Source organism: Bacteroides cellulolyticus (assembly GCF_025567135.1).
In the GTDB taxonomy this organism is placed as follows: domain Bacteria; phylum Bacteroidota; class Bacteroidia; order Bacteroidales; family Bacteroidaceae; genus Phocaeicola; species Phocaeicola cellulolyticus.
In genome coordinates this window covers 115,343-173,013 of sequence record NZ_JAOQJJ010000002.1, presented here as the reverse complement: position 1 = coordinate 173,013, position 57,671 = coordinate 115,343, and the positions used below count along the sequence as shown (strand labels likewise).

Annotated in this window: 55 protein-coding genes and 3 tRNA genes (2 of these 58 running past the window's edge); 41 read left to right on the top strand and 17 right to left on the bottom strand. The window is 41.4% G+C overall.

Annotated features, from left to right (window positions below; all coding sequences use genetic code 11):
• The 10 genes from OCV82_RS03870 to cmk all read right to left on the bottom strand — a co-directional run.
• Positions 1-2,065 carry the 5' portion of a DNA gyrase/topoisomerase IV subunit A gene (locus tag OCV82_RS03870; RefSeq protein ID WP_154043213.1) on the bottom strand. 569 nt of this gene lie to the left of the window's left edge, so only the first 2,065 of its 2,634 coding nucleotides appear in the window; its start codon is at positions 2,063-2,065; its stop codon lies off the left edge, out of view.
• A gap of 109 nt (positions 2,066-2,174) precedes the next feature.
• Positions 2,175-3,728, bottom strand: coding sequence for a peptide MFS transporter (locus OCV82_RS03865; RefSeq protein ID WP_154043212.1), 1,554 nt, complete (start codon positions 3,726-3,728; stop codon positions 2,175-2,177).
• 175 nt (positions 3,729-3,903) lie between these two features.
• Positions 3,904-3,976 (bottom strand) — tRNA-Met (locus tag OCV82_RS03860).
• A 20-nt stretch (positions 3,977-3,996) separates the two neighbouring features.
• Positions 3,997-4,069: transfer RNA gene (locus tag OCV82_RS03855), tRNA-Met, on the bottom strand.
• A gap of 205 nt (positions 4,070-4,274) precedes the next feature.
• Positions 4,275-4,526: a DUF4834 family protein gene (locus OCV82_RS03850; protein ID WP_154043211.1), complete on the bottom strand. Its 252-nt coding sequence runs from the start codon at positions 4,524-4,526 to the stop codon at positions 4,275-4,277.
• 53 nt (positions 4,527-4,579) lie between these two features.
• Positions 4,580-5,290 (bottom strand): CDP-diacylglycerol--serine O-phosphatidyltransferase, encoded by a 711-nt coding sequence (gene pssA, locus OCV82_RS03845; RefSeq protein WP_154043210.1) that lies wholly within the window; start codon positions 5,288-5,290, stop codon positions 4,580-4,582.
• An 11-nt stretch (positions 5,291-5,301) separates the two neighbouring features.
• Entirely contained in the window at positions 5,302-5,988 is a 687-nt protein-coding gene (locus tag OCV82_RS03840; protein ID WP_154043209.1) for a phosphatidylserine decarboxylase family protein, read from the bottom strand.
• A 224-nt stretch (positions 5,989-6,212) separates the two neighbouring features.
• Positions 6,213-7,193 (bottom strand): 6-phosphofructokinase, encoded by a 981-nt coding sequence (gene pfkA, locus OCV82_RS03835; RefSeq protein WP_154043208.1) that lies wholly within the window; start codon positions 7,191-7,193, stop codon positions 6,213-6,215.
• A 106-nt stretch (positions 7,194-7,299) separates the two neighbouring features.
• Entirely contained in the window at positions 7,300-8,166 is an 867-nt protein-coding gene (locus OCV82_RS03830) for a 4-hydroxy-3-methylbut-2-enyl diphosphate reductase (protein WP_154043207.1), read from the bottom strand.
• Positions 8,159-8,851 (bottom strand): (d)CMP kinase, encoded by a 693-nt coding sequence (cmk, locus tag OCV82_RS03825; RefSeq protein WP_154043357.1) that lies wholly within the window; start codon positions 8,849-8,851, stop codon positions 8,159-8,161. Before cmk ends, OCV82_RS03830 begins: the two co-directional genes overlap by 8 nt.
• A 195-nt stretch (positions 8,852-9,046) precedes the next feature.
• Here cmk and OCV82_RS03820 point away from each other — a divergent pair, with 195 nt between their 5' ends.
• From OCV82_RS03820 to OCV82_RS03785, 8 genes are all read left to right on the top strand, one after another.
• Positions 9,047-9,733 carry an energy transducer TonB gene (locus OCV82_RS03820; protein ID WP_154043206.1) on the top strand — a complete coding sequence of 229 codons (687 nt, stop codon included), beginning with the start codon at positions 9,047-9,049 and terminating at the stop codon, positions 9,731-9,733.
• Between the two features lie 74 nt (positions 9,734-9,807).
• Positions 9,808-10,791, top strand: a complete 984-nt coding sequence (locus OCV82_RS03815; RefSeq protein WP_154043205.1) for a polyprenyl synthetase family protein — start codon at positions 9,808-9,810, stop codon at positions 10,789-10,791.
• Entirely contained in the window at positions 10,788-11,567 is a 780-nt protein-coding gene (locus OCV82_RS03810) for a TatD family hydrolase (RefSeq protein ID WP_154043204.1), read from the top strand. Before OCV82_RS03815 ends, OCV82_RS03810 begins: the two co-directional genes overlap by 4 nt.
• A gap of 159 nt (positions 11,568-11,726) precedes the next feature.
• Positions 11,727-11,814: transfer RNA gene (locus OCV82_RS03805), tRNA-Ser, on the top strand.
• An 80-nt stretch (positions 11,815-11,894) separates the two neighbouring features.
• Positions 11,895-12,650, top strand: coding sequence for a MotA/TolQ/ExbB proton channel family protein (locus OCV82_RS03800; RefSeq protein ID WP_154043203.1), 756 nt, complete (start codon positions 11,895-11,897; stop codon positions 12,648-12,650).
• Between the two features lie 8 nt (positions 12,651-12,658).
• The gene (locus tag OCV82_RS03795) at positions 12,659-13,126 is read left to right on the top strand and encodes a hypothetical protein (protein ID WP_154043202.1); all 468 of its coding nucleotides are present in this window, start codon (positions 12,659-12,661) and stop codon (positions 13,124-13,126) included.
• A gap of 30 nt (positions 13,127-13,156) precedes the next feature.
• Positions 13,157-13,747 (top strand): ExbD/TolR family protein, encoded by a 591-nt coding sequence (locus OCV82_RS03790; RefSeq protein ID WP_154043201.1) that lies wholly within the window; start codon positions 13,157-13,159, stop codon positions 13,745-13,747.
• A gap of 2 nt (positions 13,748-13,749) precedes the next feature.
• Positions 13,750-14,214 carry an ExbD/TolR family protein gene (locus OCV82_RS03785; RefSeq protein WP_154043200.1) on the top strand — a complete coding sequence of 155 codons (465 nt, stop codon included), beginning with the start codon at positions 13,750-13,752 and terminating at the stop codon, positions 14,212-14,214.
• A gap of 62 nt (positions 14,215-14,276) precedes the next feature.
• On the opposite strand, the gene OCV82_RS03780 is transcribed toward OCV82_RS03785, so the two are convergent.
• Both OCV82_RS03780 and OCV82_RS03775 read right to left on the bottom strand, forming a co-directional pair.
• On the bottom strand, positions 14,277-14,807 hold the full coding sequence (locus OCV82_RS03780) for a GNAT family N-acetyltransferase (protein ID WP_154043199.1): 531 nt from the start codon (positions 14,805-14,807) through the stop codon (positions 14,277-14,279).
• 19 nt (positions 14,808-14,826) lie between these two features.
• Positions 14,827-16,113, bottom strand: a complete 1,287-nt coding sequence (locus OCV82_RS03775) for a M64 family metallopeptidase (RefSeq protein WP_154043198.1) — start codon at positions 16,111-16,113, stop codon at positions 14,827-14,829.
• 146 nt (positions 16,114-16,259) lie between these two features.
• Here OCV82_RS03775 and OCV82_RS03770 point away from each other — a divergent pair, with 146 nt between their 5' ends.
• Entirely contained in the window at positions 16,260-16,742 is a 483-nt protein-coding gene (locus OCV82_RS03770; RefSeq protein ID WP_154043197.1) for an Lrp/AsnC family transcriptional regulator, read from the top strand.
• A 2-nt stretch (positions 16,743-16,744) separates the two neighbouring features.
• Here the strand turns inward: OCV82_RS03770 and OCV82_RS03765 are convergent, their stop codons facing one another.
• Positions 16,745-17,233 (bottom strand): dihydrofolate reductase, encoded by a 489-nt coding sequence (locus OCV82_RS03765; protein WP_154043196.1) that lies wholly within the window; start codon positions 17,231-17,233, stop codon positions 16,745-16,747.
• A 23-nt stretch (positions 17,234-17,256) separates the two neighbouring features.
• Positions 17,257-18,051, bottom strand: a complete 795-nt coding sequence (locus OCV82_RS03760; protein WP_154043195.1) for a thymidylate synthase — start codon at positions 18,049-18,051, stop codon at positions 17,257-17,259.
• Between the two features lie 101 nt (positions 18,052-18,152).
• Here OCV82_RS03760 and OCV82_RS03755 point away from each other — a divergent pair, with 101 nt between their 5' ends.
• Positions 18,153-19,586: a methyltransferase RsmF C-terminal domain-like protein gene (locus OCV82_RS03755; protein WP_154043194.1), complete on the top strand. Its 1,434-nt coding sequence runs from the start codon at positions 18,153-18,155 to the stop codon at positions 19,584-19,586.
• On the opposite strand, the gene OCV82_RS03750 is transcribed toward OCV82_RS03755, so the two are convergent.
• Positions 19,570-21,717 (bottom strand): DNA topoisomerase 3, encoded by a 2,148-nt coding sequence (locus OCV82_RS03750; RefSeq protein ID WP_154043193.1) that lies wholly within the window; start codon positions 21,715-21,717, stop codon positions 19,570-19,572. The genes OCV82_RS03755 and OCV82_RS03750 overlap by 17 nt on opposite strands.
• A gap of 507 nt (positions 21,718-22,224) precedes the next feature.
• Here OCV82_RS03750 and OCV82_RS03745 point away from each other — a divergent pair.
• The 20 genes from OCV82_RS03745 (at position 22,225) to OCV82_RS03650 (ending at position 42,005) form a co-directional block, all read left to right on the top strand.
• Positions 22,225-22,737 (top strand): NAD(P)H-dependent oxidoreductase, encoded by a 513-nt coding sequence (locus OCV82_RS03745; protein ID WP_154043192.1) that lies wholly within the window; start codon positions 22,225-22,227, stop codon positions 22,735-22,737.
• Positions 22,725-23,333 (top strand): hypothetical protein, encoded by a 609-nt coding sequence (locus OCV82_RS03740; RefSeq protein ID WP_154043191.1) that lies wholly within the window; start codon positions 22,725-22,727, stop codon positions 23,331-23,333. The genes OCV82_RS03745 and OCV82_RS03740 overlap by 13 nt, the downstream gene beginning before the upstream one ends.
• Before the next feature lie 146 nt (positions 23,334-23,479).
• Positions 23,480-24,163: a zinc metallopeptidase gene (locus OCV82_RS03735; RefSeq protein WP_154043190.1), complete on the top strand. Its 684-nt coding sequence runs from the start codon at positions 23,480-23,482 to the stop codon at positions 24,161-24,163.
• Between the two features lie 72 nt (positions 24,164-24,235).
• Positions 24,236-25,597 (top strand): histidine--tRNA ligase, encoded by a 1,362-nt coding sequence (hisS, locus tag OCV82_RS03730; protein ID WP_154043189.1) that lies wholly within the window; start codon positions 24,236-24,238, stop codon positions 25,595-25,597.
• Positions 25,598-25,735: 138 nt separating this feature from the next.
• Positions 25,736-27,028, top strand: a complete 1,293-nt coding sequence (locus OCV82_RS03725; RefSeq protein ID WP_262542896.1) for a PepSY-like domain-containing protein — start codon at positions 25,736-25,738, stop codon at positions 27,026-27,028.
• A 179-nt stretch (positions 27,029-27,207) separates the two neighbouring features.
• Positions 27,208-27,768, top strand: coding sequence for a ribosome recycling factor (frr, locus tag OCV82_RS03720; RefSeq protein WP_154043187.1), 561 nt, complete (start codon positions 27,208-27,210; stop codon positions 27,766-27,768).
• 154 nt (positions 27,769-27,922) lie between these two features.
• Complete coding sequence (rsgA, locus tag OCV82_RS03715; RefSeq protein WP_154043186.1) at positions 27,923-28,858, top strand: ribosome small subunit-dependent GTPase A; 936 nt, start codon at positions 27,923-27,925, stop codon at positions 28,856-28,858.
• A 31-nt stretch (positions 28,859-28,889) separates the two neighbouring features.
• Entirely contained in the window at positions 28,890-30,548 is a 1,659-nt protein-coding gene (locus tag OCV82_RS03710; RefSeq protein WP_154043185.1) for an amino acid permease, read from the top strand.
• Positions 30,549-30,658: 110 nt separating this feature from the next.
• A complete protein-coding gene (gene cysQ / locus OCV82_RS03705) occupies positions 30,659-31,465 on the top strand; it encodes a 3'(2'),5'-bisphosphate nucleotidase CysQ (protein WP_154043184.1) in 807 nt (268 codons plus the stop codon).
• A gap of 17 nt (positions 31,466-31,482) precedes the next feature.
• The gene (locus tag OCV82_RS03700; RefSeq protein ID WP_154043183.1) at positions 31,483-33,024 is read left to right on the top strand and encodes an SLC13 family permease; all 1,542 of its coding nucleotides are present in this window, start codon (positions 31,483-31,485) and stop codon (positions 33,022-33,024) included.
• A 24-nt stretch (positions 33,025-33,048) separates the two neighbouring features.
• Entirely contained in the window at positions 33,049-33,660 is a 612-nt protein-coding gene (cysC, locus tag OCV82_RS03695; protein ID WP_154043182.1) for an adenylyl-sulfate kinase, read from the top strand.
• Positions 33,661-33,675: 15 nt separating this feature from the next.
• On the top strand, positions 33,676-34,587 hold the full coding sequence (gene cysD / locus OCV82_RS03690) for a sulfate adenylyltransferase subunit CysD (RefSeq protein WP_154043181.1): 912 nt from the start codon (positions 33,676-33,678) through the stop codon (positions 34,585-34,587).
• Between the two features lie 98 nt (positions 34,588-34,685).
• On the top strand, positions 34,686-36,191 hold the full coding sequence (gene cysN / locus OCV82_RS03685) for a sulfate adenylyltransferase subunit CysN (protein ID WP_154043180.1): 1,506 nt from the start codon (positions 34,686-34,688) through the stop codon (positions 36,189-36,191).
• A gap of 9 nt (positions 36,192-36,200) precedes the next feature.
• The gene (locus OCV82_RS03680) at positions 36,201-37,307 is read left to right on the top strand and encodes a sulfotransferase family protein (protein WP_154043179.1); all 1,107 of its coding nucleotides are present in this window, start codon (positions 36,201-36,203) and stop codon (positions 37,305-37,307) included.
• A gap of 254 nt (positions 37,308-37,561) precedes the next feature.
• The gene (locus tag OCV82_RS03675; protein ID WP_154043178.1) at positions 37,562-38,956 is read left to right on the top strand and encodes a PTS galactitol transporter subunit IIC; all 1,395 of its coding nucleotides are present in this window, start codon (positions 37,562-37,564) and stop codon (positions 38,954-38,956) included.
• Between the two features lie 35 nt (positions 38,957-38,991).
• The gene (kduI, locus tag OCV82_RS03670; protein ID WP_154043177.1) at positions 38,992-39,948 is read left to right on the top strand and encodes a 5-dehydro-4-deoxy-D-glucuronate isomerase; all 957 of its coding nucleotides are present in this window, start codon (positions 38,992-38,994) and stop codon (positions 39,946-39,948) included.
• Positions 39,949-40,119: 171 nt separating this feature from the next.
• Positions 40,120-40,476: an ATP-binding cassette domain-containing protein gene (locus OCV82_RS03665; RefSeq protein WP_262542895.1), complete on the top strand. Its 357-nt coding sequence runs from the start codon at positions 40,120-40,122 to the stop codon at positions 40,474-40,476.
• A 155-nt stretch (positions 40,477-40,631) separates the two neighbouring features.
• Positions 40,632-40,931, top strand: a complete 300-nt coding sequence (locus OCV82_RS03660) for a hypothetical protein (protein WP_154043175.1) — start codon at positions 40,632-40,634, stop codon at positions 40,929-40,931.
• Positions 40,928-41,635, top strand: coding sequence for a hypothetical protein (locus OCV82_RS03655; protein WP_154043174.1), 708 nt, complete (start codon positions 40,928-40,930; stop codon positions 41,633-41,635). Before OCV82_RS03660 ends, OCV82_RS03655 begins: the two co-directional genes overlap by 4 nt.
• A 4-nt stretch (positions 41,636-41,639) precedes the next feature.
• The gene (locus tag OCV82_RS03650) at positions 41,640-42,005 is read left to right on the top strand and encodes a GntR family transcriptional regulator (RefSeq protein WP_154043173.1); all 366 of its coding nucleotides are present in this window, start codon (positions 41,640-41,642) and stop codon (positions 42,003-42,005) included.
• A gap of 95 nt (positions 42,006-42,100) precedes the next feature.
• Here OCV82_RS03650 and OCV82_RS03645 read toward each other — a convergent pair whose 3' ends face one another.
• Positions 42,101-44,566 carry a bifunctional UDP-N-acetylmuramoyl-tripeptide:D-alanyl-D-alanine ligase/alanine racemase gene (locus OCV82_RS03645; RefSeq protein WP_154043172.1) on the bottom strand — a complete coding sequence of 822 codons (2,466 nt, stop codon included), beginning with the start codon at positions 44,564-44,566 and terminating at the stop codon, positions 42,101-42,103.
• Positions 44,542-45,528, bottom strand: coding sequence for a GSCFA domain-containing protein (locus tag OCV82_RS03640; RefSeq protein WP_154043171.1), 987 nt, complete (start codon positions 45,526-45,528; stop codon positions 44,542-44,544). The genes OCV82_RS03645 and OCV82_RS03640 overlap by 25 nt, the downstream gene beginning before the upstream one ends.
• A gap of 93 nt (positions 45,529-45,621) precedes the next feature.
• Here OCV82_RS03640 and dxs point away from each other — a divergent pair, with 93 nt between their 5' ends.
• From dxs to OCV82_RS03585, 11 genes are all read left to right on the top strand, one after another.
• Positions 45,622-47,523 carry a 1-deoxy-D-xylulose-5-phosphate synthase gene (dxs, locus tag OCV82_RS03635; RefSeq protein WP_154043170.1) on the top strand — a complete coding sequence of 634 codons (1,902 nt, stop codon included), beginning with the start codon at positions 45,622-45,624 and terminating at the stop codon, positions 47,521-47,523.
• A 22-nt stretch (positions 47,524-47,545) separates the two neighbouring features.
• Positions 47,546-48,886 (top strand): Trk system potassium transporter TrkA, encoded by a 1,341-nt coding sequence (gene trkA, locus OCV82_RS03630; protein ID WP_154043169.1) that lies wholly within the window; start codon positions 47,546-47,548, stop codon positions 48,884-48,886.
• Between the two features lie 611 nt (positions 48,887-49,497).
• The gene (locus OCV82_RS03625) at positions 49,498-49,848 is read left to right on the top strand and encodes an NADH-quinone oxidoreductase subunit A (protein WP_154043168.1); all 351 of its coding nucleotides are present in this window, start codon (positions 49,498-49,500) and stop codon (positions 49,846-49,848) included.
• A complete protein-coding gene (locus tag OCV82_RS03620; protein ID WP_154043167.1) occupies positions 49,839-50,417 on the top strand; it encodes an NADH-quinone oxidoreductase subunit B in 579 nt (192 codons plus the stop codon). Before OCV82_RS03625 ends, OCV82_RS03620 begins: the two co-directional genes overlap by 10 nt.
• A gap of 124 nt (positions 50,418-50,541) precedes the next feature.
• Positions 50,542-52,113 carry an NADH-quinone oxidoreductase subunit D-related protein gene (locus OCV82_RS03615; protein WP_154043166.1) on the top strand — a complete coding sequence of 524 codons (1,572 nt, stop codon included), beginning with the start codon at positions 50,542-50,544 and terminating at the stop codon, positions 52,111-52,113.
• A 166-nt stretch (positions 52,114-52,279) separates the two neighbouring features.
• Positions 52,280-53,368, top strand: coding sequence for an NADH-quinone oxidoreductase subunit NuoH (gene nuoH, locus OCV82_RS03610; RefSeq protein WP_154043165.1), 1,089 nt, complete (start codon positions 52,280-52,282; stop codon positions 53,366-53,368).
• 68 nt (positions 53,369-53,436) lie between these two features.
• The gene (locus OCV82_RS03605; RefSeq protein ID WP_154043164.1) at positions 53,437-53,886 is read left to right on the top strand and encodes a NuoI/complex I 23 kDa subunit family protein; all 450 of its coding nucleotides are present in this window, start codon (positions 53,437-53,439) and stop codon (positions 53,884-53,886) included.
• Between the two features lie 144 nt (positions 53,887-54,030).
• Positions 54,031-54,543, top strand: coding sequence for an NADH-quinone oxidoreductase subunit J family protein (locus tag OCV82_RS03600; protein ID WP_154043163.1), 513 nt, complete (start codon positions 54,031-54,033; stop codon positions 54,541-54,543).
• Positions 54,544-54,555: 12 nt separating this feature from the next.
• A complete protein-coding gene (nuoK, locus tag OCV82_RS03595; RefSeq protein WP_154043162.1) occupies positions 54,556-54,873 on the top strand; it encodes an NADH-quinone oxidoreductase subunit NuoK in 318 nt (105 codons plus the stop codon).
• Between the two features lie 14 nt (positions 54,874-54,887).
• Positions 54,888-56,777 (top strand): NADH-quinone oxidoreductase subunit L, encoded by a 1,890-nt coding sequence (gene nuoL, locus OCV82_RS03590; RefSeq protein WP_154043161.1) that lies wholly within the window; start codon positions 54,888-54,890, stop codon positions 56,775-56,777.
• A gap of 66 nt (positions 56,778-56,843) precedes the next feature.
• A protein-coding gene (locus tag OCV82_RS03585; protein ID WP_154043160.1) for a complex I subunit 4 family protein crosses the window boundary here: on the top strand, positions 56,844-57,671 show its 5' portion. The gene runs 654 nt beyond the window's last position; only the first 828 of its 1,482 coding nucleotides appear in the window; its start codon is at positions 56,844-56,846; its stop codon lies off the right edge, out of view.

The window sequence follows — 57,671 nt, the reverse complement described above, 5'->3', positions numbered from 1 at the left end:
GATCAAACCACACTTTTCGTCCTCCCAATGTAGAACCTCCCTTATGCTTCAGACTTATCTTATGCACTTCAAGACGTGTAAGAAGGTTACCCATAGACTGTCTTCCCTTAATGGAAATCTCACTGAAATCGCGTTCCAAAATCAATTTCTTTATTCTAGGATTAGGTCTTAGAGTTACTTTCACCACTTCAGCCTCACCATTTGGATTTGCTGTAAAATACATTATCTTAGACCCTGGATTTCCTTGTGTTACATCATACTCACGGTCACGTATCATCGAAGTGACATTAAAACGTTTGATAAAATACGCACCGTCTTTACCGTCGCGATATATCACATTATAAATAGTACGCTTGTCGTTCTTCTTGAAAATATTTACATACAATATATTCTTACCGACAAAAAGTTTATCACTTATTCTTACTATCTTATATTTTCCGTCTTTATAGAATATAATGACATCATCTATATCAGAACAGTTGCAGACATATTCATCTTTCTTCAGTCCCGTTCCGATAAAGCCTTCCTCTCTGTTTATATACAGCTTCTCGTTTGCTTCTGCCACCTTGGTAGCCACTATGACATCAAAATTTCTTATTTCTGTCTTTCGCTCGAAATTCTTGCCATACTTGGCTTTCAAACCTTCATACCAGTTTATAGTATATTCGGTGATATGTGCAAGATGATTATCTATTTCCTCTATTTCACTTTTCAGACGTGCTATCAATTCATCCGCCTTATCTTTATTAAACTTCAGGATACGTGCCATCTTTATCTCCATCAGTTTCAATATATCTTCCTTGGTTACTTCACGCACCATTTGCGGATAGAAAGGCGTAAGACGCTCATCAATATGTTGGCATGCTGCATCCATATTCTCTGCCTGCTCAAATTTCGCATCTTTATAGATACGTTCTTCTATAAAGATTTTCTCCAGCGAAGCAAAATGCAGAGCTTCTAGTTTTTCTTCACGTTCGATATTCAATTCCTGTCTTAACAGATCCAAAGTATTGTCCGCAGACTTCTTCAACACATCACTTACAGATAAGAAATGAGGTTTCTTGTTGTCTATTACGCAACAGTTAGGCGATATATTAACCTCACAGTCAGTAAATGCATAAAGCGCATCCAAGGTCTTGTCTGAAGAAACCCCAGGAGCAAGATGCACAAGTATTTCCACTTTATCAGCTGTGTTATCCTCTACCTTCTTCACTTTGATTTTGCCTTTTTCTACAGCCTTTAATATAGAATCTATCAGTGACGAAGTAGTTTTTCCATACGGGATCTCACTGATACATAAAGTCTTGTTATCCAATTTGGAAATTTTTGCTCTTACGCGTACCACTCCACCTCGCTCACCATCGTTATATCTTGATACGTCAATAGATCCGCCTGTCTGGAAATCAGGATAAAGCTGGAACGACTCACCTTTTAGATAAGCGATGGCAGCATCACATAGTTCATTGAAATTGTGAGGAAGTATTTTTGATGACAATCCGACAGCAATACCTTCAACACCCTGCGCCAATAGCAAAGGGAATTTAACAGGCAATGTAACAGGCTCTCTGTTACGTCCGTCATAAGACGACTGCCATTCAGTGGTCTTCGGATTGAAAACCACGTCAAGAGCGAATTTAGATAAACGTGCCTCGATATAACGCGGAGCGGCAGCACTGTCACCGGTAAGGATATTTCCCCAGTTACCCTGACAGTCGATAAGCAATTCTTTTTGGCCCAACTGTACCAGAGCATCACCTATTGAAGCATCTCCATGAGGATGAAACTGCATGGTATGACCTACAATGTTCGCAACTTTATTATACCTTCCGTCGTCAAGACGTTTCATAGAGTGCAATATTCTCCTCTGCACAGGTTTCAATCCATCATTAATATGAGGGACAGCTCTTTCAAGTATTACATAAGATGCATAATCAAGAAACCAATTCTGATACATTCCACTCAACTGATGTCTTACCGCATCATCGGACGTATCTGCCGGTTTGTAATCAGAATGGCCTTCACTCCCCTGTAAATCGTTTTCCTTATCAAATGTATCTTCGCTCATTTTTAGTATATTAATCAAGAATAAAACAGTCTTTGCAAATTTAATAAAAAAGAGGATATACCATGAAAAGATATATCCTCTTATTTAACTTATTTTATTCTACAGTATATTACTTGGCAACTTTTTCAAGCCAATTTACCATAAACAACATTACTCCCATCGAGATAAGACATACTATCATGAATATAGCCCAGCAATAACCGATAGGAATTGCATTATACATAAGTGGACCTATCCACAAGAGAAGATTTCCCACAGCAGTAGCTCCGAGCCACAATCCCTGGCAAAGTCCTAAAAGATGTTTTGGCGCAACTTTCGAAACAAATGACAATCCAAGAGGAGATATAAACAACTCTGCAACCGTAAGAAGGAAGTAAAGTACTATCAATACCCAAGCACCCGCTTTCACCTGTTGGTCTATAGGAAGCTCTCTATATTCAGCAGCTGAAGGATAACCCATCACAAGTGAATATGCAGAAAGGAACAGATAAGCCAGACCTGCTATAAACATACCTATAGCAATCTTACGCGGAGTAGATATCTCTTTTCCTCTTCTGGAAAGTGATCCGAAAATCATCATTATAATAGGAGTCAGAGTTATCACGAAGAACGGATTAACAGCCTGCCATATTTCAGGTGCTATTGTTGTTGTATCAACAAAGTCTCTCGCAAACAGAGACAAAGAAGTTCCGTTCTGATGGAATGAGAACCAGAAGAATATTACAACACCAAGCACAGCAAACAATGCATAAAGACGCTGCTTGATTTCTTTTGCCATAGCAGCCTTTTCTTCAGCTGTATATGTAACAGATGCTGCCGATTCTTTCTTTCCCGGATTTGGGAACTGACGTTTTGTCGCAAAGAAAATTACAAGCGAAATAAGCATGGCAGCAACAGAAGCGAGGAATGAATAATGGATACCTTCGTTGAAAATCTGCAAATACTGCGAGCATGATGCAGCCAAATCAGATGTTTCCCCTACGCACTGAGACATCAGCTGATTTAAATTTCCCATAGCCTCAGCAGACATACCATCGGCCTTATTTATATAGTCATGGCATAGAGCAGGAAGACTGGCGTTGTAAACCATATTATGCGCACTCAGCCACCAGCTTCTCAACAAAGGAGCAACAAATGGCGCTATAAGTCCACCAATATTTATAAACACATAAAAAATCTGGAATCCGGAATCTCTCTTTCCTTTAACCATTGCCAGTTCCTTTTCACCCTTTGCGGCTGCTTCAGCTTCCATGTCATCATACATCTGACCAACAATAGCCTGAAGATTTCCTTTAAACAGACCATTACCAAATGCGATAAAAAACAAAGCCACACAAGTTAAAGAAAGTAACCATGTAGTGTTACTTGAATTTGCAGTAATCGGAATAGATAATGCAATATATCCTATAGCCATAACGACCAAACCTGCCATGATGGTACCTTTATAATTCTGTTTTCTGTCGGCTATCAAACCACCAACAAGACTTAAAAGATAGATACCTGCATAAAAGAAAGAATAGATAAGTGTGCTTTTCTCCTCACTTATACCAAATTTTGAACAAAGGAACAATACCAGTACAGCGTTCATAATATAGTAGCCAAAACGCTCACCCATATTAGACAAAGCCGCAGGAATTAATCCTTTCGGATGCTTTTTAAACATAAATAATGAAGATTTAAATGATTAATGACTAAATTTTTATGCAAAAATATAGAAAAAACAAATAACAAACAACATTACTTATTCCATTATTTTTCAGCCAATACAGGTTTCGCTAAAACTGTTTGCTATAGGACACAAAAAAAAGAGAAGCCTTCTTGACTTCTCCTATCTCCAGTTGCGGAGGCCTGACTCGAACAGACGACCTTTGGGTTATGAGCCCAACGAGCTACCAACTGCTCCACTCCGCGATGTTCATATTTTTTTTTAGTTGCGGAGGCCTGACTCGAACAGACGACCTTTGGGTTATGAGCCCAACGAGCTACCAACTGCTCCACTCCGCGATGTTATTTCTTATTTGCGAGTGCAAAGGTACAGCTTTAAATTGTAAAAAACAAATCTTTAAGCAGAAAAATCAGACCAATGAGGTTAAAGAAGTTAAACACATCATGAAAATTCTACTCAAAAGTCTTCATAACGTAAAAAACGGATACGACATTGCATTTTTCCCATTAATTTCTTCAGTTAACCCACACAAACCAGAAAAGGTTAATCCTTTATCTCTTCGAATTCTATATATTCACCCTCATTTTTATCAAACACTTTATTCTTAGTCTTCGGAGTATCTTTTCGCTTATACTCCGAATAGCCTTGACCATTGCTGTTATCAAAGCTTTCCGTCTGTTTTTGGGTATTTTTTCTTATACCTAATACTGTTCTAACCACTTTATATAGGATTGTAAATCCTATAATCAATACAAAAAATATTATAAAAAATATCAGTCCTAATATTTGAAACATAGTTATTGCGTTTTTAATATTTTAAATACAATAACCGTGCCACGATTATTATATTATGATTTCCTGAATGTCAAGGCAGACAATATTATATACCATATTATTACAGCAGCCAAACCGTTTATTGCATAAACCAACAGCAGGACTACACTTACCACCAAAAATATATATTTAATTTTATTGTCTTTCCACGTAAGATTCTTGAATTTCAATGAAAACATTGGCAGTTCAGAAACCAAAAGTAAAGACATTATTACAACCAGCAACAGCAAATAAAATGCATTAAAATACTGCGACATATACTGATTCCCGCCTATACAAATAGCCAAAGAACTCCAGAAAAGAGCATTTGCCGGCGTAGGCATACCTATAAAAGAAGTTGTCTGACGCTCATCCAGATTAAATTTTGCAAGCCTTAATGCAGAAAATACAGAAATAATAAATGCTGTATAAGGCAGATATTCAGATACGCCTGACATAAAATCAGGAATATGAATTTCTTTAAACAAGGAAAAAACAATAGCAGAAGGCGCCAAGCCAAAAGTAATATTATCAGCCAAGGAATCCAATTCTTTTCCAATAGGCGATGAAACTTTCAAAAGCCTTGCACTCATACCATCAAAGAAATCGAAAACCGCACCTAACACTATGAACAGCATTGCCAGACGAAAATCTGACTGAAATGCCATATACGATGCTATACATCCACAAAATAGATTACAGCTTGTTATACCATTTGGAATATTCCTGATTATAATATTAGGCATAATATCTCTGATTATTTAAGTTTTGCTATAACAGTTTCGTTTCCTGTAGTTTTCTGATTCATTTCAACACAAACTTCTGTTCCAAGAGGCAAGTAAACATCAACTCTTGAACCGAATTTTATGAATCCCATATGTTCATCTATATAACAATCCTCACCCGGAGTAGCATAGGTCACAATTCTTCTGGCCACTGCACCAGCAATCTGACGAGTCATGATAGTTTCACCTTCCGGTGTTTCTATAATTATAGTAGAACGTTCATTTTCCGTACTGGCTTTCGGAAGCCACGCTTTCATAAACCTTCCATTATGATGCTTTACCATTTTCACAACACCATCAACAGGATACCAATTGGCATGAACATTGGTTATATCCATAAAAATGGAAATCATCAGCCTGCGGTCATGAAAATACTCATGTTCTTCCACCTCTTCTATTACTACCACCCTTCCGTCAGCAGGAGCCACAACTGTCTTTTCCGTTTCTCCTTTAAACAGTCTTATAGGACAGCGAAAGAAATTCACCATCAAAAGATACAAGACTATACTTACTACAGCTAATATATAGAAGAATACATTAGTACCCAAAAGATAATAAGAAGCAAGATTTATAGCCAAAAGGACTATAGCACTTGTGATAAGTATATTGGTTCCCTCATGGTGTATGCGGATTTTCTTCAATTTTTTTATTCTATTCATGATGGTAAAAGTAATGATATAGATATTTTAACATGCAAAAGTAAGCGTATTTTAATTACTCTGCAAATAAAATATAAGAAAAAACTCTTTGTAATGATTTTGCAACAGCATTGCAAACGTTTTAAATACAAAATTTCTTCTTTTACAATTACTATGAAGAACAAAAAAAATTCCCGGATAGCACAAATACTAATCCGGGAATATCTATATTTTTTTCAGTTCTATCAGATTGACAATTCGTTCAAGACATTGACAAGCTCTCTATCGATAGGCTTATCATTCTTGATAGCTTTAGCAAACGGTACATATACGATTTTGTCATTTTCTATACCTATCATAACGTTTCTCTGACCTTCCATCAAAGCCTGAATACTTGCAACACCCATACGGCTGGCAATAATTCTATCGTGAGCAGTCGGTCGTCCGCCACGCTGCAAGTGTCCAAGAATAGTCACACGTACATCATACTGAGGATATTCGTTTTTAACACGCTCTGCATAATGCATTGCACCACCTGTAATTTCACTTTCAGCCACTAGAACGATTGAACTACTCTTTGACTTGCGGAATCCGTTTTTGATAAACTCTTCCAACTGGTCAACTTCAGTATTAAATTCAGGTATAATAGCAGCTTCAGCACCTGCCGCTATAGCTCCGTTCAACGCAAGGAAGCCTGCATCACGTCCCATAACTTCAACAAAGAACAGACGTTCGTGAGAAGTTGCAGTATCCCTGATTTTATCTACAGCATCAAGAATTGTATTCAAAGCTGTGTCATAACCTATTGTAGTATCTGTTCCATAAAGGTCGTTATCAATAGTTCCCGGAAGTCCGATACAAGGAACATCATATTCTTCTGCCAACAATCTGGCACCAGTGAGCGAACCATCACCACCTATTACGATAAGAGCATCAATACCCTCACGCACCATAGTTTCGTGAGCCACCTGACGTCCCTCTGGAGTCTTGAACTCCATACATCTCGCAGTCTTCAGGATTGTACCTCCCAGCTGTATGATATTGCTTACATTCTGAGTTTTAAATTCCTGTATTTCTCCAGTTATAAGTCCTTTATAGCCTCTATAAATTCCTTTAACTTTCAATCCGTTATATATCGCTGAACGAGTCACGGCACGAATTGCCGCATTCATACCCGGAGCATCTCCTCCTGAAGTGAGGATACCAACACATTTAATACTTGCCATATTGTTGAATATTATTAGTTTGTTTCAATGCCGCAAATTTACAAATTCCGTCGCAAAGTTGTATTAAATAGATATGTATTTTAAGTTAACTTGAATTGTAAATTCTTTAACATGCCTCCGATATTACATTCTTACATTTATCCATAAGCCATTTAGGAGTTGAAGTAGCACCACATATTCCGATTGACTTTGCATCCCTGAACCACTCCATGTTAATATCTTCCGGTTTATCAACCTGATATGTTTTGGGATTAATCTCCTTACATTCGTGAAACAGTATTTTCCCGTTAGAGCTTTTCTGCCCACACACAAATAGGATCACATCATGTGAAGCAGCAAACTTTCTGATATTAGGCATTCTGTTTGCCACCTGACGGCATATTGTATCAAAATACTGAAAAGTGGCAGACTTTGAAATATTCTGTTCTATATACGAAACGATACTTCTGAACTCATCCAGCGATTTTGTCGTCTGCGAATACAGCCTTACATCTTTATTCAAGTCTATCTTATCTACTTCCTCTATTTTTTCAATAACTATAGCCTCACCATTTGTCTGTCCTACCAGCCCAAGCACCTCCGCATGACCGTTCTTTCCATATATTACTATCTGCTTTTCTTTTTCAGGTTCTTTACTGGTATATTCCTGCTTAATTCTTTTTTGCAACCGTAATACTACAGGACAGGTGGCATCAATTATTTCTATATTATTCTCTGCAGCTATCCTATAAGTTTCCGGAGGTTCACCATGTGCACGTAGCAACACTTTTACGTTTTTAAGCTTTGCATACTCCTCATGGTTAATAGTTATAAGCCCCAGTTTTTTCAAACGTTCGCATTCCTGACCATTATGCACTATATCTCCAAGGCAATACAGAGGAGTTCCTTTTGCCAACTCTTCCTCAGCCTTTTTTATAGCAGTGGTCACGCCGAAACAAAACCCTGATTCACTATCAATTTCTATATTATACATTAGCCGCCTTTTGGTATTCATTAATTAACCATGCTTTCTGTTCTTCTACTGTCATATTGCTATTATCCAATACAATAGCATCATCAGCCTTTCTCAAAGGACTTACAGCTCTAGTCTGGTCTATCCTGTCTCTTTCTTCAACATTTTTGAGGATCTCATCAAATGATACTTCCTGTCCTTTTGCCATCAGTTCATCATATCTTCTTTTTGCCCTGATTTCAGCCGAAGCTGTGACAAATATCTTTAACTCCGCATCAGGAAATACCACCGTTCCTATATCTCGTCCGTCCATGACAATACCTTTGCTTTTTCCCATTTCCTGCTGCAATTTCACCAAGGCTTCCCTTACAAATCCCAATGCAGCAACAAGACTCACCCTGGATGAAACCTCCATAGTCCTTATCTTAGACTCTACGTTTACGCCATTCAGGAATGTTTCCGGTTTCAAAGTCGCTTCATTAAGACAGAACGATACCGAAATATCATTTATATGTTTTTCCAGCTCTTCCGAATTCACGCTTCCATCAGAGGTAAAAAGCGAGTTTTCAAGGCAATACAAAGTAACTGCCCTATACATCGCGCCGCTGTCTATATATATATATCCAATTTCTTTTGCCAGATCTTTGGCCATCGTGCTTTTTCCGCAAGAAGAAAAACCATCTATCGCTATGGTTATTTTTTTCATCATAAGATATCTATATTATATAATGTGTATTCTTTTCCGTTCGAAAGTCAAAGATATGGAAAAGTTTTTACTGTTTTATCCGCATGTGCAGAAATATTTCCGTTTTAATCTATTTTTATCTTTTTGATATTGCTTTTTAAAATAAATATACTACATTTGCACACAGAGAATTATTAACAATTTATCAAATCATTTATGGAAGTTAAAAAATCGCCCAAAGCAGACCTCGAGGGAAAGAAATCCACGTGGATGCTGATTGGTTACGTGCTGATATTGGCAGCAGTGTTTGTGGCTTTCGAATGGACAGAACGCGACAAACAGGTGACTACCGATACTGGTGTCGTTGAACCGATTTTTGAGGAGGAAATGATTCCTATCACAGAAGAACCGGAGCAAAAGCAAGCACCTCCTCCACCAGAAGCTCCGAAAGTTGAAGAAGTAATTCAGATTGCAGAGAACGATGCGGATGTAGAGGAAACTACTATCAAATCTAGTGAAGATGACAATACAGCCGTAGAAATCAAGTACATCGAACCTGTAGTTGAAGAAGAAGAACCTGTAGAAGAAGAAATCTTCATGGTTGTAGAACAAATGCCTGAATTCCCTGGTGGTATGGCAGAATTGATGAAATTCCTCAGCAAGAACATCAAGTATCCTACAATCGCTCAGGAAAACGGTATTCAGGGACGTGTAATCGTTCAGTTTGTCGTTAATCAGGACGGTTCTATCGTTGACCCTGTAGTTATGCGCTCTGTCGATCCATATCTTGACAAGGAAGCTCTTCGAGTTATCAGCTCCATGCCAAAATGGAAACCAGGTATGCAGCGTGGTAAAGCTGTACGTGTAAAATACACAGTGCCTGTAACATTCAGATTGCAGTAATAACTTTATAACATTAAAAAGGCTGTCCGCAAAAGGGCAGCCTTTTTGTTTTTTTATCCCAAAGACAAAAAACTATGAAGCAGTACGAAGACAAAGAACTATTAGAAAAGATTCAGAAGTATATCGGAGAATTGTCATATACTCACGAGCCGGAAAATCTATACAAGCCTATAGAATATGTGCTTGGCTTAGGAGGTAAACGTATTCGTCCGGTTTTGATGTTAATGGCCTACAACCTATACAAGGATGACGTTGAAAAAATCTATCAACAAGCTGCGGCACTGGAAACATACCATAATTTTACACTGTTACACGATGATCTCATGGACAAAGCCGACATGAGAAGAAACAGACCAACCGTACATAAAAAATGGGATGAAAATACCGCAATTCTTTCCGGTGATGCCATGCTCATACTTTCGTTCAAAATGATGATGGAATCATGTCCTGCCGAATACATATCAGAAGTCACATCCACCTTCAGCAAGGCCGCTCTGGAAGTTTGCGACGGACAACAGTGGGATATGGATTTCGAAAAAAGACTTGATGTGACAGTTGACGAATACATGAACATGATTTGTCTGAAGACATCTGTCTTACTTGCCGCTTCACTGAAAATAGGCGCGATACTAGGTGGGGCAAGCGAAGAAGACGCAAATCTGCTTTACGATTTCGGTATAAAATTGGGACTTGCCTTCCAGCTCCAGGACGACTATCTTGATGTGTATGCAGATTCTTCCGTTTTCGGTAAAAATATCGGTGGAGACATCTGCTCAAATAAAAAGACATTCATGCTTATCACAGCCCTTGAGAAATCATCAGGAGAAAACAAGAAAGAACTTGAGAATTGGATAAATGCCGAAGCTTTTATTCCTGAAGAAAAGATTAAAGCTGTTACTGAAATATATAACAACACCGGAGTTCCAGACATATGTATGGATAAAATCAACACCCTATACAATGAAGGGCTTGCCATACTTGATAATGTATCAGTAGATGCATCATTAAAAACCAATCTTAAAAACTTCACAAAACAATTAATGAAAAGAGTATTATGATTGGATTGATTGACACTCACACACACCTCTTTTGTGAGGAGTTTGACAGCGACAGAGAACTGGCCATCATAAGAGCAAAAGAAGCAGGAGTAACAAGAATGTTTATGCCCAATATTGACGATGAGAGCATAGATGCGCTACTCAAACTTTGCGACAAAACATCAGGTTGCTATCCTCTTATGGGGTTGCATCCCACTTCGGTTGCTGACGACTGGAAAATCAGACTTGAAAAAGTAGAAAAAGTCCTGATTTCAGGAAGAAAATTCTACGGTATTGGAGAAGTCGGTTTGGATCTTTATTGGGACAAGACATACGTAGAAGAACAAAAAGAAGTATTCAGAATACAATTGGAATGGGCCCTTAAGTTCAATTTACCTCTGATTATACATTGCAGGAATGCTCACAAAGAGATGTTGGAAGTAATGTCTCAATATAAGGATACCCCATTACGAGGAATATTCCATAGCTTTGGCGGAACACTGGAAGAGGCAAACGATATGTTGTCCTACAAGAATTTCATGCTGGGAATAAACGGTATTGTAACATTCAAGAAAAGTACCCTTCCGGAAACACTAAAGCAACTGCCAATAGATAGAATAGTACTTGAAACAGATTCGCCATACCTTGCACCAGTACCATACAGAGGAAAAAGAAACGAAAGTGCATACATCACATCAATAGCAAACAAACTTGCCGAAATTTTTAATACATCAATAGACGATATTGCACGCCATACAACAAGAAATGCACTAAAAGTGTTCCAAAATGCCGACTAAAGTCTTTAAATAATATTAATTTTATGCGTTATCGCAAACTTTTTCGTCTTTTAGGCTATGTAAGAAAAAAAAAAAGAATACATTTGTGACTGAAAAAGGACAAATGAGTACCGATTACGGATATAATTAAATATGTAAGAAGGGAAAAATAGGTGCTGAGGAGAGGTGCTCGAGTGGTTGAAGAGGCACGCCTGGAAAGCGTGTATACGCCAAAAGCGTATCACGGGTTCGAATCCCGTTCTCTCCGCGATAGTCAAAGAGAAAAAATAACAAATAAGAATAAACAATAAACTATTAATTAATTAATCTTAAAAAATTAGACACACAATGAAAAAGTTATTTGCAATTCTTGCAGTAATGGGAGTTCTCTCATTCGGAATGACTCAGTCTGTTATCGCACAGGACGCTCCTGCGGCAACTGAAACAGTAGTAGTTGAAGAAGGTGGTATGCACAAAGAACTTAAGACTAAGTTCATCGAAGGTGACGCTGGTTTCATGTCTTTGGTTGCTATCGCATTGGTACTTGGTTTGGCTTTCTGTATCGAACGTATCATTTACTTGAGCCTTGCTGAAGTTGACACTAAGAAATTGATGGCAAAACTTGAAGAAGCTTTGGAAAAAGGTGATGTAGAAGGTGCAAAAACTATCTGCCGTAACACTCGCGGACCTGTTGCCTCTATCTGCTATCAGGGATTGATGAGAGTTGACGAAGGTTTGGATGTTGTTGAACGTTCTGTAGTTTCTTACGGTGGTGTTCAGGCTGGTTACCTTGAAAAAGGATGCTCTTGGATTACATTGTTTATCGCGATGGCTCCGTCACTCGGATTCTTGGGTACTGTGATTGGTATGGTCATGGCGTTCGACCAAATCCAGATGGCAGGTGATATTTCTCCGACAGTCGTAGCAGGTGGTATGAAAGTGGCCTTGATTACTACTATCTTCGGTCTTATCGTAGCTTTGATTCTTCAAACTTTCTACAACTACATCTTGTCTAAGATTGAAGCTATCACAAGCCAGATGGAAGACTCTTCAATCACTTTGCTTGATATGATTATGAAGTACAACTTGAAATACAAAAAATAATAAGAACGATGACTAAATTATCATATAAAGTATCATACTACGTGTTTTATGCATGTATTGCCGTAATCTTGGTAGTACTAGGCATGTTCTACGGAGTAGGATACAGCGAAACAAACGCAGCAGGTTTGACAGAACCTGCCAATACTCCGGCTTTGATGTATTTAATGTACGGATTGTTTGCATTATGCGTGGCTGTGACTATCATAGCAGCGGTTATCCAATTCGGTGCCGCACTAAAGGATGACCCAAAAGCTGCATTGAAATCATTCTTGGGATTTATTCTTTTGGTAGTTCTACTGATCGTAACTTATAATATGGGTTCTGACGAAACCGTAGTTTTAGGTGGTGGCGTAACCTATGACAATAAGTTCTTGATTAAGGTTACTGATATGTTCTTGTATTCAACATATGTACTGCTCGTAATAGCAGCAATAGGTACTTTGCTGAATTTATTAGGCGTATTCAAGAAAAGATAAAGTTTTAATTTTATTGTAAGATAAAAAGATATGGCAAAAACAAAAAGAAAAGTGCCAGGAATCAATGCAAGTTCCACGGCCGATATTTCTTTTATGTTGCTTATTTTCTTCCTTATAACGACATCAATGGACACTGACCGTGGTTTGGCAAGGCGTCTGCCCCCACCACCGGAAAGTGAAGAACAAAAAAATGACATTATCATTAAGGAAAGAAACATTCTCCAGGTTAAAATTAACAAAGATGACAATTTGATGGTTAACGGAGAAATTGGTTTTGACATAAGACAACTTAAAGACAAAGCAAAAGAATTCATTGCCAATCCGAATGATGACCCTAATATGCCGGAAAAGCATAGAAAGAATCTACCATTCTTTGGCGATGTTATGATAACTGAAAAGCATGTAATTTCTGTACAGAACGACGTTGGTACAAGCTATGATGTTTATATCCAGGTTCAGAACGAATTGGTAGCTGCTTATAATGAATTGCGTAACGAATTAGCGATGTCACAATTCGGCAAATCATTTGCAAACTGTTCAGAAGAACAAAAAGAAGCTATCATAGATTACTATCCACAGAAGATTTCTGAAGCAGAACCTAAAAAATATGGAGGAAAATAATAATGGGAAAGTTTAATAAAACAGGTAAGCGAGAAATGCCGGAGTTGAATACTTCGTCTCTGCCTGACCTTATTTTTACCATTTTGTTCTTCTTCATGATTGTGACTACTCTTCGTGAGGTTACATTAAAGGTTCAATTTAGGGTCCCACAGGCAACAGAATTGGAAAAGCTTGAAAAGAAGTCATTGGTTTCCTTCATCTACATCGGTAAACCATTACCTGAGTTCCAGAAAAAGATGGGTACTACAGACCGTATCCAGCTGAACGATAAATTCTCTGAATCAAATGAAGTTCAGGATTATATCTATCAGGAACGTGAAAATATGAAAGAAGAGGACAAACCTTTTATGACAGTATCACTGAAAGTTGATGCAAAAACTAAGATGGGTATTGTTCAGGAAGTAAAACAAGCACTTCGTCAAGCATACGCTTTGAAGATCAACTATTCTGCAACACAACGTCAGTAATAGTATCAAAGATAAAAAAAGAGTTACTCAATCGAGTAACTCTTTTTTTTATACCTATAAGTTTATACCAAATAAACATTCTTATATATTTCGGATGTTATAGTGTCGAATATCCCATCTATTGAATCTGCTCCGGAAAACATGATGTACATTGGAATAGGACTCCCGGACTTTCTGTATGGCGGTTGCACGTATGGACGTTCAGAGAGTGTAAAACCGTTTCTTTCATAAAAGCCGATACGGCGTTTGCTCAATTCATCTTCAGGAAGTTCCACTTCAAGAACTATTATGGAATCCGGGAAATTACTTAATAAAGCCTGCATAATCATTTTTCCATAACCTTTGTTTCTTACACTTGGTGAGGTGGCAAGATGTTCTACATAAAGAAATCCTGTCAGTTTCCATAAAGTTATCAGACCAACATTTTCAGCATCATCAGTAATCAGATATGCGGTAAACAAAGGATTACTATCAGTATTATATCTCTGCATCTCGTCGTCCCTTCTTTCCTCTACGGGAAATGATTCATGCAAAAGATTTTCTACAAAAGGATACGAAGGATCTGTAGTCTTAATAGGATTAAATTTAATCATGGCTTATATATATTGGTTATTAGTCAGTATAAAAATCTATCAATCTCTGAAGCGATCTCTGGCACACCGGGCAAAAAGCTTTTGCTTCATTAGTACGCATTCTGCAATCCGGAACCGGTCTGTAAATTCCTTTCATACTATATCCGGCCCCCTGATAAACTCCTAGCGCTTCAGTCGAACTATAATTATCAGATGTTATTTTAGTTGGAACAACAATATCCTTCGGCAGCATGTCACTCCATTTACTTTCAAAATCAACCAAAGTGGTTATATTCTGTTCCCACGGCTCAACATCATACGGATAAAGCGGACTAGGCGCGTCAGTATAGGCATATTCGTCGGCCAATCCTCCAAAGCTGTGACCGAACTCATGCACAACAACAGGTTCAAACTTTGAATGATGCGCGGTAGTGAGAGTAAACGAATTGTATATCCCTCCCCCACCGTAAGTATCGGTATTAGCCAAAATTATTATATGCTCGTATGGGATACCAGCAAGCAAATCATGAATATCATTAACACTGCTCGAAGTAAGATACCTGTCAGAATAAAACGTATCGAAATGCGAGCTTACAGCTGTCGATTTCCAGACATTTTCCCTAGGAATACTAACTCCACTGTCTGCTGATTCGCTGGCAACTGCTACGACATTAAAATGATTCTTATTCTCTTTAAAAGGAGAATGACTGAAAATTGCGTCACAAGCTTTCTGTGCATCTCTGTAGAACGTTTGCATATCTCCTCGTGAATATCCCTCAGCCATTATCACAACATCAATACAATTTTCAGGCGAACCGCTTTTCAGCAAATATTTATGCTCGGTTACGTTATTTTGACCAATCTTTTTAATCAAAATATCATCAGGGCGTACAGTATGTGTAAACGAAGCAGAAACCTCATGTCGTGCATTAAAAAGCTCAACTGTCACCAAAGTCTCTTTCTTTGGGAATGGCATCAGGAATGTATTTTCATATCCCTTACTTAAAGTCTCAGCTTCATTTTCGCCCAGCCATTCCTGAAACAGACTGGAAAAAGAAGTTCTGTAAATAACTACACCTGTAGCTTTGTCAACCATAGTCAACTGTCCGTTGCCTGATAATGGCAGTTTGTCCAAATTACTTCTTCTGCCTGCCCAACCCTCCATAGATTTCAGTTCATCCAAAACAACAGACTGATTTTTTTTATTTCCTGTGAACAAATAGTCCGCTCTAAGTGTTTTATCTGCAAAGAACTCTTCAAAACTTTGGCAATATCCGGAAGAACACACAGCTAATCCTAAAAAAAGTGATAAAAAAGTTTTTGTCATAATAATTAAGAACTGTTTTTATGTATAATATATAAAAAAATAAAGTATCTAACACAAAGATAATTAAATATAAATCAAATATAAGAACTTTATTATATATAGTTTGAATAAAAATACTACCTTTGTATAAATTAAAATTTTTAGAAATGGGACATCATCAGTTGGATAGTTTGGATGAACAAATTCTGCGTATGATTGCAGAAAATGCTCGTATTCCTTTTTTGGAAGTAGCTCGTGTGTGCAATGTGTCTGGTGCCGCAATTCATCAGAGAATTCAGAAACTAACAAATCTCGGTATTTTAAAAGGATCAGAGTTTATAATAGACCCTGAGAAAATAGGATATGAGACATGTGCTTATATAGGATTATATTTAAAGGATCCTGAACAGTTTGATTCTGTGACAGAAGAACTAAAGAAAATTCCTGAAGTAGTAGAATGTCATTTCACTACAGGTCAGTATGATATGTTCATAAAGATTTATGCAAAGAATAATCATCATCTATTGAGCATCATACACGATAAATTACAGCCATTAGGTCTGTCTCGTTCTGAAACGATAATATCATTCCATGAGGCAATCAAACGCCAGATGCCTATACTTGATCTGGCGAATGATGATGAAGAATAAAATTATTTGATACGATCGTAATCGCAAAAACTATATGAGTAGAGATGCTTTTCATCTGTTGAATGGCATTCTCTACTTTTTTCTTCCCATATTTCAGGTGATATTTCAGGGAAGAAAGCATCAGCCTCTTTTTCACAATCGTCCACTTCTGTTATATACAGACGGTCTGCTATTGGCATTGCTTCCTTATACAGGCTTGCGCCACCGATAATAAACACCTCTATTTCATCTTTGCATGCCTCAAGAGCATCTTTCAGGCTGTGAAAACACTCTGCCCCAGGAAAAGTAATATCCTGGCTGCTCAAAACAATATTTCTTCTGTTAGGCAAAGCACCTTTTGGAAGAGACTCAAAAGTCTTGCGTCCCATGATTATGGTATGACCTGTAGTCAGAGTCTTGAATCTCTTCAGGTCATTCGGAAGCCAGTACAGAAGTTCGTTCTTATATCCTATACCGTTATTCTTGTTTATAGCTACAATAATCGAAATCATAAATATCCTTCAGTTAATAATTATTATACAGAAACCTTTCCGGCAATGTGTGGCCATGGGTCATAGTTTTCAAGCTGGAAATCCTCATACTTGAAACTGAAAATATCCTTTACGTCAGGATTGATTTTCATCACAGGGAGCGGACGTGGAGTTCTTGTCAGCTGCAGGTCAACCTGTTCCAGATGATTAAGATATATATGAGCATCACCCAAAGTATGTATGAAATCACCCGCTTTCAGTCCTGTCACCTGAGCCATCATCTGAAGCAGAAGAGCATACGAAGCTATATTGAACGGCACACCGAGAAATGTATCCGCACTTCTCTGATACATCTGCAGGCTCAAACGTCCGTTAGCCACATAGAACTGGAAGAACATATGACACGGAGGCAAGTTCATATTGTCAAGGTCTGCCACATTCCATGCATTCACGATTATACGTCTTGAATCAGGGTTATTCTTTATCATATTCACAGCTTCCGAAATCTGGTCGATAAACTTACCGTCGTAAGTAGGCCACGAACGCCACTGATAGCCATATATATGTCCAAGATTACCATTCTCGTCAGCCCACTCATTCCAGATTCTTACACCATTTTCCTGAAGATACTTCACGTTTGTGTCACCTTTCAGAAACCAGAGAAGTTCGTGGATAATGGATTTAAGATGAAGTTTCTTGGTAGTTACGAGTGGGAAACCATCTTCAAGGTTGAAACGCATCTGATGTCCGAACACGCTGACAGTACCCGTTCCGGTACGGTCGTCTTTCCTTACGCCCTCGGTCTTTATGCGTTGAAGTAAGTCTAAATATTGCTTCATAAAGATTATGTTGTACTTAATTATTTATTATTGAGGGCAAAGTTAATCAAAAACATTATGAAAAACATTAACTTTGCAGACATTAATATATACAGAAGAATATGAATTTCCCCGTTTCATTTATATCACGAACAGCAGCCCTGATGGGCGAGGAAAACTGTAAAGCCCTCTGCGAAGCGATGCAGAACGATACTCCCGTAAGCATACGAATCAACGGAGCAAAGACCGGACTTGTGCCAGAGAATGCGAAGCTCATCCCGTGGACAACAGACGGATATTATCTGTCTGCACGCCCCACATTCACGTTCGACCCGCTGTTTCATGCCGGAAGCTATTATGTTCAGGAAGCAGCGTCCATGTTTCTTGAGAGCGCTTTGCACCAGTATGTAGGATCACCAGTTGTCGCCCTCGACCTGTGCGCGGCTCCCGGCGGCAAATCTACCCTACTCCGTTCCTCACTCCCCGAAGGAAGTCTGCTCATAGCCAACGAAGTGATGCGCAACCGCTCGCAGATACTTGCCGAAAACATAGTAAAATGGGGAAATCCTGAAGTGATAGTAACCAACAACGACCCTTCGGACTTCACACCGCTTGAATCCCTTTTCGATGTGATTCTGACTGACGTACCATGTTCCGGCGAAGGAATGTTCCGAAAAGACGAAGTGGCTGTAGAAGAATGGAGCCCCGCCAACGTAGGACTATGCTGGGAACGCCAGCGCAGAATACTCCGCGATATATGGCCTTGCCTGAAACCAGGAGGATTGCTAATTTACAGCACATGTACATTAAACCGTGAAGAAAACGAAGACAACGTAGCCTGGATAGCAAGCGAACTTGGAGCAGAAGTACTTCCTGTAGAAACAAACGAGGAATGGAACATTACAGGCAACCTTGCCGGATACGACTTCCCGGTCTATCGCTTCCTGCCACACAAAACCATCGGTGAAGGACTCTTCATGGCCGTACTCCGCAAAAACGGAACATCAGACGAAGAATATGATATTCTGTCCGACTGCAATCCTAAAAAGAGCAATAAGAAAAACAACAAGAAGCAGGACAAGAAACAAAACACCCCGACCATAACCAGCGAAATAAAATCATGGATATGCGAAAGCGAAGATTTTGAATTCTCTATCGACGGAACTACAGCAGTGGCAAAATCACAAAGGCTGAACAGCCTGGAAAACCTTCTGAAAGACAAGGGAAACAACATCCGCATACTCCATCGCGGCATCACCCTTGCCGAAAACAAAGGCAAAGACTGGCAGCCTCATCACTCGCTCGCCATGAGCACAAGCCTCAACAGAGAGACTTTCCCAAAGGCAGAACTCACTTACGAACAGGCAATAGCATATCTCAGGAAGGAGGCTGTCACACTCGATGCTTCAGTTCCCAAAGGCTATGTACTCGTGACATACCGCGACACTCCTCTAGGCTTTGTAAAAAACATAGGAAACCGTGCGAACAATCTCTATCCCCAGGAATGGAGAATCCGCAGCGGATATATGCCCGACGAGATCAGAACGGTTTTCTGAAACCACAACCGTTCTTCCACTCCGAACAACCGTATGCTGTTTTACCCTTTATGATGGTACCCTTACCGCATAAAGGGCAAACCTTCCCGACAATATCATCGCCCACGATTTCCGGTTCAACGGCTTTTTTCTCCACTTTCGGAGCAGCTTTCTTGCGCGGAGTCTTTGCAGCAGCCGGTTTCGCAGCCGTATCTTTTCCTGCAGAACCTTTCTTCGCAGCAGCCTTCACATCCTCCTCCGAAGTAACAGTCACACGGCGGTTGCTCGTATCCCTTATCACGCTATATACAATCTCCGTAACCATCTGCTTCAGTTCGCTGATGAATGTAGCAGCATCATAGCTTCTCTTCTCTATCTCGCGAAGCTTCTTTTCCCAGATACCAGTCAGCTCGGCAGATTTCAGCAGTTCCTCATGAATAAGCTGTATCAGTTCCACCCCCGTAGGAGTAGCTATAAGATTCTTCTTCTCCTTACGGATATATCTTCTTTTGAACAAAGTCTCAATTATGGCGGCACGCGTAGAAGGACGACCTATACCGTTTTCCTTCATCGCATCACGCAGTTCGTCGTTTTCCACCAGCTTACCGGCAGTTTCCATTGCCCTTAGGAGAGTAGCCTCAGTATATGGGCGTGGCGGCTGAGTCCACTTTTCGAAAAGCGAAGGATAGTGCGGTCCGCTCTCCCCTTTCGTGAATGCTGGCAGAGTCTTCTCCTCGTCATTCTCCTTCGTATCATCCTGCTGTTCCTTTGCGAACACCACTCTCCATCCCTGTTCCAGGATTTGCTTTCCAGTAACCTTGAATTCTATAGAATCCGCCTCGCCTATCACCGTAGTGGTAGAGAACTTACAGTCCGGATAGAACACAGCGATGAAACGCCTTGCAATAAGGTCGTAAACAGTTTTCTCCATATTCGTAAGCTCACGCGGCTGCACGCCCGTAGGAATAATGGCATGGTGGTCCGTAACCTTCGAATTATCGAATACCTTTTTCGATTTTATAAGCGGTTTGCCCGTCAGAGGAGCCGTATATACGGCATAATCCTTCAGTCCCTCAAGAATCTTCGGACACTTTGGATATATATCGTCACTCAGGAAAGTAGTATCCACACGCGGATAAGTAGCCACCTTCTTTTCGTAAAGCGACTGTATGAGCTGTAAAGTCATATCGGCGGAATAACCAAATTTCTTGTTACATTCCACCTGGAGCGAAGTAAGGTCGAAAAGTCTTGGCGGTGCCTCAGTTCCTTTCTTCGATGAAATGTCGGTGATAGTAAACGGAGCGTTCTTTATGCGTTCCAGCAATTGTTCGCCTGTAGCCTGGTCGATGATAGGCGGAATACCCCTGTTGGCATCCTCCTTTGCTGGAGTTTTCTTTTTCAGCTGCGGATTTTCCTTTTCAGCGGCAGCCTCTTCAGCCAGTTCCTCATCACTCTTGCGCACTATGGCAGAGAACACAGTATCCCTGTACGAAGTCTTCAGCTCCCAATACTGTTTAGGTACGAAACTCTCTATCTCCTGCTGCCTTTTCACGATAAGAGCCAGTGTAGGAGTCTGCACGCGTCCTATAGACAGCACCTGTTTGTTCTGTCCGTATTTAAGAGTATAAAGTCGTGTGGCATTCATCCCGAGCGTCCAGTCGCCTATCGCACGGCTGAGTCCCGCCTCATACAAAGGCTGGAATTCCGACTGGTCCTTCAAGTTTGCAAATCCCTCTCTGATAGCCTCTTCCGTAAGAGACGAAATCCACAGACGCTTCACCGGGCATTTCGCTCCCGCTTTCTGCATCACCCATCGCTGTATCAGTTCACCCTCCTGTCCGGCATCACCGCAGTTTATAATCATATCCGCCTTCTGCATCAACGATTCTATTATCTTGAACTGCTTCTCTATACCAGAGTCGTTTATCAGCTTAATCCCGAAGCGCGGCGGTATCATCGGCAGACTTGCCAGCGACCACGATTTCCACTGCGGAGTATATTCGTGCGGCTCCTTCAGCGTACACAGGTGTCCGAATGTCCATGTCACCTGATATCCGTTTCCTTCTATGAAACCATCCTTCTTGTTGTGTGCGCCAAGCACTTCCGCTATATCTCTTGCCACACTGGGCTTTTCGGCTATGCAAACTATCATTCTCTGTCAGTATAAGCTTATAAAATCGTTAAATGTCATGCAATTTTCGTGATTTTTTCCGATATAACCAAATAAATGCCGGAATTATGGAATTCGGTGATTGGGTAAAACTTAGATTTTACAAGAAAATAATCAGGTTTAAAATTGAAATTCAAAAGAAATAACAGTTGTATTTTAACCAGTCAACTTGGTCAGGAATTACAACACAAACTGACAACCAAATTCAGTACACTTAAGGCTGCTAGAAAAAAGACCTATCGTTTTAAGTAAAACGTGCCCATGTTTAAGCTGAAACGTGCGCACACTTAAAATAGAACGTGCGCACGTTTTATTTTTGGCCATGAGAGTGTATTTTTACAGCTTTTCCAGGATTTGAAATATAATCAAGATACCAACAACAAAAGTTTGCAAGTTATAGGAGAAACATCTACATTCTCCCCTTCCGTAAACATTACCTCATAAACATTTGTTTTTATATTCAGAAACCAGAATAACAAATGTAAATCTATGAAACTGATAATGAGCGATAGACCCATTAGTTTAGAGATAGGGGAAAATAAAGACATAAAATATATCGACTTATCGTCTATGAAGATTGCCAATTGTGTAGGATGCTTCGGGTGCTGGACAAAGACACCTGGAAAATGTGTCATACGTGACGATGCCACCAAAGTATATCCGTATATAGCAGAAAGTAGTTCTGTGATATACGTAGGCCATATAAAATACGGTGGTTATGACTCTGTGATGAAAACAATGATTGAGAGGGCTATCCCGATACAACAGGCATTCATACGCATACACCGAGGAGAAACTCACCACGTGCAGCGAAATGTGGCAACAAAGGATGCAATAATAATAGCTTATGGCGATACAGACAGCGAAGAACAGGAGATATTCCGACAACTGGTGGAACGCAATGCTCGAAATATGAACTTTGGAAAATATAAGATAGTATTCGTAACGGAACAGAAAGTGGAAAAAACTGTTCAAAATGAATTGAAGAAATGGGAAAAATAATGATTCTTAACGGCAGCCCGCGTGCCCCTAAATCGAACTCGAAAAAGTATTCGGAGATTTTCATGAAATACAGCAGGCTGCAATGTGATTATTTCAACATAACAAAGTCAAACCATCTGAAACTGATTGCAGAGATGGAAAAATATTCGGATGTAATTATAGTGTTTCCACTGTATGCCGATTCTCTCCCTGTAGGTCTGCTGAACTTCCTGAAAAATCTGGAAAACAATCTTCCTATGCAAAGACCGGTTATCTCGATACTGATTAACTGCGGATTTCTGGAGCATAAGCAGAACTGTGTAGCTGTAAGCATGATAAGATATTTCTGCAAACACAACAATTTTCCTATAGGCTCGACACTCATGCTAGGCAGCGGAGAGGCTATTCTCGAAACTCCGTTCAGATACATTGCCGTAAGGGCTATAAAAAGATTGGCAGCTTCTGTAAATAAAGGAAACTATAAAGACATAACAGCTACAATGCCACTTCCAAAATGGCTGTTCAAGATGGCAGCCCGCTCATATTGGATCCGTTATGGCAAGAAATTTGGATTAAGCGAAAAGGAAATGCAACGGCCCGAAATAGAGAGCCGATAGAACAAAAACACTTTTCGAAAGGTGCTTTTTCAGTCAAAAGCCACTTTTCGAAAAGTATTTTTACATCGTATTAAATTCACTTTTAAAACTTTGGCAAGGTTTTTGTACGTCAATTCATTGATTAATAATTATAAAATAGAAAATATATGGTATTTAGTTGGATTATTTTTATCGGAATCGCTATAGTGAGTTTTATAGTGCAGTCCAGTTTGAAAAGCAAGTTTGACAAGTATTCGAAGGTTCCTCTATACAACGGGATGACAGGACGCGAGGTAGCGGAAAAGATGTTGCGCGACAATGGTATCTACGATGTAAGGGTTATCAGCACTCCGGGTATGCTTACAGACCATTTTAACCCAACCAACAAGACTGTAAACCTGAGTGAAGGTGTTTACTCATCATGCAGCGTGGCTGCGGCTGCAGTTGCTGCCCACGAATGCGGTCACGCCGTACAGCATGCACGCGCATACGCTCCTCTGCAGATGCGTTCGGCTCTGGTACCGGTAGTACAGTTCTCTTCGTCTATAATGTCGTGGATACTGCTTGCAGGTATATTGCTCATAAATTCGTTTCCTCAGCTATTACTGATAGGTATCTGTCTTTTCGCAATGACAACACTTTTCAGTTTCATCACACTTCCTGTGGAGATTGATGCCAGCCGCCGTGCACTGGTATGGCTGAACAATGCGGGTATCACAAATGCCTCGAATCACGGTATGGCTAAAGATGCGCTTAAGTCGGCTGCTTATACATATGTAGTTGCCGCTCTTGGCTCGCTTGCCACTCTGGTTTATTATATAATGATATACATGGGACGCCGCGAAGAGTAATTTCTACAATTATTTCCTTCTTATAAAATAATTATCTACTTTTGTAAGCAAAATAATTAAAACAGAAACAATATGGCTACAAAACCGGGAATACCGAAAGGAACAAGAGATTTTTCGCCTGTTGAGATGGCGAAAAGAAACTATATATTCGATACTATACGCGAAGTTTTCCACCTCTACGGATACAGTCAGATAGAAACTCCTTCGATGGAGAACCTTTCTACCCTGATGGGTAAATACGGTGAGGAAGGCGACAAACTTCTTTTCAAGATTCAGAACTCAGGCGACTACTTCTCTGGCATAACTGACGAGGAACTGTTGAGCCGTAATGCAGCTAAACTGGCCAGCAAATTCTGCGAAAAGGGACTTCGCTATGACCTTACAGTACCTTTCGCCCGCTATGTGGTTATGCACCGCGACGAGATTACTTTCCCATTCAAGCGTTTCCAGATTCAGCCTGTATGGCGTGCAGACCGTCCTCAGAAAGGACGCTACCGCGAGTTCTATCAGTGTGATGCTGACGTTGTGGGAAGTAACTCACTGATTAACGAAGTGGAACTGGTGCAGATGATTGATTCTGTGTTCAACAAGTTCGGAATTCGTGTTTCAATCAAGATAAACAACCGTAAGATTCTTACCGGTATAGCAGAAATCATCGGCGAGGCTGACAAGATAGTAGATATCACTGTAGCTATCGACAAGTTGGACAAGATTGGCCTCGACAATGTGAATGCCGAACTTGCATCGAAGGGTATTCCTCAGGAAGCTATCGACAAGTTGCAGCCTATCATCCTGTTGAGCGGTTCGAACGAAGAAAAGCTTGAAACTCTGAAAACTGTTCTGGCTGCAAGCGAAACTGGTCTCAAAGGTGTGGAAGAAAGCGAATTCATCCTTAAGCATGTGGCTCAGCTTGGTGTCAAGTCTGAAGTGGAACTTGACCTTACTCTGGCTCGCGGACTGAACTACTATACAGGTGCTATCTTCGAAGTGAAGGCTCTTGACGTTCAGATAGGAAGTATCAGTGGCGGTGGCCGTTATGACAATTTGACAGGAGTATTTGGAATGGATGGCATGTCAGGCGTAGGTGTCTCTTTCGGTGCCGACCGTATCTATGATGTTCTGAACCAATTGGATCTATATCCGAAGGAGGCTGTAAACGGAACTCAGCTTCTGTTTGTCAACTTCGGCGAAAAGGAAACAGAATATTCTCTTCCTATATTGTTCAAGGCTCGCGAAGCTGGTATCCGCGCTGAAATATATCCTGACAGCACAAAGATGAAAAAGCAGATGAGCTATGCCAACGCAAAACAGATTCCTTTCGTGGCTATAGTTGGTGAAAACGAGATGAACGAAGGAAAAGTCACCCTGAAAAATATGACAACAGGCGAACAGTCACTTCTTACTCCGGAAGAACTTGTAGCAGCCATAAAATAAGAAAAAGATATTAATCATACAGATTGCAGCGTCACTGTGGTTTTATTTCCATAGTGACGCTATTTTTTTTCAAAATTCCCAAATCTTTTCAGTTTTCGATCCTATGTTTGCAATATGATAATTTTAAAACCAATTGTTATGAAGCAAATAAAGTTTATTACAACCGCCCTGATATGTGGAACTATCGCTCTTTCATCGTGTGACAAGCAAAACGGCGACGGCTATATAGACAATGCTGTTTACGAAGCATTCGACCGTGAATTCCCCGGAGCAAAAGATGTATCCTGGAGAACAAACGGAAATTACGCAATTGCTTCTTTCGAGTGGAATGGCAGCCGTGCAGGAAACGACACGGACTTCACAGCGTGGTTCGAAAAATCAACTGCTGCATTCAAGATGCATGAATATGATATTCCTTTCTCTTCGCTTCCACAAGCTGTAACGACAGCTTTCAATGAAAGTGACTATTCAAAACTTCCTTGGAGGCATGATGATGAAGTGGATGTAATAAAGAAAAACGGTGAAAATCTGGTGCTGTATGTAATTGAAGTTGAAAAGGAAGAAAATAACAAGGAAACTGAAGCTGACTTATATTACTCGGAAGACGGTGTTCTGGTGAAAGAAGTTCTTGACGCTAACCAGAATCCGGACTATACGGATCTGTTGCCTACACAACCTGCCAACGATGCATATTCTTGGATTGAAAGTAAATATCCTGGTGCAAGAATCGTTGACGTGGAATTTGAGGACGGCGGCGTTGAAGTGGAATTCATATTCCAAAACATCAAGCATGACGCTTTGCTGACTGCCGGATATGAGTGGATTTACACAAAGAAGGACTACAACAGAAATTCGTCTGTTTTGCCTGAAGCAGCCATAAGTCATATCACGACAACATATCCTAATTACTACATTGATGACATAGAGTACTACGAAACGAATTCGAAAGGTAATTTCTACAGTGTTGAAATAGAAGGCAGAAATGACAATGACATTAAACTATATTTTGACGAGAACGGAAATGTGATGAATTCGAAACCTAACTTCGGAGATGATATCAACGGAGGTATATCGGCAGGAACTGCAATTCAGGCTGTTCTTAACGAGAGATATCCGGGAGCCGTTATCAAAGATAAAGGTCATGACGACGGACTGACAGAAATAGAGATTATACATGACGGCATAGAAAAGGATGTGTATTTCAACGGTAAAGACGAATGGGTAAGGACAGAATATGAAACTACATACAACAATCTGCCTGAAGCCGTGAAAAACTATATATCGGCCAACTACACTAGCCATGAAAATGAAGCAGACGCCGTAGAAACTCCGGCTGGAGACTGGTTTGAAATAGAGGCACGCAAAGGCGGTGCTGAATATGATGTTCTGATAAATAAAGACGGAACACTGAAGGCTGAATATAAAGACTAAAAGGCTTACATATATTGAACTATCCTGTTTCGCACAGCATAATAACCGTGGCGAAGCAGGATAGTTTCATTTTAGAATATCAATTTATACATCAACTATTGCAAAAGAGCAAAAAAACACATACTTTTGTTCACTTAAAATATTATCACATAACAGCATAACCTAAAAATTAAAAAATAATGGCAGATTCAAAAACTATAATCAGCGAAGCTGAAGAGAAAATGGACATGGCAATCATGTACCTTGACGAAGCATTGGCACATATCCGCGCAGGAAAAGCAGATGTACGTTTGTTGGACGGCATCAAAGTTGACTCATACGGAAGCATGGTTCCAATCAACAATGTGGCAGCAGTAACTACTCCTGATGCCAGAAGCATAGCTATCAAGCCTTGGGACAAGAGCATGTTCCGCGTGATTGAGAAAGCCATCATCGACTCAGAACTTGGAATTATGCCTGAAAACAATGGCGAAATCATACGTATCGGTATCCCTCCATTGACAGAGGAACGCCGTAAACAATTGTCAAAACAGTGTAAAGGCGAAGTTGAAACTGCAAAAGTAAGTATCCGTAACGCTCGCCGCGATGCAATCGACGCATTAAAGAAAGCTGTAAAAGACGGTATGCCTGAAGACGAGCAGAAAAACAGCGAAGCAAAACTGCAGAAGATACACGACAAGTTTATCAAGCAGATTGACGACATGTTTGCTGCCAAGGATAAGGAAATCATGACAGTATAATGTTTTTTTATTGGTGCATACACCAATACATTTATACACTATAAAAGAAAGAAGAATCTGCACTACCATTTTTTCCCAAAAACACAGTAATGCAGTTTCTTCTTTTCTTTATTAAATAATATCACTAATTCACAATTACAAAAAATCAACTCTTTTGGATAAAGGTTTAGTAATTAAAAATACAGGTAGCTGGTATCTCGTTAAAACAGACGAAGGTAGCACGGTGGAATGCAAGATTAAAGGGAATTTCCGACTGAAAGGTATCAGAAGTACAAACCCGGTAGCTGTTGGCGACCGTGTGAAAATCATACGCAATCAGGAAGGCACTGCATTCATAACAGAAATTGAAGACCGAAAGAACTATATAATACGACGTTCATCCAACCTTTCAAAGCAATCGCACATCATAGCATCAAACCTTGACCAGTGCATGCTTATCGTAACAGTAAACTATCCTGAAACATCAACTACATTCATCGACCGCTTTCTGGCATCGGCCGAAGCATATCGTGTACCGGTATGTCTGGTTTTCAACAAGACAGACCGATATTCGGAAGATGAGAACAGATATCTGGACGGACTTATAAATCTATACACCACTATCGGGTATCAGTGTTATAAGGTCTCGGCTCTGAACAACATAGGAATTGAAGAAATCAAAAAGGCTCTTGAAGGTAAGATAACACTTTTCTCCGGAAACTCCGGAGTAGGAAAATCCACACTTATCAATGCCATTCTGCCGGAACAAAATCTGAAAACAGGTGATATTTCGAATGTTCACAACAAAGGTATGCACACCACGACATTCTCCGAAATGTTCCCCGTAAACGGAGGAGGATACATAATCGACACTCCGGGAATAAAAGGTTTCGGTACATTCGACATGGAAGATGAAGAGGTGGGACATTATTTCAAGGAAATATTCAAATTCTCGGCCGATTGCAAATATGGCAACTGTACGCACCGTCATGAACCGGGATGTGCAGTGAGGGAAGCCGTAGAAAAACATTACATAAGCGAATCAAGATATACTTCTTATCTGAGCATACTTGACGATAAAGAGGACGGCAAATACCGTTCGGCATATTAAAGACATAAATACATCTACAACTAAAAACAGAATGGGACTATTTATAAGAAAAAGCATTGAAACTCTGCAGGCGGAAGCGCAGGCTTCCGGCAGTAAGACTCTGAAAAGAGTGCTTGGTCCTATAAGCCTTGTAGCTCTTGGAGTTGGAGTAATAATAGGTGCAGGACTTTTCTCCATTACAGGAACTGTAGCATCCGAATTTACAGGACCGGCCATAACTCTGTCGTTCATAATTGCAGCCATAGGATGCTGCTTTGCAGGTCTGTGCTACGCTGAATTTGCTTCTATGATTCCTGTCTCGGGCAGTGCTTATACATACTCGTATGCCACTATGGGTGAACTCATAGCATGGATTATAGGCTGGGATCTTGTTTTGGAATACACCGTTGCCGCAACTACCGTAAGCATAAGCTGGAGCAGATACATGGTGGTCTTTCTGGAAAGTATAGGTATATCCCTACCCCATCATCTTACGGCCTGCCCATGGGACGGGGGTATAATAAACATACCTGCAATACTCATTGTAATAATGATGAGCATCATACTGATGCGAGGTACGGCAGGAAGTTCCATATTCAACGGTTTTATAGTATTTCTGAAGATAGCCGTAATACTGGTTTTCGTAGTACTGGGGTGGAAATTCATTCAGGCAGACAATTATACTCCATACATTCCTGAAAATACCGGAAAGCTGGGTGAGTTCGGTATATCCGGAATATTCCGCGGTGCGGCAATAGTATTCTTTGCCTTTCTCGGTTTCGATGCTGTAAGTACAGCAGCACAGGAGACAAAGAATCCTAAACGCGACATGCCTATAGGAATTCTGGTTTCACTTCTGGTTTGTACTGTTTTATACATTCTGTTTGCACACGTGATGACAGGTGTGGCGAACTATACCGAGTTCAAAGGCCATGTGGGAATAGCACCTGTAGCCGTTGCCATAGAAAATATGGGAACTGCTGATGCTTCAGGAACAATCATTCCTGCATATCCTTGGCTCAACAAAGCTATTATTCTAGCGATACTGTTCGGTTACTGTTCTGTCATAATGGTAACTCTTATGGGACAGAGCCGTGTATTCCTGAGTATGAGCCACGACGGCCTGCTACCGAAGTTTTTTTCAAAAATAAATGAAAAGACAAGAACACCAGTACACAGTAATTTGTTATTCATGGTGGTTGTAAGTCTGCTGGCAGGATTTGTCCCGGCACAGGTGGCAGGCGAGATGACAAGCATAGGAACACTTCTTGCATTTACACTGGTATGCGCCGGAATTCTTGTCGTGAGAAAGACCATGCCAGATGCACCAAGGGCATTCAAGACTCCGTTTGTACCGGCAGTACCAATACTGGGAATACTGACATGCCTGTGTATGATGTGCTTCCTGCCTGCCGATACATGGATAAGACTCGTACTCTGGATGCTGATAGGACTAGACGTATATGCATCGTACGGTATCAGACACAGTAAATTGGAAAAAGGAATGAAAATAAGAAAAGGAGATATGGTACTGAATATCATGGGGATATCATTGTCCGTACTGAGCATAATAACAGGACTATGGCATCAACAGACAGTAGGCTGGGAAGCCGATAAGACATTGCTGACCATATCATTTGTTTTTGCAGTGACACATTGTGCATACTACATGTACAGAATGTGGAAACACTCCAAACCTGCGCAATCGTAATGTCTTATATCTTAAAATAAGTTATAAAACGTAACTTTGTCCAAGAATTCAGAGTTTTCAACTACAGGCTTTTAGAAAAAAAGTACTTATTTTACAGCGATTTATAGATTATGGATAAAAATATATTGATGGTCGCAGTCCGTGCTGCAATAGAAGCAGGTGCGAAAATAATGAGCGTCTATACTGATCCGAATGCGGATTTTGAAATAGAAAAGAAAGCTGACAATTCACCTCTGACAATAGCCGACAGGAAAGCGCATGAAGTTATCAGCGGAATACTTTCATCGACAAATATTCCTGTACTGAGTGAGGAAGGCAAGAAGCTTCCATTCGAAAACAGAAAGGAATGGAACGAGTTGTGGATAGTCGATCCGCTGGACGGAACAAAGGAATTCATAAAGAAGAATGGCGAATTCACCGTTAATATAGCATACGTAAAAAACGGTACGCCTCAAGCCGGAGTAATATATATTCCGGTAAAGGAAGAATTATATCTTGGCGACTGTGAACATGGTGCATTCAAAGTGGAAAATATAAATTCAGTTTCTGAAGAAGAAACATTCTCTTCGCTGACATCAAGAGCCATACATCTTCCTATAAGAGAAGAAAGGAATAAATTCATCGTAGTGGCTTCTCGTTCGCATCTTTCTCCTGAGACAGAAGAATTTATCGAAAAAGTTAAAGAATTACACCCTGATGTAGAAACTGTATCAAAAGGCAGTTCTCTAAAACTATGCCTCATAGCTGAAGGCAAGGCAGATATTTATCCGCGTTTCGCTCCGACAATGGAATGGGATACAGCTGCCGGACACGCCATTATCCGTGCTGCCGGAAGAGAGGTATATCACACAGACGAGAAAACGCCACTCTCATATAATAAAGAAGATTTATTGAACCCGTGGTTCATCGCCAAGTAAGATAAGAATAAAAAAAGATGTCACACGAAATAATCATAGTACTTGTCTCACTTGTAGGGATGCTTGCAGCACTAATTGCTGATAAGATGAGACCGGGAATGATTTTGTTCTCCGTTCTCGTGGTTTTCCTATGCACCGGAATATTGACTCCGAAAGAAATACTTGAGGGGTTCAGCAACAAAGGTATGATAACTGTGGCTATGCTGTTCCTGGTAAGTGAAGGAATACGCCAAAGCGATGCTCTGACAAAACTTATAAAGAATCTGCTTCCAGTAGAAAATATAAATGTTTTCAAGGCTCAACTAAGGATGTTGCCAAGTATTGCCTTCATATCGGCATTCCTCAACAACACTCCGGTTGTGGTAATTTTTGCGCCAATAATAAAGAGGTGGGCAAACTACGTAAAGCTTCCTGCCACTTATTTCCTCATTCCACTGTCGTATGTAACGATTTTGGGAGGTATGTGTACACTTATAGGAACTTCAACAAACCTAGTGGTACACAGCATGATACAGGATGCAGGAATGAAAGGATTCAGTATGTTTGAGCTTGGCAAGGTGGGTATCTTCATAGCACTTGCCGGTATCATATATCTGTTCATTTTTTCAAAGAAACTGCTCCCTGCGCAACGTCCGGATCAGGTTATTTCAGGCGAAGATGATCCGTCGCTACATCCTATAGAGGCTGTAATAGGAGCACGTTTTCCTGGTATCAATCGCCGCATTTCCGATTTCGACTTCAAACGCCACTATGGTGCAGAGATAAAGGAATTGAGAAGAAACGGTAACACATATACCAATCTTTCGAAGATGCACTTCCGCGAGAACGATACTCTGGTAATAATGGCAGACGACAGTTTCATCAAGACATGGGGTGAATCGTCTGTCTTCATCATGCTGGCAAACGGAAAGGATGTAGAACCTGTAGGAAAGAAAAAGCGCTGGCTTGCCCTTACATTATTATTGATTATGATTATAGGTGCTACAGTAGGCGAACTTCCTGCCGTACAGAAGATGTTGCCCGAAGGAATCAAGCTGGATATGTTCTTCTTCGTGTCGGTAACTACAGTTATTATGGCATGGACAAAGATATTTCCTCCACGCAAATACACCAAATACATATCATGGGACGTGCTGATAACCATTGCATGTGCATTCGGTATCAGCAAGGCTATGGTGAATTCGGGGGTTTCCGACCTGATAGCGAGCCAGATTATAGGACTTAGCCATAGTTATGGTCCGTATGTATTGCTGGCGGCAATATTTATAATAACGAACATCTTTACCGAACTGATAACAAATAATGCGGCTGCAGCGTTGTCGTTTCCGCTTGCCTTGTCGCTATCGCAACAGCTTGGAGTAAGCCCTATGCCGTTCTTTGTCATCGTATGTGTGGCAGCCTCAGCCAGTTTCTCCACTCCTATCGGTTATCAGACAAACCTTATAGTACAGGGTATCGGTAATTATAAGTTTACAGACTTTGTACGCATAGGTCTGCCGCTTAATATCATTACTTTCATAATTTCGGTACTGCTTATACCGCAAATTTGGCCATTTTAAGAAATAAATAAAAACTAGACATATATGGAAAATAAAAACAACATTTATCCTATATTCGACAAGATGCTCACCAGAGCCGACAAGGAAGAACTGCTTCATCAGCATAGCGTGATGATATGGTTCACCGGACTGAGCGGCTCAGGTAAAAGCACGATTGCAATAGCTCTTGAAAGGGAATTGCAAAAGCGTGGTCTGCTATGCAGAATTCTTGACGGAGACAATATCCGCAGCGGAATAAACAACAACTTGGGATTCTCTGAAGAAGACAGAGTAGAAAATATCCGACGCATAGCCGAAATAGGAAAACTGTTTGTAGATACCGGTATAATCACTATTGCAGCCTTTATAAGTCCTAACAATGACATTCGTGAAATGGCTGCCAATATTATAGGAAAAGAAAATTTCCTTGAAATATTTGTAAGTACACCTATAGAGGAATGCGAGAGAAGAGATGTGAAAGGCCTTTATGCAAAAGCCAGACGTGGAGAAATAAAGAACTTCACAGGTATATCAGCACCTTTCGAAGCTCCGGCTAACCCGGCTTTGTCTATAGATACGTCAAAACTGAGTGTTGAGGAGTCTGTAAACAAACTTCTGGAACTTATACTTCCTAAAATATCATTCAAAAAAGACTAAAAACAAAATAAAAATATGATCGAAGAATATAAACTTAGCCACTTGAAGGAACTGGAAGCTGAGTCTATCCACATTATACGTGAAGTGGCTGCCGAATTCGAAAATCCTGTCATGCTTTACAGTATAGGCAAGGATTCATCTGTAATGGTACGTCTGGCAGAAAAAGCTTTTGCACCGGGCAAGGTACCATTCCCTCTTATGCATATCGACTCAAAATGGAAATTCAAGGAAATGATTCAGTTCCGCGATGAATATGCAAAGAAATATGGCTGGAATCTCATTGTAGAAAGCAATATGGAAGCATTCAAAGCTGGTGTAGGTCCTTTCACTCACGGTAGTAAAGTCCATACAGACCTAATGAAGACACAGGCTTTGCTTAATGCACTCGACAAATATAAGTTCGATGCAGCATTCGGTGGTGCACGCCGCGACGAGGAAAAGTCACGTGCAAAAGAACGTATATTCTCTTTCAGAAATGAATTCCACCAGTGGGACCCTAAAAACCAGCGTCCTGAGCTTTGGGACATTTATAATGCCCGCATCAGAAAAGGAGAAAGCATCCGTGTGTTCCCTCTGAGCAACTGGACCGAACTTGATATATGGCAGTACATACGTCTTGAGAATATTCCTATTGTTCCACTGTACTTTGCAAAGGAAAGACCTGTCATCAACCTCGACGGACAGCTCATTATGCCTGACGACGACCGTCTGCCTGAACAATACAAGGACAAAATAGAGATGAAAAAAATACGTTTCCGTACTCTTGGATGCTGGCCGCTCACAGGAGCGATAGAAAGTGAAGCTGACACAATAGAAAAGATTGTGGAGGAAATGATGACTACCACTAAGAGCGAACGTACTACACGTGTCATCGACTTCGACCAGGAGGCCAGCATGGAGCAGAAAAAACGCGAAGGATATTTTTAGATAATTAAAAATTAAAGAATTAATAATTAAAAACGCCTCTGTTATAATTATTAATTGTTCATTATTCACTTTTAATTATTAATTATTAATCGAGTAAAATGGAAACTTTAGATAAAAACAAATCAGGAAACCCTATGGAAGGCGAAGCACGCGGAAATATGTCCATAGAGGAATTCCTAAAGAAAGACGAACAGAAGGACTTGCTCCGTTTCCTTACAGCAGGTTCTGTTGACGACGGTAAATCAACTCTTATAGGCCGTCTGCTGTTCGACAGCAAGAAACTTTACGAAGACCAGCTTGACGCGCTAGAACGCGACAGCAAGCGTGTAGGTAACGCAGGCGAACACATCGACTATGCTCTGTTGCTCGACGGTCTGAAAGCTGAACGTGAACAGGGTATCACAATCGACGTGGCATACAGATATTTCTCTACAAACAACCGTAAGTTCATCATTGCCGACACTCCGGGACACGAACAATATACCCGCAACATGATTACAGGTGGTTCTACAGCCAATCTTGCAATCATCCTTGTTGATGCCCGTACAGGAGTTATCACCCAGACAAAACGCCATTCATATCTGGTTTCGCTGCTTGGTATCAAGCACGTGGTTCTGGCTGTAAACAAGATGGACCTTGTAGATTTCTCAAAGGAAGTGTTCGACAAGATTGTCAACGACTATAAGTCTTTCGTTGAGCCTCTGAATATTCCGGACATTCAGTGCATACCGCTTTCGGCTCTTGAAGGTGACAACGTGGTAGAAAAATCAGACCGCACACCATGGTACGAAGGTACATCGTTGCTTGAATATCTTGAAACAGTACATATAGGAAATGACCACAATCTGAAAGATTTCCGTTATCCGGTTCAGTACGTTTTGCGTCCTAACCTTGATTTCCGCGGATTCTGTGGAAAAGTATCTTCAGGTGTTATACACAAAGGCGACGAAGTGATGGCTCTCCCGTCAGGAAAGAAATCACACGTAAAGAGTATCGTTACATACGAAGGTGAGATAGACTATGCTTTCCCTCCTATGTCTGTAACCATAACACTAGAAGATGAAATAGACGTGTCAAGAGGTGAAATGCTTGTACATCCGGACAATGTTCCTATGATAGGACGTAACTTCGAAGCCATGCTGGTATGGATGGACGAAGAGAAGATGGATATGGAGAAATCATTCTTCCTGAAACATACCACTAATACAAGCCGTACACGCATCGACAGCATAGAATATAAGGTAGATATCAACACAATGGAACACCTGAGTGTTGAAAACGGACGCCTTGCAAAGGAAGATGTTCCAATGCAGTTGAACCAGATAGCAAAGGTTGTCCTTACTTCGTCAAAGGAACTGTTCTTCGACTCATATTCTGACAACAAGGCTACAGGTGCATTCATACTTATAGACCCTATAACAAACAATACAAGTGCCGTAGGTATGATCATCAATAAGGTGGCAGACAAGGATATGCACAATCAGATGGAATTGCCTGTTCTGGATTTGCCTAAACTCGGTATTGCTCCTGAACACTATGAAGCTATAGAAAAAGCTGTGAAAGAGCTGTCACGTCAAGGAATAGATATTGAAATAAGAAAATAAATACGAATAATGGGATTACTAGAATTCAGCAAGTTGCCTGTAAACCCGATGGTTGGGGCTGACTGGAAAACTTTCAATCAAATAACAGAAGGAAGAGTCATAGACGACAAATTCAAGAACAAATACAGACTTACAAAATCTGTATGCCGCTTATTGTCTTCACTCAAGCCATTACAGGACAAAAGATATGAAAAACTGCTTGCCGACAAGCCTCTTGAACACGACCCGGTATTCATATTAGGACACTGGCGCAGCGGAACAACATTCATGCATAATGTGTTCTCATGCGACAAGCATTTCGGATATAATACTACCTACCAGACAGTATTCCCTCACCTGATGATGTGGGGACAGCCTTTCTTCAAGAAGAACATGAGCTGGCTTATGCCTGACAAGCGTCCGACAGACAATATGGAGCTGGCTGTTGACCTGCCACAGGAAGAAGAATTCGCTTTGGCAAATATGATGCCTTGCACATATTATAATTTCTGGTTCCTTCCTAAGCATATGATGGAATATGCAGACAAATATCTGCTTTTCAATGATATTACTGATGATGAACTGAAGACATTTGAAGAAGTTTTCACAAAACTAATCAAGATATCATTATGGAACACTAAAGGCACACAGTTCCTGAGCAAGAACCCTCCTCACACAGGGCGCGTAAAAGAACTTGTAAAGATGTTCCCTAATGCCAAGTTCATTTATCTGATGCGTAATCCATACACTGTGTTTGAGTCAACAAGAAGTTTCTTCACCAATACAATACAACCTCTGATGCTACAGAATATCAGCAATGAGGAGCTTCAGGCAAATATACTGGAGGTATATTCAAAACTATACCACAAGTATGAAGAAGACAAGAAATTCATACCTGAAGGCAATCTAGTGGAAGTAAAATTTGAGGACTATGAGCTGAATGCTTTCGATATGGCCGAAGACATTTACAAAAAACTCTCATTGCCGGGATTCGATGAAGCACGTTCTGCAATTGAAGCATATGTAAATAAGAAAAAGGGTTACAAGAAGAATAAATATCAATACAAACCGGAAACAATAGAGCTGGTTGAGAAGCATTGGTCATTTGCCCTTGAACAATGGGACTATAAACTTTAACACATATAAAGACAATAAGTCCATATAACAGAAATATCGTTTGTAAAGACTTTTCTATACAAACGATATTTTTTTATTTATATTCCATTATAGATACATTATCCGTGTGCGATAACGAAAAATATGTTATTTATTTGAGTAATAGTCCAAAATAGTCGAAAATAGATTGGAAATTACAATAAAAGACATTATTTTTGGCAAATAAAATAAATAACTAAATCTTAATTAGAGTAAAATCTGTAGAAAAACAAAGCATGGAACAAGTTTTCAGTTACATCATCGGGCTAGGTGCAGCGGTGATGATGCCTATCATTTTTACAATCTTAGGCTTGTGTATCGGTATCAAATTTGGTAAAGCTCTCAAGAGCGGTTTGTTAGTAGGTGTCGGATTCGTTGGTTTGTCTGTAGTCACTGCATTGTTGACAAGCAGCCTTGGTGATCCTTTGAAAAAGGTGACCGAAATTTATGGTTTAAGTCTTGGTATTTTTGATATGGGTTGGCCTGCTGCAGCTTCTGTAGCATACAACACTTCTGTAGGAGCATTTATCATTCCTGTATGTTTGGCTGTAAACATTGTAATGCTTCTCACTAAAACAACAAAAACTGTAAATATCGACCTTTGGAACTACTGGCATTTTGCTTTCATCGGAGCCGTAGTATATTTCGCAACTGAAAACATCTGGTGGGGATTCTTTGCTGCTATCATCTGCTACATCATAACACTCGTTATGGCAGACCTTACTTGCAAACAGTTCCAGGGATACTATGACAAGATGGACGGTATTTCTATCCCACAGCCATTCTGTCAGGGATTCGTACCTTTCGCACTTGTTATAAACAAAGCATTGGATATGATTCCTGGATTTGACAAGCTTTATATCGACGCTGAAGGTATGAAGAAAAAATTCGGTATCATGGGTGAACCGCTTTTCCTTGGTATCGTTGTAGGTTGCGGTATCGGTATGCTTGCATGCAAAAACGGTCAGGAAATGGTTGACAATATACCTGCTATCCTAGGATTAGGTATCAAGATGGGTGCCGTAATGGAACTTATCCCACGTATCACTTCTTTGTTTATCGAAGGTCTTCGCCCTATTTCAGACGCTACACGCGAACTTATCGCACGCAAATTCAAGAACAGTGCAAACCTAAACATCGGTATGAGCCCTGCATTGGTTATCGGTCATCCAACAACTTTGGTTGTATCTCTTCTTCTTATTCCTGTAGCATTGTTCCTTTCAGTAATACTTCCGGGTAACCAGTTCCTTCCATTGGCATCACTTGCCGGAATGTTCTACCTCTTCCCTGCAGTACTTCCTATAACTAAGGGTAACGTATTGAAGACATTCCTCATCGGATTGGTCGGACTCATCGTTGGTTTGTACTTCGTAACAGACTTGGCTCCATTCTTTACTCAGGCTGCCCACGACGTATTTGTAAAGACAGGTGATGCTGCCGTTAAGATTCCTGAAGGATTCCAGGGAGGTGCACTTGACTTTGCTTCAAGTATTTTCTCATGGTGTATTTTCCATTTGATATATAACTTCAAATATGTAGGTTCTGCCGCATTGGTAGCTATAGCTCTTATCATGGCCATCTATAACAGAACACGCATCATAAAAGAAGCAAAAGCTCACAGCAACAATTAATTAAGAAAACCTAAACTCAATAAAACAATAAGAACATGAAAAAATTAGCATTAGCAATGATGATGGGCTTAGCAGCCATCTCAGCAAACGCACAGATGAACTACTCAGTGCAAACAGCTTGCCACCCACAGGATGTTAAGCATTATGACACAGAACGTCTCCGTAACGCTTTCGTTATGGAAAAAGTAATGGCTGCCGACGAAATCAATTTAACTTATACTCTTTATGACCGTCTGATTTACGGTGGTGTAATGCCTGTAAACAAGGTGTTGAAACTTGAAACTTTCCGCGAACTTGGTCCTGAAATCACTTATTTCCTAGAACGTCGCGAACTTGGCGTTATCAATATCGGTGGTGACGGTGTAGTAACTGTTGACGGTAAAGAATACCCAATGAAATACAAAGAAGCTTTGTACGTAGGTTGCGGTAACAAAGAAGTTACTTTCAAGAGTAACGACGCAAGCAAACCTGCTAAATTCTATATCAACTCTGCTCCTGCTTACAAGCAGTACGTTACACAGTTGATTACAACTGACGTTAAGGCACAGAAAGCTGAACCTAAGAAATATGCTTTGGCTATTTCTGACCACTATGGTAAGATGGAAGACAGCAACGACCGTGTTGTAAACCAGCTCATCGTAAAAGACGTTCTTGAAAGAGTAAAGAACGGTGGTACTAACCAGTTGCAGATGGGTCTTACTGAATTGGCTCCGGGTTCTGTATGGAACACAATGCCTGCTCACACTCACACTCGCCGTATGGAAGCATACTTCTACTTCAATGTTGAAGAAGGTAACGCAATCTGCCACCTTATGGGTGAACCTAAAGAAGAACGCCTTGTATGGCTTCACAACGAACAGGCTATCACTTCTCCAGAATGGAGCATCCATGCTGCAGCAGGTACTCGCAACTATACTTTCATCTGGGGTATGGCTGGTGAAAACTTGAAATATAGCGATAAAGACGAAATCAAATATACTGAAATGAGATAATAAAAGTATATAAGTCATATTTAGAGTCTGTCTATTCCGGTTTCAGGATAGGCAGACTTTTTTTTGTGCATAAAAAATATGCCTGTTCTTTTGCTTTTATATAAATAATCCATACATTTGTACTGTACTACTTTTATGGTACAGTATAACAATATTAAAATATCTAGAGTTATGGTAGAACTAAAGAATGTATCATTCGGCTATAATCCGAATAAAAACGTAATCGAAGATCTGAGCCTCAATCTTGAAGAAGGCAGATTTTACGGACTTTTAGGGAAGAACGGAACAGGAAAAACCACTCTGATGAAAATAATATCCGGCATTCTTTTTTCAAAAGAAGGATATGTAAATATAGAGAGCAATAATCCTAGAGACAGAAAACTTGAAACATTACAGGAAATATTCATGATGCCTGCAGATTTTACCTTTCCAAAAATGAGTCTTGAAAAGTATGCTCTCTCTATTCATCATTTTATTCTAAATTCAATAAAGACATCCTTGATGACTGTCTCGATAACTTTGAAATAAACAAAAACATAAAAAGTATCGACAAACTTTCTTTAGGAGAGAAACACAAGATAGCGGTAAGCCTGGCTATTTCATTCGGTACAAAACTAATACTATTCGACGAAGCAGCCAACGGGATGGATATACCTACCAGAAAAATGTTCCGCAAAATGCTTATGAAGCAGATTAGAGAAGACCAGACTGTAGTTCTATCAACCCATGTGGTCCAAGATATAGAAAACCTGTTGACAGACATAATAGTCTTAAGAAAAGGCCAAAAGACATTTATATCATCACTTGACGACATACGCAGTAAGTACTCTTTCGGAATACAGAGCAATGAAGAAGGCGCGATATATTCCGAACCTTGCGCCGAAGGTTATCGGGTGATATGCAACAACACCAACAATGATGATACAGAGGTTTCCCTGGAGCTATTATTTAACGCATTGACAAAAGAAGGAGGTATATTATGAAAAGTTTCAGTTTGAAAAGAATGATGCAGTTCAGCAAACTGCAACTAAATGAATTGTTTTTAAACAAGACTGCAGCTGAAGCAATAAAACTTCTATTACTGCATTCGTTCTCAATAACATTTATCAGCCTTGCAATGAAAAGGAATGGTGGTATAAAGGAGTGTATATCATTGATTGAGTTATTATTACTTCTTTACTCATATTATTTTTCATTCTTGAATCTGTTTGGTGATTTAGTGGCTAAAAAAGGACTTGTAAACAAGATATCCGTTCCGGCTGCTCTTTCCGAAAAGCAAGCCAGCCTGTATTACAGTACTTTACTAATGGGAACTATGATATTAATACCAAGTATTATAATATCAAACATAATACTGCAAGCTGCCATACCTTTTGTATTTGGAGATGAAATAAACGGTTTACATCTCATATTCGGCGGTGGTGGAAAGGGTATAAAGATGAATCTGATTGCTGCGATATTAATACTTTATTTTATAATCCTCACTCCTCTTGCATTACTATACCGTAAATACAAAAAAGTATATTTCTGGAGTATGTTCATAGCCTTTATCCTGTCGTATATGTTACCGATAATATTTATGTACGGAGTAATAACTAAAATTACTCTAGTGCTGGTAACTGTATTTTGGAGTATTTTTGCTATAATTACAGCAAACAAAGGATTAAGAAAAGTAGAACTGGAATAAGCCTATGACAGACTTCAAACAAGACAGAGCCATTTATATGCAGATGGCAGAAAGGATATGCGACGAAATACTTGCTGGCAAGTATAATGCCGACGACCGCATTCCAAGTGTTCGCGAACTGGCCGTATTGCTCGAAGTAAATACAAATACCGTTGTAAAGACTTACGACCTTCTGCTACAATGGGGAATAATATATACCAGACGCGGACTGGGATATTTCGTTACGGAAAATGCTCTTCAGAAAATAAGACAGACTAAGGGAGAAAAATTCATGAATGAGAACTTGCCGGAACTGTTCCGTCAGATGGAATTGCTTGAAATACCTATAGAAACTATAGTCAGAAAATGGAAGGAATTTAAAGAGAAATAATAGCCGGGAGACATTATAAAAAAATGAACTGTCGTTTCACTTAAAACGCCTTGTCGTTTTAGGTAAAATGACAGTTCATTTTTTTCATATTATTATCAGTCCTGATAATACACTCTTTTCACACGCATGGAAACGCTGGTCAATATCTCATAAGGTATAGTATCAAGCCACTCTGCCAAGGTTGTGACGGGCAGGTTTTCGCCAAACACTTCCACCTTATCACCTTCCTTACAGTCTATATCAGTGACATCTATCATACAAACATCCATACAAATATTTCCAACGTACGGAGCTTTCTTTCCATTTACAAGGCAATAACCTTTTCCGTTTCCCAGCTTACGGTTCAATCCGTCGGCATAGCCAATAGGTATCGCTGCGATACGTGAATCTCTTTCCAGTATTCCCTTTCGGCTATAGCCTACAGTATCCTCTGCTTTCACATCATGTATCTGCAATATAGTAGTCTTAAGCGTGCTTACGTTGTTTATCATTTTTCCGGTATAAGGATCTATTCCATATAATCCTATACCAAGCCTTACCATATCGAACTGTGCTCCCGGATATCTTTCTATACCGGCTGTGTTACAGATATGACGCAATATCTTATATGAAAATCCTTCCTGAAGTTTTGCTGCCGCCGCTTCAAATGTTTCAATCTGTCTGCGGGTAAATGCATCGAAACGATTAGAATCACTTCCTACCAGATGAGAGAACACCGAACGTGGTATTACCGCCGACTGACGTTTCAACCGTTCAACCAACTGTGGCAACTGTTCAGGCTCAAAACCTAAACGGTTCATTCCGGTATTGATTTTCACATGAATAGGGAAATTGCTGACACCTTCCCTCTCGGCTGCCTTAATAAGTTCTTCCAATATATTGAAACTATACACCTCCGGTTCAAGGTGATAGTCGAACATTGTCTTGAACGCCGTAAGTTCAGGATTCATTATTATAATAGGACAGTTAATTCCTGCCTTGCGCAAATCCGCACCTTCATCGGCCACTGCAACAGCCAGATAATCCACTCTATGCTCTTCCAGTGTTTTCGCAATCTCAAAAGGTCCAGCCCCATAGGCCGAAGCCTTAACCATGCAGACCATCTTGGTTTCAGGTTTAAGTTTATTGCGGAAATGGTTAAGATTGTCTGTCAAAGCCCTAAGGTTGATTTCAAGTATCGTTTCGTGCACCTTTAGCTCCATGTAATCAGTAATATCGTCAAAATGGAACGCGCGTGCTCCCTTAATCAATACCACTTCATTTCTCAGCGAATCCAGTATTCCGGACTCCATGAGCTCAGAAGTCTTGTTGAAGAAATATTTTTCAATCTGGAAACGTGATGCCGATGCCGATATTTCAGGTCCTACACCAATAATCTTATCTACCCCACGGCTATGTACAAGCTCTGCCACCTGTCTGTACAAGAGTTTGCTGGTCTGTCCACTCTCAAGAATATCCGACAAAATCAATGTACGTTTCTTGCCTTTATCTTCTGTTCTGCGTGACATGAAGTCGAGAGCAATATCCAATGATGCGAAATCAGAGTTATAACTGTCGTTTATCAGGATACAGCCATTCTTTCCTTCTTTTACCTCCATTCGCATTGCCACAGGTTCCAGTGTAAGCATTCTTTCGGCTATCTCTTCCGGAGAAATCATCAGATACAGAGCTACGGCCAGACAGTTTATGGAATTTTCAATTGAAGCATCGTCAATAAACGGAATACGATATTCCTTCATAAATCCCAAATAGCGGTATTTGATATCAGTATAGCTGCTGCACTTGTCTATACTTTCGATATACAGCGGACGCTCCATGTCTTTTGTGGACCACGCAATTTCCTTTGCTCCGAACAGCGATTTTGTCACACAACTGCTTATCAGTTCATTATCACCGTTATATATTACAACATCACAATCCTTGAACAGCTGAAGTTTCTCCATGCACTTGTCCTGTACGGATGTGAAGTTCTCTTGATGTGCACCGCCGATATTTGTAAGAACACCTATAGTAGGACGGATTATTGGCTTCAGTTCTTCCATCTCCCCCATTTCCGATATACCGGCTTCGAATATACCAATTTCTGTGTTCTCGTTCATCAGCCATACAGACAGAGGTACTCCTATCTGTGAGTTATAGCTTCTTGGGGAACGGGTCACTACCCTGCTTGGACTGATAATATGATAAAGCCACTCCTTGACCACTGTCTTACCGTTACTTCCGGTAATTCCAATCACAGGCACATCGAAGAGTTCTCTGTGACTTGCGGCAAGGCGCTGAAGCGATTTCAAGGTATTTGAAACCTTCAGGAAGTTGCAATTCTGAAATCCTGACATATCTTCAGGCAAATCAGTAACCACAAAGTTTCTCACACCGCGGTTATACAATTCAGCTATATATTTGTGACCATCATTCCTTTTTGTCTTTAAAGCAAAAAAAAGAGTTTCTTCCGGAAAGCACAATGATCTGCTATCGGTAAGTATCCAGTCTATTTTAGCAGAAGCATCGCCTATACGCTCTGCATTCAAAACGGATGTTATTTCTTCAATTGTATGCGACATAATTCTATTTCCTTTTCGACATCTAAGTACGTGAATTTTTCCTTTAGTGCCTCTATTTTTAACAGTATTTGACTTAAAAAGTCACGATAAGCTTCACTTTGTGGATTGAAAGGCTTATGCCCCAAGGCACGCCTGATTTCATTCCATGAGTTTATTATTTTTACAGTTTCTTTCTTGAAATAAGATTCTGAAAACCTTTCCCAGATATAATCAACTGCCATTGATGAAGGATGCAGCATATCATCCGAATAGAAACGGTAATCACGCAATTCATCCATCACTATTTCGTATGAAGGGAAATAGTAACAGTGGTCATTTTCCGAACATATCCTGTCTATTGCAAGCAGCAATACAGACTTGCTTATCTGATTTCCATGCATTCCATCCTTGGCATGCCTTATTGGACTGACGGTAAACATAATTTTTATCTCCGGATTTACGGTTCTAAGGCGTGATATCAATTCTTTATATGAATTTGCTATTTCTTCCACATCAAGCAGACTTCGTGAAAACAGTTTCTCGTTCAATTTATGGCAATTGCCTACTATACAGCCGTTTTCCTTCCATTTATACACTCGTGCCGTACCGAAGGTGAGAAGAAGCCAATCGGATTTCAGAAGAAAATCAGAACTATAATCAATGCGTCTGTTTATCTGCTCCAGGCAGACATCCTTTTCGGACGACGAGAACGAGCTGTGATGCATCAGACTGAACCATACACCGCGCGATTGCATCAAATCGTCGCCGGTATATATTTTTTTATCAAACAATTGATTTAGAGCCGCATATATTGACATCGGATTATACAGGACTCCGAAAGGATTTATATCACATCTGAATTTATTGTCTGAAAGTTTGTTACCTATGTTTTCTGTAAAACATGACCCAATCAGCATCAATCTGTCAGAATGCTTTATTTCACACTGCCCTACAGGCAATTCTGCCTTGGTTATCAGTTCCATATTCTTCTGTTTTTGTTATTTTTTAGTGCAAATGTAACCACATTATGTATATTTATAGTACTTTTGTGGAAGAAATGTTTAATTAATGTATAGATGGAACATAACACATCATATAAATTCCTTAACGAAATTGACAGTCCTGAAGACCTCCGCAAACTTCCGGTTGAAGATTTGCCAGAAGTATGTAGAGAATTGCGTGAGATGATAATTGACGAACTCTCACGAAATCCGGGACATTTTGGTTCCAGTCTGGGAGTAATAGAACTTACAGTTGCATTACATTACACATTTTCCACACCATACGACCGTATAGTATGGGATGTGGGACATCAGGCATACGCCCACAAAATACTGACTGGAAGACGTGACAGATTTAGTACAAACCGAAAGCTAAACGGTCTTGCACCTTTCCCGACACCTTCCGAAAGCGAATACGACACTTTTACATGCGGACACGCATCCAATTCAATATCTGCAGCTTTAGGTATGGCTGTAGCCGCAAAGCTGAAAAACGAGACTAACAGACACATTGTTGCCGTCATAGGAGACGGTTCAATGAGTGGGGGACTTGCTTTCGAGGGATTGAACAATGCTTCGGCCACTCCAAACAATCTGCTCATTATCCTCAACGACAACAATATGGCTATAGACCGTAGCGTTGGCGGAATGAAACAATATCTGCTCAATCTGCACACATCCGAAGGATATAACCGTTTCCGCAACGTGATGTCCAGACAGATGTCGAAATGGGGATTTCTTACAGACGAAAGAAGAAAAGCAATTATACGTTTCAATAATAGCGTGAAGTCGCTACTCATGCAGCAACAGAATATTTTCGAAGGCATGAACATAAGATACTTCGGTCCTATAGACGGACACGATACAGTATCTATGATAAAGGTACTGAACGAAATAAAAGACATGAGCGGACCGAGACTACTGCACATTCATACCGTAAAAGGCAAAGGATATAAGCCTGCAGAAGAGTGTGCTACGGAATGGCATGCACCCGGAAAATTCGACAAAACCACAGGAGAAAGAATAAAGCCTTGTGCCGAAGGAATGCCTCCGCTGTTTCAGGAAGTATTCGGCAACACATTGCTTGAACTTGCACAGTCTAATAAAAAAATAGTAGGTGTAACTCCCGCCATGCCTTCAGGATGTTCCATGAACATAATGATGAAGGAAATGCCTAACAGAGTATTCGACGTAGGAATAGCGGAAGGACATGCGGTGACATTCTCGGCTGGAATGGCGAAAGACGGACTAATACCTTTCTGCAACATATATTCTACATTCATGCAAAGAGCATACGACAATGTGATACATGATGTAGCAATTCAAAAACTCAATGTCGTAATGTGTCTTGACAGAGCCGGACTTGTGGGAGAAGACGGTGCTACGCACCATGGTATATTCGATATAGCATACATGAGGATTATACCTAATCTTACAATTGCCGCCCCTATGGATGAGCACGAACTGAGAAAGCTGATGTACACAGCACAGCAGCCTGACATGGGACCTTTTGTTATAAGATATCCTCGTGGACGTGGAATGCTGACCGACTGGAAATGCGAATTTGAGGCTATACCTGTGGGAAAAGGACGACTACTGAAAGAAGGTAAGGATATGGCTGTCATCACATTGGGCCCTATAGGATACAAGGCACAAAAAGCTATAGAAAGGATGGAAAGCGAAACAAATCTAAGCATAGCACACTATGACCTCAGATTCGTTAAACCGCTTGACAAGGAAATGCTGGACAGCATAGGTAAAAACTTCAGGAAGATTATAACAATAGAAGACGGAGTGCTTTCAGGTGGTGCCGGCAGTGCTGTCATGGAATTTATGTCGGACAACGGATATAATGTTGATATAAAAAGACTTGGTATAAAAAACTGCTTCGTACAACATGGCGCTGTAAACGAACTGTACAAGATATGCGGGCTTGACGAAGAAAGCATATATCAATTTATTAAAGATTTTAGATAACAATAATTTTAATATATAAGTCGTGAAAATAATAATAGCAGGTGCAGGTGCTGTAGGTACACATCTGGCAAAACTTCTTGCCGGAGAAGATCAGGACATTATCCTGATTGATGAAGATCAGGAAAAATTGGGGAAAATGAGCAGTAATCTTGATATGATGACTGTGAACTACTCTCCTACCTCTATTAATGGATTAAAGGAAGCAGGGGTGGCAGGAGCCGACCTGTTTATTGCGGTTACTCCTGACGAAAGCCGCAATATGACCGCATGCATGCTGGCCAATAATCTGGGAGCAAAAAAGACGGTAGCCAGAATAAACAACTACGAATATCTTCTTCCCAAGCATAAAGAATTCTTTAGCGGATTGGGAGTAAATTCACTCATTTACCCGGAAATGTTGGCTGCCAAGGAAATTGTTGACGCCGTAAAGATGAGCTGGATAAAGCAATGGTGGGAATTTGCCGGAGGTTCGCTCATCATGATAGGTGTGAAAATGAGAGAACAGGCAGAAATTCTGAATGTTCCTTTCCACGAATTAGGAGGACAAGGTATTCCGTTCCACATAGTAGCAATAAAAAGGGGAAACGAAACAATTATACCTAGAGGTGACGACTACGTAAAACTAAACGATATTGTTTATTTCACCACTACAAAGAAATATATACCATACATCAGAAAAATATCAGGATGCGAAAATGAAGCGGACGTAAGAAGTGTCATGATCATGGGTGGAGGCAGAATAGCTGTACGTACAGCACAATATCTGCCTGAATACATGAAAATCAAGATCATAGAGATGGACGAAAACAGATGCAACAGGCTTACTGAAATCGTGGATGATGATGTTATGGTTATCAACGGCGACGGACGCGACATGGAACTTCTTATTGAAGAAGGCATCAAAAACACGGAAGCTTTTGTTGCACTGACAGGCAATTCGGAGACAAACATTCTTGCGTGCCTTGCAGCCAAACGTATGGGAGTGAGCAAAACAGTGGCAGAAGTGGAAAACGTTGATTACATAAGTATGGCGGAAAGCCTTGATATTGGAACCGTTATCAATAAAAAATATATTGCGGCAAGCCATATTTATCAGATGATGCTCAAGGCTGATGTGTCAAACGTAAAATGTCTGACTTTCGCCAATGCCGACGTAGCGGAATTCATTGTAAAAGAAGGTTCCAGAATAACAAAAGCTCAGGTAAAGGATATCGGATTGCCTAAAGGAGCTACAATAGGAGGACTCATCAGAAATGGAGAAGGTGTACTCGTAACAGGTAACACTACTATCCAAAAAGATGACCACGTGGTAGTATTCTGCCTTGGGGCAATGATTAAAAAATTAGAGAAATATTTCGGATAACATGTTTTTTAACATAGGAATAATCAATTTTACGCAAAATATATTCTAACTTTGCGCGAAAGATTGAAAAGGTAATAGTTTTTTTATATGATTTATTGGTTAAGGATAATATTTTTGAGCATACTGTCTCTTCTTGTTTTTCAGAGCATGGAAGAAAATGTCATTTCTGCTTACATGACAGATACATGCGCTGAGAACATATTATCTGATACTGATAAAAATATATCATTCGAGGAATCATCCTCAGACGATTACCTGCTACGGACAATAAATCACATTCTTAAATCAAGATATGCCGAACTGTCTGTATCTGCCTGTATATTCACTTCAGGTTGTAAAGATAATAATGACAGTAAATTCACACAGATTCTAAGCGGAAAAGAGACTTGCAATAATACCGTTTATAAACATTATTGCACAGATCGAGAAAAGCATTTCAACAGGCATAATCTGATAAATTCTCCAAAAGAATATTACATCTATACATTGGAAAAAATTATCATTTAGATATTTTTCTGATGTCTTCCTTCATATTTTCATATGGAGAAAAGACTTCGTGTACGAACACAGTCTATATAAAGCATAAAAACAATAATCTAAAATAATAAATCATGTATTTTATTTTTTTAATCGTAGTAATTCTCACAGCAATTGCTTTGGTAGTGGCAGCCATGACCATCTCCAAACTAATTGCCCCCCGCTCATTCAATCCACAGAAAGGAGAGCCTTATGAATGTGGTATCCCCACAAGGGGTGAGTCGTGGGTGAAATTCAAAGCAGGCTACTACCTGTTTGCCATTCTGTTTCTGATGTTCGACATCGAGACAGTGTTCCTCTTTCCATGGGCAGTGGTAGTTGCACAGACAGGGGTCTATGCCTTGGCAGGCGCAGCCTTCTTCCTGGGAATACTCATTTTAGGCCTTGCATACGCATGGCGGAAAGGAGCGCTGGAATGGAAATAAAGAAACGCACGGGCATACGCAGTATGCAGTATGAAGAGTTTACGAACAACGACTATCTGGAGCGCATGGTACGCCGGCTGAATGCCGACGGCGCGGGAGTGATAGTAGGTACGGCGGACGAGCTGATAAACTGGGGACGGAGCAATTCGCTATGGTCGCTCACGTTCGGAACAAGCTGTTGCGCCATAGAGTTCATGGCGCTGGGAGCGGCACGCTATGACATGGCGCGCTTCGGTTTCGAAGTGACCCGCAACTCGCCGCGACAGGCGGACATGATAATGGTGCTGGGAACCATCACTCACAAGATGGCTCCGGTGCTGAAGCGTCTGTACGACCAGATGGCCGAACCGAAATATGTGGTGGCTGTGGGCGGATGCACCATAAGCGGCGGGCCGTTCAGGCGGTCGTATCATGTGGTGAACGGTATAGACCGGATTATACCTGTGGATGTGTTCATCCCGGGATGTCCTCCGCGTCCGGAGGCGTTCTACTACGGCATGATGCAGCTGCAGAGGAAAATAAAGGTGGAACGTTTCCTGGGAGGCGTGAACCGGAAAGCTAATGAATAATTAATAATTAAAAATGAACCAACGGTCAGCGAAGCTGATAATTAAGGTGATGACATCAACCCATTATTAATTCTTAATTTTTAATTATTAATTGAATAACGTTATTAACTGTTAATTGAACAAAATGATTTCTGACAATATAATAACTGTAAGACCTGAAGAGCTGGCGGCCATGGCGGAACGGCTGAGGTACGACGCGGCGGAACCTATGGACTATCTGCGCGACATCGTGGGTATGGACTGGGGCGAAGAGGGTCTGGGCGCGCTGTACTACATGGAATGTACCTCCACGGGCAGCCGCCGTGTGCTGAAAACCGCCACTAAGGACAGGGAGAGGGCTTTTCTGCCGTCGGTCTGCCATCTGTGGAAAACGGCAAAGATCAAGGAACGCGAGGTGTTCGATTTCTTCGGCATCCGCTTCACGGGAAATCCGGACATGCGCCGCATCTTCCTGCGCGAGGACTGGAAGGGATTCCCTCTGCGCAAGGATTACGATATGGATTCCAATCCGCTGAACATGGAGAATGAGGTGAACGCCGACGTGACGGAGGAATACACCCTGCGTCCGGACGGAACGATAGAGGGGCATGAGAATGTGGTGTTCGGCAAGGAGGATTTCGTGGTGAACATCGGTCCGCAGCATCCTTCCACTCATGGTGTGCTGCGTATGCGTACGTCGATAGACGGCGAGAACATACGCCACATCGATCCTGTGCTGGGATATATCCACCGCGGGATAGAGAAGATGAACGAGAGCCTTACTTATCAGCAGACTCTGGCGCTGACGGACAGGCTGGACTATCTGAGCGCGCATCAGAACCGTCATGCGCTGTGCATGTGTATCGAGCAGGCGGCGGGAATAGAGATTTCGGAACGCGCGCAGTATATCCGCACGATAATGGACGAGCTGCAGCGTATCGACTCGCATCTGCTGTTCTACTCGTGTCTGGTGATGGATATGGGCGGACTGACTCCTTTCTTCTACGGATTCAGGGAGAGGGAGATGATTCTGGACATTATGGAGGAGACTACGGGCGGACGCCTGATTCAGAACTATAACGTGATAGGCGGTGTGCAGGCGGATCTGCATCCTGACTTCCGGCGCAAGGTGAAGGAGTTTATCAGGCATCTGCGCAGTGTGATAAAGGATTATCACGACATCTTTACGGACAATGTCATAGCACGACAGCGTCTGATAGGCGTGGGTGTCCTCTCGCGCGAGGATGCCATTTCGCTTGGCACCACAGGCGGCACGGGACGTGCTTCGGGATGGAGCAACGACGTGAGGAAGCATCATCCGTATGCGATGTACGACAAAGTGGATTTCCGCGAGATTACACGTACGGAGGGCGACTCGTTCGCGCGCTACATGGTGCGTATGGACGAGATTATGGAGTCGTGCCACATCATAGAGCAGCTTATCGACAATATTCCTGAAGGGGAATACCGCGTGAAGACGAAACCTGTGATAAAGCTGCCTGAAGGTAACTTCTCGACATCGGTGGAGAGCAGCCGCGGCGAGTTCGGGGTGATGCTGGAGAGTCATGGCGACAAGTATCCGTATCGTCTGCATTACCGCTCTACGGGTCTGCCGCTGGTGGATGCCATGGACACGGTGTGCCGCGGACAGAAAATTGCGGACCTGATTGCGATAGGCGGTACTTTCGATTTCGTGATTCCGGATATAGACCGATGAATAATTAAAAATGAAAAATTAAAAATTAATAATGGGTGGATGACATCAACTCATTTTTAATTATTAATTATTAATTCTTAATTGAACAACGTTCTTAATTATTAATTATTAATTCTTAATTGAACAACGTTCTTAATTCTTAATTATTAATTATTAATTGAATAAAATGTTTGACTATTATAATCTTGAACCGCTCCTGATGTGGATTCACAGCACGATGTGCAGCCTGATGCCCGAATGGATGGCCTTCACGATAGAGGGTATTGCCGTGGGGGTGTTCATCATGGTGATGTATGCGGTGCTTGCCATTATCCTTATATATATGGAGCGAAAGGTGTGTGCGGCTTTCCAGTGCCGTATCGGACCGGACCGTGTGGGCGGACGCGGAGGACTTCTGCAGGTGCCTGCCGACGTAATTAAAATTCTTACAAAGGAGATTATATCTCTGAAAAACTCGGACAAGTTCCTGTACGGGCTGGCTCCGTTTCTGGTGATCATGGCGTCAATCCTGACATTCTCGTGTCTGCCATGGAACAAGGGGGGCGAGATCCTGCACATGAACATCGGTATATTCTTCGTGCTGGCGGCTTCGTCCATCGGTGTGCTGGGTATCCTGCTGGCGGGATGGAGCAGTAACAGCAAATATACGCTTATCGGAGCCGTGCGAAGCGGAGCGATGATTATCAGCTACGAGCTGTCAATAGGTATAAGCGTGCTCACCATGGTTATCCTGTGCGGAACTATGGACATTCAGGAGATTGTGGCTTATCAGGAAAACGGATGGAACATCTTCAAGGGACATATCCCTGCGGTGATGGCGTTCGTCATCTATCTGATAGCGGGTAACGCGGAGGCCAACCGCGCGCCGTTCGACCTGGCGGAAGCTGAACAGGAGCTTACTGCCGGGTATCACACTGAATATTCGGGTATGCACTTCGGATTTTTCTATCTGGCGGAGTATCTTAACCTGTTCATCACTTCCGGAATAGCCGTCACTCTGTTCCTGGGCGGATGGATGCCGCCGCACATTGTGGGGCTGGACGGGTTCAACGCCGTGATGGACTACATCCCCGGGGTGATATGGTTCGTGGGAAAGACTTTCTTCGTGGTGTTCCTGCTGATGTGGATAAGATGGACTTTCCCCCGATTGAGAATAGACCAGGTTCTTATACTGGAATGGAAATACCTGATGCCGCTGTCGCTGCTGGTATTAATGATTATGACCGTAATGAAGGTGTTCGGTCTGGTGTTTTAATATTAAGTTGTTAGATTCTAGTTGTTAGAACTAAAAACTAAGAACTAATAACTAAAAACTGAAAAACTATGGGATCTTTTAAAGAATATATCAACGGATATGCCTTCGGAGTGAAGAGCCTGCTTGTGGGTATGCGCACATCGATGAAGGTGTTCATGCAGAAAAAGGTGACGGAACGCTATCCGGAAAACAGACATACCACACTGCACATTCCGGAACGCCACCGCGCCATGCTGGTGATGCCGAAGGATGAAAACGGAAACAACAGGTGCATTGCCTGCGGGCTGTGCCAGATGGCGTGTCCTAACGGAACCATTCACATCACAAGCGAGACACGCGAGACGGAAGACGGAAAGAAAAAGAAATTCCTGGTGAAATATGAATACGACCTTGGCTCGTGCATGTTCTGCCAGCTGTGTGTGAACGCCTGTCCGCACGACGCGATACGCTTCAGCAACCATTTTGAGAACGCGGTGTTCGAAAGGGAGAAGCTGGTGATGACGCTTAATGAGCCATAGGCCAGCGAAGATAACCAACGGTCAGCGAAGCTAATAATTTATAATGAAAAATTAATAATGGGTGGATGATATTCAGACTAATAATCAGGAACAATGACATCGACCAATTATTAATTATTAACTTTTAATTTTTAATTAACAAACATGTTTTCACTTTTTGAAATAGCATTTTATGTTGTGGCCCTTTGTATCATAGTATTTTCCGTACTGGCGGTCACTACAAGCAGCATACTGCGCTCGGCTACATATCTGCTGTTCGTGCTTCTCAGCACGGGAGGTATATATGCCATACTGGGATACACTTTCCTGAGCGCCGTCCAGCTGATGGTCTATGCGGGAGGTATCATAGTGCTCTACGTGTTCTCCATCCTGCTGACACGTTCCTCCGGAACAATGAAATATAAGATACGCCGCGGCAAGATGGCCAGTGTGTTGCTGACCAGCCTTGTGGGTATGGCGCTGGTGATGTTCCTAATCGCTACAAACGGCTTTGCGCTGAACATTATCCCTCAGGGTGTGGAGCTGCCGGTGAAGAATATCGGCGAGGCCCTCATCGGAACAGAAAAGTATCAGTTCGTATTGCCTTTCGAGGTGATGAGCGTGCTGTTGCTGGCCTGCATGATAGGAGCTATTATGATTGCAAGAAAAAGAAACTAAAAACAAAGGATTATGGAAATAGAAGTACACGTTATACACTATCTCGTGATAAGTACAGTGATGCTGTTCTGCGGAATATACGGTTTCTTCACACGCAAGAACCTGCTGGCACTGCTCATCTCGGCCGAACTGATGCTTAACGCCACGAACATCAACTTCGCGGTGTTCAACAGATATCTCTTTCCGGGACATCTGGAAGGACATTTCTTCAGCCTGTTCGGTATAGCCATAGCTGCGGCGGAAACTGCAGTGGCAATAGCCATTATCATCAATGTTTACAGAAATATAAACAAGATCCTTACCGATGACATTTCGGAGATGAAGGGATAAAAAACTTAATGTACATGGAATATACTATATTTATACTGGCCCTGCCGGTGCTTAGCTTTCTGGTTCTGGCTCTGGCGGGAATGAAAATGCCTCACAAGGTGGCAGGAGCGATAGGAACTCTGTCGCTGGCGGCTGTCACTGTGCTGAGCTATATCACAGCCGTGGGATATTTCACTGCGCAGCGCACCGCAGAAGGACTTCTGCCTGTCTCTACGCCGTGGAACTTCAGTTGGCTGCCGTTCACGGAGTCGCTGCACATCGACATGGGTATCATGCTGGATCCTATCTCGGTGATGATGCTGGTGGTTATCTCTACCGTGTCGCTCATGGTGCACATCTATTCGTTCGGATATATGAAAGGGGAACGCGGATTCCAGCGTTATTACGCTTTCCTCTCGCTGTTCACCTTCTCAATGCTGGGACTGGTGGTGGCTACCAACATCTTCCAGATGTACGTGTTCTGGGAGCTTGTGGGCGTTTCGTCATATCTGCTCATCGGCTTCTATTACACCAAGCCTGAGGCTATAGCGGCTTCTAAGAAGGCTTTCATCGTGACACGTTTCGCCGATCTGGGATTCCTTATCGGTATCCTGCTCTACGGATATTATATGGAGACTTTCACCTTCTCTCCTTCCGAAGAACAGCTGATGAGAGCGGGTATGGTATTGCCTTTGGCCCTGGGCCTGATGTTCGTGGGTGGTGCCGGAAAGAGTGCCATGTTCCCTCTGCACATCTGGCTGCCTGACGCGATGGAAGGCCCTACTCCGGTATCTGCGCTGATTCATGCGGCTACTATGGTTGTGGCTGGCGTGTATCTCGTGGCAAGGATGTTCCCTCTGTTCATCGGCTTCGCTCCTGAAACTCTCCACTGGGTAGCATATATCGGCATGTTCACCGCATTCTATGCGGCTACCGTAGCTTGTGTACAAAGCGACATCAAGCGTGTGCTTGCGTTCTCTACCATCTCGCAGATCGGTTTCATGATGGTGGCACTGGGCGTATGTACAAGTCTTGACCCTCACGAAGGCGGACTGGGATATATGGCCTCAATGTTCCATCTGTTCACTCACGCCATGTTCAAGGCGCTGCTCTTCCTCGGCGCGGGATGTGTGATACATGCTGTCCACAGCAACGAGATGTCGTTCATGGGCGGACTGAGGAAATATATGCCTGTCACTCACATCACTTTCCTTATAGCTTGCCTTGCCATCGCTGGTATTCCTCCGTTCTCAGGCTTTTTCTCAAAGGATGAAATTCTTACGGCTTGCTTCCGCTTCAGCCCTGTTGCGGGATGGATAATGACTGTCATTGCCGGAATGACGGCTTTCTATATGTTCCGTCTTTACTATTGCATCTTCTGGGGTAAGACGAACGACAATTATGCGCATCACACTCCGCACGAAAGCCCTGTGGTGATGACATTGCCTCTCGTCATCCTTGCGGCCATCACGGTTGTGGCAGGATGGGCAATGCCTTTCGGACATTTCGTTTCGAGCAACGGACATGCGTACGACATTCATCTTGACACTACAGTAGCTGCCACAAGCATCGTCGTAGCGGTAATAGCGATACTTATCGCCACATGGATGTATGCAGGAAAAACTCAGCCTGTGGCAGACATGCTTCAGAAGAAGTTCAGCGGCCTGCATCACGCTGCCTACCGCCGTTTCTTCATGGACGAGGTCTGGATGTTTGTCACAAAGAAGATTATCTTCCGTTGCGTCTCTACTCCTCTTGCATGGTTCGACCGTCACGTAATCGACCAGTTCATGAACTTTATGGCCTGGAGCACTAACGCTGCCGGCGAAACAGTACAGCCTATGCAGAGTGGAAAGATTCAGACTTACACCATGTGGTTCCTGGGTGGTATTATTATACTGACAGCGGCACTTATCCTACTGTGATAAAACCACATTTACTCAACAAGCTTTCAGCTTTTAATTATTAATTTTTAATTATTAATTGAAACAATGAATATATTAAGTTTATTTGTAATAGTCCCTTTGGTAATGCTGCTCGGTCTGTGGCTGGCAAAAGGCATAAACCAGGTGAGAGCGGTTATGGTTGCCGGTTCTACCATCCTGCTGGGACTTTCCGTATGGCTCACCATAGCCTACATCGGGCTTAGAAACGGAGGAGCTACAGAAGAAATGCTCTTCACCGCAAGCACTCCATGGTATGAGCCGCTGAATATATGCTACTCTGTCGGAGTGGACGGTATATCTGTAGTGATGCTGCTGCTCAGCTCTATAATAGTATTCACAGGTACATTCGCTTCATGGCGTCTGCAGCCTATGACGAAAGAATATTTCCTCTGGTTCACCCTTCTGAGTACCGGAGTTTTCGGTTTCTTCATCTCTACCGACCTCTTCACCATGTTCATGTTCTACGAGGTTGCGCTCATCCCTATGTATCTGCTCATCGGCGTATGGGGAAGCGGAAAGAAGGAATATGCCGCCATGAAGCTTACCCTCATGCTTATGGGTGGTTCGGCATTCCTGCTCATCGGTATCCTTGGCATATATTATGGTGCCGGAGCCGAGACAATGAACATCCTTGAGATTGTGAACCACAAGATACCTACAGAATATCAGCGTCTGTTCTTCCCGTTGGTTTTTGTCGGCTTCGGAGTATTGGGAGCCTTGTTCCCGTTCCACACATGGAGCCCTGACGGTCACGCTTCGGCACCTACTGCAGTATCAATGCTCCACGCCGGAGTACTTATGAAACTTGGAGGCTACGGCTGCTTCCGCATCGCTATGTATCTTATGCCTACCGGTGCAGCCATCTGGGGTGAT

Bases quoted from the DNA above. Each gene is read 5' to 3' on its own strand.
- OCV82_RS03650 (WP_154043173.1), top strand. From the start codon at position 41,640: ATGACAGACTTCAAACAAGACAGAGCCATTTATATGCAGATGGCAGAA.
- cysN (WP_154043180.1), top strand. From the start codon at position 34,686: ATGGAAACTTTAGATAAAAACAAATCAGGAAACCCTATGGAAGGCGAA.
- OCV82_RS03740 (WP_154043191.1), top strand. From the start codon at position 22,725: ATGGGAAAAATAATGATTCTTAACGGCAGCCCGCGTGCCCCTAAATCG.
- cmk (WP_154043357.1), bottom strand. From the start codon at position 8,851: ATGAAAAAAATAACCATAGCGATAGATGGTTTTTCTTCTTGCGGAAAA.
- OCV82_RS03665 (WP_262542895.1), top strand. From the start codon at position 40,120: ATGGTAGAACTAAAGAATGTATCATTCGGCTATAATCCGAATAAAAAC.
- OCV82_RS03790 (WP_154043201.1), top strand. From the start codon at position 13,157: ATGGCAAAAACAAAAAGAAAAGTGCCAGGAATCAATGCAAGTTCCACG.
- OCV82_RS03785 (WP_154043200.1), top strand. From the start codon at position 13,750: ATGGGAAAGTTTAATAAAACAGGTAAGCGAGAAATGCCGGAGTTGAAT.
- OCV82_RS03645 (WP_154043172.1), bottom strand. From the start codon at position 44,566: ATGTCGCATACAATTGAAGAAATAACATCCGTTTTGAATGCAGAGCGT.
- hisS (WP_154043189.1), top strand. From the start codon at position 24,236: ATGGCTACAAAACCGGGAATACCGAAAGGAACAAGAGATTTTTCGCCT.
- OCV82_RS03710 (WP_154043185.1), top strand. From the start codon at position 28,890: ATGGGACTATTTATAAGAAAAAGCATTGAAACTCTGCAGGCGGAAGCG.
- OCV82_RS03810 (WP_154043204.1), top strand. From the start codon at position 10,788: ATGATTGGATTGATTGACACTCACACACACCTCTTTTGTGAGGAGTTT.
- OCV82_RS03765 (WP_154043196.1), bottom strand. From the start codon at position 17,233: ATGATTTCGATTATTGTAGCTATAAACAAGAATAACGGTATAGGATAT.
- OCV82_RS03655 (WP_154043174.1), top strand. From the start codon at position 40,928: ATGAAAAGTTTCAGTTTGAAAAGAATGATGCAGTTCAGCAAACTGCAA.
- OCV82_RS03865 (WP_154043212.1), bottom strand. From the start codon at position 3,728: ATGTTTAAAAAGCATCCGAAAGGATTAATTCCTGCGGCTTTGTCTAAT.
- OCV82_RS03625 (WP_154043168.1), top strand. From the start codon at position 49,498: ATGTATTTTATTTTTTTAATCGTAGTAATTCTCACAGCAATTGCTTTG.
- OCV82_RS03725 (WP_262542896.1), top strand. From the start codon at position 25,736: ATGAAGCAAATAAAGTTTATTACAACCGCCCTGATATGTGGAACTATC.
- OCV82_RS03750 (WP_154043193.1), bottom strand. From the start codon at position 21,717: ATGATAGTTTGCATAGCCGAAAAGCCCAGTGTGGCAAGAGATATAGCG.
- pssA (WP_154043210.1), bottom strand. From the start codon at position 5,290: ATGCCTAATATTATAATCAGGAATATTCCAAATGGTATAACAAGCTGT.
- cysC (WP_154043182.1), top strand. From the start codon at position 33,049: ATGGAAAATAAAAACAACATTTATCCTATATTCGACAAGATGCTCACC.
- OCV82_RS03600 (WP_154043163.1), top strand. From the start codon at position 54,031: ATGTTTTCACTTTTTGAAATAGCATTTTATGTTGTGGCCCTTTGTATC.
- cysQ (WP_154043184.1), top strand. From the start codon at position 30,659: ATGGATAAAAATATATTGATGGTCGCAGTCCGTGCTGCAATAGAAGCA.
- nuoH (WP_154043165.1), top strand. From the start codon at position 52,280: ATGTTTGACTATTATAATCTTGAACCGCTCCTGATGTGGATTCACAGC.
- OCV82_RS03615 (WP_154043166.1), top strand. From the start codon at position 50,542: ATGATTTCTGACAATATAATAACTGTAAGACCTGAAGAGCTGGCGGCC.
- OCV82_RS03770 (WP_154043197.1), top strand. From the start codon at position 16,260: ATGGGACATCATCAGTTGGATAGTTTGGATGAACAAATTCTGCGTATG.
- OCV82_RS03840 (WP_154043209.1), bottom strand. From the start codon at position 5,988: ATGAATAGAATAAAAAAATTGAAGAAAATCCGCATACACCATGAGGGA.
- OCV82_RS03780 (WP_154043199.1), bottom strand. From the start codon at position 14,807: ATGATTAAATTTAATCCTATTAAGACTACAGATCCTTCGTATCCTTTT.
- nuoK (WP_154043162.1), top strand. From the start codon at position 54,556: ATGGAAATAGAAGTACACGTTATACACTATCTCGTGATAAGTACAGTG.
- dxs (WP_154043170.1), top strand. From the start codon at position 45,622: ATGGAACATAACACATCATATAAATTCCTTAACGAAATTGACAGTCCT.
- OCV82_RS03620 (WP_154043167.1), top strand. From the start codon at position 49,839: ATGGAAATAAAGAAACGCACGGGCATACGCAGTATGCAGTATGAAGAG.
- OCV82_RS03815 (WP_154043205.1), top strand. From the start codon at position 9,808: ATGAAGCAGTACGAAGACAAAGAACTATTAGAAAAGATTCAGAAGTAT.
- OCV82_RS03755 (WP_154043194.1), top strand. From the start codon at position 18,153: ATGAATTTCCCCGTTTCATTTATATCACGAACAGCAGCCCTGATGGGC.
- pfkA (WP_154043208.1), bottom strand. From the start codon at position 7,193: ATGGCAAGTATTAAATGTGTTGGTATCCTCACTTCAGGAGGAGATGCT.
- OCV82_RS03605 (WP_154043164.1), top strand. From the start codon at position 53,437: ATGGGATCTTTTAAAGAATATATCAACGGATATGCCTTCGGAGTGAAG.
- cysD (WP_154043181.1), top strand. From the start codon at position 33,676: ATGATCGAAGAATATAAACTTAGCCACTTGAAGGAACTGGAAGCTGAG.
- OCV82_RS03850 (WP_154043211.1), bottom strand. From the start codon at position 4,526: ATGTTTCAAATATTAGGACTGATATTTTTTATAATATTTTTTGTATTG.
- OCV82_RS03795 (WP_154043202.1), top strand. From the start codon at position 12,659: ATGACTAAATTATCATATAAAGTATCATACTACGTGTTTTATGCATGT.
- OCV82_RS03800 (WP_154043203.1), top strand. From the start codon at position 11,895: ATGAAAAAGTTATTTGCAATTCTTGCAGTAATGGGAGTTCTCTCATTC.
- kduI (WP_154043177.1), top strand. From the start codon at position 38,992: ATGAAAAAATTAGCATTAGCAATGATGATGGGCTTAGCAGCCATCTCA.
- OCV82_RS03700 (WP_154043183.1), top strand. From the start codon at position 31,483: ATGTCACACGAAATAATCATAGTACTTGTCTCACTTGTAGGGATGCTT.
- OCV82_RS03735 (WP_154043190.1), top strand. From the start codon at position 23,480: ATGGTATTTAGTTGGATTATTTTTATCGGAATCGCTATAGTGAGTTTT.
- OCV82_RS03760 (WP_154043195.1), bottom strand. From the start codon at position 18,051: ATGAAGCAATATTTAGACTTACTTCAACGCATAAAGACCGAGGGCGTA.
- OCV82_RS03675 (WP_154043178.1), top strand. From the start codon at position 37,562: ATGGAACAAGTTTTCAGTTACATCATCGGGCTAGGTGCAGCGGTGATG.
- OCV82_RS03640 (WP_154043171.1), bottom strand. From the start codon at position 45,528: ATGGAACTGATAACCAAGGCAGAATTGCCTGTAGGGCAGTGTGAAATA.
- OCV82_RS03830 (WP_154043207.1), bottom strand. From the start codon at position 8,166: ATGTATAATATAGAAATTGATAGTGAATCAGGGTTTTGTTTCGGCGTG.
- OCV82_RS03660 (WP_154043175.1), top strand. From the start codon at position 40,632: ATGAAGCAGATTAGAGAAGACCAGACTGTAGTTCTATCAACCCATGTG.
- nuoL (WP_154043161.1), top strand. From the start codon at position 54,888: ATGGAATATACTATATTTATACTGGCCCTGCCGGTGCTTAGCTTTCTG.
- OCV82_RS03680 (WP_154043179.1), top strand. From the start codon at position 36,201: ATGGGATTACTAGAATTCAGCAAGTTGCCTGTAAACCCGATGGTTGGG.
- frr (WP_154043187.1), top strand. From the start codon at position 27,208: ATGGCAGATTCAAAAACTATAATCAGCGAAGCTGAAGAGAAAATGGAC.
- OCV82_RS03820 (WP_154043206.1), top strand. From the start codon at position 9,047: ATGGAAGTTAAAAAATCGCCCAAAGCAGACCTCGAGGGAAAGAAATCC.
- OCV82_RS03775 (WP_154043198.1), bottom strand. From the start codon at position 16,113: ATGACAAAAACTTTTTTATCACTTTTTTTAGGATTAGCTGTGTGTTCT.
- OCV82_RS03745 (WP_154043192.1), top strand. From the start codon at position 22,225: ATGAAACTGATAATGAGCGATAGACCCATTAGTTTAGAGATAGGGGAA.